Origin of the sequence: Citrobacter farmeri (assembly GCF_019048065.1) — a bacterium.
Taxonomy (GTDB): Bacteria; Pseudomonadota; Gammaproteobacteria; order Enterobacterales; family Enterobacteriaceae; genus Citrobacter_A; species Citrobacter_A farmeri.
On record NZ_CP077291.1, the window covers coordinates 4,540,076 to 4,597,746 of the forward strand.

The following is a 57,671-nucleotide window of genomic DNA, read 5'->3' on the forward strand; positions in this document are numbered from 1 at the left end:
GGATACATCAATCTGCATGGCACCGCCACCCCGCTCAACGACCAGATTGAATCAAAGGTGGTCAACGCGCTGTTTGGTGAACGCGTCCCGTGTAGCTCAACCAAGCACCTGACCGGTCACACGCTGGGCGCGGCAGGAATTACCGAAGCGGCGCTCAGTATGCTGATCTTGCAGCATGATTTACCGCTGCCGGCGCAGGACTTTAGCCTGTCGCCGCGCGATCCAACGCTGCCGCCCTGCGGCATTATCGAGCAACCGCAACCGCTTGAACGCCCGTTTATCTTGTCAAATTCGTTCGCCTTTGGCGGCAATAACGCCAGTATTCTGCTCGGGAGAATGTCATGAGCCACTATTTATCACCCGGCGAATACCTGCCGCACGACGCGCCCATGCTGCTGCTGGACGACGTTGTCAGCGTGCGCGAAGACACTGCCGTCTGTCGCGTCACTGTGACGAGCGGCGGCGTTCTGGGGCCATTTCTTGACCCGCAGGGGAATTTACCCGGCTGGTTCGCACTGGAGCTGATGGCGCAGACCGTCGGCGTCTGGTCAGGCTGGCACCGCCACCAGCAGGGTCAGGGGGCGATTTCGCTCGGGATGGTGCTCGGTGCGCGAGAACTGATTTGCGCGGCAGGCGTTTTGCCCGCAGGAAAAACATTATCGATTACCGTCAAGTTGCTGATGCAGGACGAACGTTTCGGCAGCTTTGAATGCGCAATTACCGCCGACGAGGAGACGCTGGCGACAGGCCGCGTCAATACCTTCCAGCCGTCGGCAGAAGAACTTCACTCTCTATTTCAACAAGGAGCGTCCGCATGAGTCGTTCAGTTTTGGTTACCGGTGCCAGCAAGGGAATCGGTCGCGCTATTGCCCACCAGTTGGCTGCGGACGGCTTTGTGGTCGGCGTCCACTATCACCGTGATGCGCAGGGCGCGCAGGAGACGCTGGATGCCATTCTCGCCGTCGGCGGCGCAGGGCGTTTGCTCAGTTTCGACGTGGCGAACCGCGAGCAGTGTCGCGAAGTACTGGAGCAGGACATGGAAGAACATGGCGCGTGGTATGGCGTGGTCAGCAATGCAGGCGTTGCCCGCGATGCCGCCTTCCCGGCGCTTAGCGACAGCGACTGGGACACGGTGATCCACACCAACCTCGACAGTTTTTATAACGTCATTCAGCCGTGCATCATGCCGATGATCGGCGCGCGCCAGGGTGGTCGGATCATCACCCTGTCGTCGGTGTCCGGCGTGATGGGCAATCGTGGGCAGGTGAACTACAGCGCCGCCAAAGCCGGGATTATCGGTGCCACTAAAGCGCTGGCGATTGAACTCGCGAAACGCAAAATTACCGTCAACTGCATCGCGCCGGGGATTATCGACACCGGCATGATCGAAATGGAAGAGGCCGCGCTGAAAGAGGCGATGGCGATGATCCCGATGAAACGCATGGGCCAGGCGGACGAAGTCGCCGGGCTTGCCAGTTATTTGATGTCGGACGTGGCGGGCTACATCACCCGTCAGGTGATTTCCATCAATGGAGGGATGTTATGACACGTCGCGTCGTCATTACGGGCATGGGTGGCGTCACCGCCTTTGGGGAAAACTGGCAGGACGTTTCTGCCAGACTGCGGACCTATGAAAACGCCGTACGCAAAATGCCGGAATGGCAGGTTTATGATGGGCTGCATACCCTGTTGGGTGCGCCGATCGATGACTTCTCGCTGCCGGAGCATTACACCCGTAAGCGCATCCGCGCGATGGGTCGCGTGTCGTTGATGTCCACGCGAGCCACCGAGCTGGCGCTCGAACAGGCAGGGCTGACCGGCGACGACGTGCTTACCAACGGGCAGACCGGTATCGCGTATGGTTCATCCACCGGCAGCACCGGTCCGGTGAGCGAATTTGCCACCATGCTGACCGAAAAACACACCAATAACATCACCGGCACCACCTATGTGCAGATGATGCCGCACACCACCGCCGTCAATACTGGACTGTTTTTCGGCCTGCGCGGACGCGTGATCCCCACCTCCAGCGCCTGTACGTCCGGCAGCCAGGCGATTGGCTACGCATGGGAAGCGATTCGCCACGGTTATCAAACCGTGATGGTGGCAGGCGGCGCGGAAGAGCTGTGTCCGTCAGAAGCCGCTGTCTTTGATACCCTGTTCGCCACCAGCCAGCGTAACGATCAACCCAAAACCACGCCGTCACCGTTCGATGAACAACGCGATGGGCTGGTGATTGGCGAAGGCGCCGGGACGCTGATCCTTGAAGAACTCGAGCACGCCAAAGCGCGCGGCGCGACAATTTACGGCGAAATCATCGGTTTTGCCACCAACTGCGACGCCGCGCATATCACCCAACCACAGCGGGAAACCATGCAGATTTGCATGGAGCAGTCGCTAAAAATGGCGGGGTTAAACGCGCTGGATATTGGCTATATTTCCGCACACGGCACGGCGACGGATCGTGGCGATATTGCGGAAAGTCAGGCGACAGCCGCAATTTATGGCGATAATGTGCCAATCTCCTCGCTGAAAAGTTATTTTGGGCATACCCTTGGTGCCTGTGGCGCGCTGGAAGCCTGGATGAGTTTACAAATGATGCGTGAAGGCTGGTTTGCGCCTACGCTAAACTTAAAACAGCCCGACGCCAACTGCGGCGCACTGGATTACATCATGGGTGAAGCCCGTAAGATTGATTGCGAATTCTTACAGAGCAACAATTTTGCGTTTGGCGGCATCAATACGTCCATCATCATTAAACGTTGGTCCTGACATGTATCGGATCGTACTGGGAAAAGTCTCGACACTCAGCGCAGGCGTCTTGCCGTCCGCGTTATCCGACCTGGCGCCGAAGGGGCCGCGACGCGCGCGCTGGCTGGCGGGTCGCGTTTTGCTTTCCCATGCCCTCTCGCCGCTGCCTGAGATCGTTTACGGCGAACAGGGGAAACCGGCGTTTTCACCGGAGACGTCGCTATGGTTCAATCTGAGCCACAGCGGTGATGATATCGCCCTGTTGCTGAGCGACGAGGGCGAAGTGGGTTGCGATCTCGAAGTGATCCGCCCGCGCGCCAACTGGCGCTCGCTGGCAAATGCGGTCTTCAGCCTCGGGGAACACGCCGAAGTGGAAGCGGAACATCCGGATCGGCAACTCGCCGCGTTCTGGCGTATCTGGACGCAAAAAGAGGCGATCGTGAAACAGCGCGGCGGCAGCGCGTGGCAAATCGTCAGCGTCGACAGCACCTTCGACTCCGGGCTTTCGCTAAGCCATTGCCAGTTCGACAACCTGAGCCTGGCGGTCTGCACCCCCACGCCCTTTACGTTGACCGCAGACGCGGTGCAATGGCTGGAAACCGTCTGATATCGCAAACATACGATTTTCGTATAATTCACGCGTTTGACCGCCCTTCTCTTGATCCAGAACACGTCAAAAGTATGATGATTCCTTAGAATCGTCATACTCATTAAGTCGTACCCCTACATCATTCGGGATCACCATTTTGTCCAGACTACGCCGCACACTTTTTGCGCTGCTGGCCTGTGCGTCATTCCTCACGCACGCCGCTGCCACTGATGAAATCACTACCGCCTGGCCGGTCAACGTTGGGCCGCTTAACCCTCATCTGTATACCCCTAACCAGATGTTTGCCCAAAGTATGGTCTATGAACCACTGGTGAAGTATCAGGCGGACGGTTCGGTCATTCCGTGGCTGGCGAAAAGCTGGACCCACTCGGCAGATGGCAAAACCTGGACCTTCACCCTGCGTGATGATGTGACCTTCTCGAACGGCGAAGCGTTCGACGCCCATGCCGCGGCGGAAAATTTCCGCGTGGTGCTCGACAACCGTCAGCGTCATGCCTGGCTGGAACTGGTTAATCAGATCGTCGACGTCAACGCACTCGACAAAAACCAGCTACAAATCACCCTGAAAAGCGCCTATTACCCATTTTTGCAGGAACTGGCGCTGCCGCGCCCGTTCCGTTTTATCGCGCCGTCGCAATTTAAAGACAACGAAACGATGCGCGGCATTAAAGCACCGATTGGCACCGGTCCGTGGGTGCTGAAAACGTCGAAGCTCAATCAGTACGATGTACTGGTACGCAACGATCGCTATTGGGGTGAAAAGCCGCAGATTCAAAAGATTACCGTCAAAGTGATCCCGGACCCCACTACCCGCGCCGTGGCGTTTGAAACCGGTGATATCGACCTGCTGTACGGTAACGAGGGGCTGTTGCCGCTGGATACCTTCGCCCGTTTTAGTCAGAACCCGAACTACCGCACCCAGCTTTCTCAGCCGATCGAAACGGTAATGCTGGCGCTCAACTCAGCCAAAGCGCCGACCAATGAGCTGGCGGTGCGTGAAGCGCTTAACTATGCCGTGAACAAGAAATCGTTGATCGACAACGCGCTGTACGGCACACAGCAGGTCGCCGATACGCTGTTCGCCCCGACGGTCCCTTATGCCAACGTTGGCCTGAAACCGCGTCAGTACGACCCGCAACAGGCAAAAAATCTGCTGGAAAAAGCCGGCTGGCGGCTACCCGCAGGCAAAGACATCCGTGAGAAAAACGGCCAGCCGCTGCGCATTGAACTGTCATTTATCGGCACCGATGCGCTGAGTAAGTCGATGGCGGAAATTATCCAGGCCGATATGCGCCAGGTTGGTGTCGATGTCGCGCTTATTGGTGAAGAAGAGAGCAGTATTTACGCCCGCCAGCGGGACGGTCGCTTCGGCATGATCTTCAACCGCACCTGGGGCGCGCCGTATGACCCACATGCCTTTATGAGTTCGATGCGCGTACCGTCCCATGCGGATTACCAGGCGCAGCAGGGGTTAACCGACAAACCGCTGATTGATAAAGAGATTAGTGAAGTGCTGGAAACCACTGACGAAACGCAGCGTCAGGCGTTGTATAAAGACATCCTGACCCGCCTGCACAACGACGCGGTCTATCTGCCTATCAGCTATGTCTCGATGATGGTGGTCGCCAGACCTGAACTGGGCACAATTCCGTACGCGCCTATCGCCTCTGAAATTCCGTTTGAACAGATTAAACCGGTGAAACCCTGATGTTGCGTTATGTACTGCGGCGTATTCTGCTGCTGATTCCGATGATTTTCGCCGCCTCGGTGATCATCTTCCTGATGTTGCGCCTGGGCACCGGCGATCCGGCGCTCGACTATCTGCGCCTGTCGAATCTGCCGCCCACGCCGGAAATGGTGGCCTCTACCCGCGTGATGCTGGGGCTGGATCAGCCGCTGGTCGTGCAGTACGGCACCTGGTTGTGGAAAGCGCTGCATCTGGACTTTGGCATCTCGTTCGCCACCCAGCGCCCGGTGCTGGATGACATGATGAATTTCCTGCCCGCAACGCTGGAACTGGCGGGTGCGGCACTGGTGTTGATCCTGCTGACCTCCGTACCGCTCGGCATCTGGGCGGCGCGTCATCGCGATCGCCTGCCCGATTTCGTCGTGCGACTGATAGCCTTTCTCGGCGTGTCGATGCCTAACTTCTGGCTCGCCTTCCTGCTGGTGATGTTCTTCTCCGTTTACCTGCAATGGTTACCTGCGATGGGCTACGGCGGCTGGCAGCATCTGATTTTACCGGCGGTATCAATAGCCTTCATGTCTCTGGCGATTAACGCGCGACTATTGCGCGCCAGCATGCTGGAAGTCTCCGGGCAGCGCCACGTCACCTGGGCGCGCCTGCGCGGGCTGAACGATAAACAAACCGAGCGCCGCCACATTCTGCGTAACGCCTCGCTGCCGGTGGTGACCGCCGTCGGGATGCACATCGGCGAACTGATTGGCGGGACGATGATTATCGAGAACATCTTTGCCTGGCCGGGTGTGGGTCGCTATGCCGTCTCGGCCATATTTAACCGCGACTACCCGGTGATTCAGTGCTTTACACTGATGATGGTGGTGGTTTTCGTGGTCTGTAACCTGATTGTTGATCTGCTGAACGCCGCGCTGGACCCGCGCATTCGTCGTCATGAAGGAGCGCACTCGTGAACTTTTTCTTCTCTTCACGCTGGTCGGTTCGCCTGGCCATGGTCGTCATCGCCCTGCTGACGGTGATTGCGCTAACCAGCCAGTGGTGGCTGCCGTATGATCCGCAGGCGATCGATTTACCGTCGCGCCTGCTGGCTCCGGACAGCCAGCACTGGCTGGGAACCGACCATCTTGGACGCGATATTTTCTCTCGCCTGCTGGCCGCCACCCGCGTGTCGCTTGGTTCGGTGATGGCCTGTCTGCTGCTGGTGCTGGCGCTGGGGCTTATCGTCGGCGGTAGCGCCGGACTGCTGGGAGGACGCGTCGATCAGGCCACCATGCGCGTCGCCGATATGTTTATGACTTTCCCGACCTCCATCCTGTCGTTCTTTATGGTCGGCGTATTGGGTACGGGACTCACCAACGTAATTATCGCCATCGCCCTGTCACACTGGGCGTGGTATGCGCGGATGGTGCGCAGCCTGGTTATCTCCCTGCGCCAGCGCGAGTTTGTTCTCGCCTCACGCCTTTCCGGCGCGGGTCATATCCGGGTGTTTATCGATCATCTGGCCGGGGCGGTGATCCCGTCGCTGCTGGTTCTTGCCACGCTGGATATTGGTCACATGATGCTGCACGTAGCCGGGATGTCATTTCTCGGCCTTGGCGTGACAGCACCCACGGCGGAATGGGGGGTGATGATTAACGACGCCCGCCAGTATATCTGGACCCAGCCGCTGCAAATGTTCTGGCCGGGGCTGGCGCTGTTTATCACCGTGATGGCCTTTAACATGGTGGGTGACGCCCTGCGCGATCACCTGGATCCTCACCTGGTCACGGAGCACGCCCACTGATGCCACAGCAAATTGAACTGCAAAACATCGCATTACAGGCCGATCGCCCGCTAGTGCACGACGTGTCGTTATCGCTCAAACGCGGACGCGTGCTGGCGCTGGTGGGCGGCAGCGGCAGTGGAAAATCGCTGACCTGCGCGGCGGCGCTCGGGATTTTACCCGCCGGCGTACGCCAGACCGGCGGAACGCTTCTTGCTGACGGCAAGCCGGTATCCCCTTGCTCCCTGCGCGGGTTCAAAATCGCCACCATTATGCAAAACCCGCGTAGCGCGTTTAATCCACTGCATACCATGGCGACCCACGCGCGCGAAACCTGCCAGGCGCTGGGTAAACCGGCAGACGACACCACGCTTCTCCGTGCGCTGGAAGCCGTAGGCCTGGAGCACGCCGATCGCGTACTGAAGCTCTATCCGTTCGAGATGAGCGGCGGCATGCTACAACGCATGATGATCGCGATGGCGGTCCTGTCCGATGCGCCGTTTATTATCGCCGACGAGCCGACTACCGATCTGGATGTGGTGGCACAGGCGCGTATCCTCGATCTGCTGGAGAGCATTATGCAGAGCCGGGCTCCAGGCATGCTGCTCGTGACTCACGACATGGGCGTGGTCGCGCGACTGGCCGACGACGTGGCGGTGATGGATAACGGAAACATCGTTGAACAGGGCGAGGTGGAAACCCTGTTCAGGGCCCCCAAACACGCCATCACACGCGGTCTGGTGTCGGCGCATCTCGCCCTGTACGGTATGGAGTTAGCCTCATGACTTTACTCAGCGTCACTGACCTCTCTCATCACTATGCCCACGCCAGTCTGGGGGGAAAACATCAGCATCAGTCGGTGCTGAAAAAGGTCTCCCTGAACCTGAAAAGTGGCGAAACGGTAGCCCTGTTGGGACGCAGCGGCTGCGGAAAAAGTACGCTGGCACGGCTGTTGGTCGGGCTGGAATCGCCCAGCCAGGGAAGCGTGAACTGGCGCGGTGAACCGCTGGCAAAACTGAACCGGTCGAGACAAAAAGCGTTTCGCCGCGATATTCAGATGGTCTTTCAGGATTCCATCAGCGCGGTGAATCCGCGTAAAACCGTCTGTGAGATCCTGCGTGAGCCGATGCGTCATTTACTCTCGCTGTCCAAGGCCGGGCAGTTAACGCGGGTGCGTGAGATGCTTCACGCGGTGGATCTGGATGAAAACCTGCTGGATAAACGTCCTCCCCAGCTCAGCGGCGGTCAGCTCCAGCGCGTCTGTCTGGCTCGCGCGCTGGTGGTGGAGCCGAAACTGTTGATTCTCGATGAAGCGGTGTCGAATCTCGATCTGGTATTGCAGGCGGGCGTCATCCGTCTGCTCAAGAAACTACAGCAGCAGTTTGGCACCGCCTGTCTGTTTATTACCCACGATCTGCGACTGGTAGAGCGTTTTTGCCATCGCGTGATGGTAATGGAGGACGGGCAAATCGTTGAAACCAGAATCGTAGGTGAGGCATTAACCTTTTCCACCGAGGCCGGTCGTGTGCTACAAAAGGCAGTACTTCCCGCATTCCCCGTGCGCCGTCGCGCCAATTCGTAAGGTTGATATCTGATGCAACGAGTCACCATCACGCTTGATGACGATTTACTGGAAACACTGGACAGCCTGAGCCAGCGTCGTGGTTACAACAACCGCTCCGAAGCGATTCGCGACATTCTGCGCGGCGCACTGGCGCAGGAAACCACTCAGGAGCACGGCACCCAGGGCTTTGCGGTGCTCTCCTATGTGTATGAACATGAGAAGCGTGACTTAGCCAGCCGCATTGTATCGACCCAGCACCATCACCATGATTTGTCGGTTGCCACACTGCATGTCCATATCAATCATGACGACTGTCTGGAGATTGCCGTCCTGAAAGGCGATATGGGCGATGTTCAGCATTTTGCCGATGATGTCATCGCCCAGCGCGGCGTGCGCCACGGCCATTTGCAGTGTTTGCCGAAGGAAGAGTAATCGTCAACGAGGCTGCCGGGGGCGCTTCGCTTGCCCGGCCTGGATTTGCGCTCCCGCAGCCGCCATCCGGCGTGATTGCAGGACATTCGTCTTCTATGCCTGTTTCAGGCGTTCACTCAGCGTGTCAATAATCCAGGTATTCACGGATACCTGCTCTTGCGCCGCTGCAAAACTCAGACGTTCTCCGAAGGACTCCGGATAGCGTAAGGTAAATGTTTTAAGCTTTTCCTGCTGAGCGTAGGGTTCAATGCCCGCTTCACGACAGTCGTCAAGATATTCGCGCAACGAGAGTTCCCCCTCTTTTTGCAGCCCTTGAATACTGTCTGACACAAAATCACAATAGCCTGACAACCCCAGGAACTTACCGCGAAACGCATTAAGCTCAGGAACGTAATTGATTACGGCCGGTTGTCCGGCGATCTCCATTGCGTTTGGCATTTTAAGTTTGATCATGGTTTAACCCCTATACTGACTAACCATTCACGTACGCTCTCTACTGCGCCTTTATCTGTATCCGGTGAAGGATGAGGCCGATGAAAACACGCAATGCTCTTGTTTAACAAAAATTTGCAGCGTGAACCGCGCCCCTCTTTGATCTCCCCACCTAACGCTTTAATCAGCGATTCAATGTCCACCCACTTAATACCTTGCGGTACGGGAGTTTTAAAGAGCTGCTCCAGCGTGCTTCTTTGCTTTTTCCGTAGGGATAACACCTGCTGTCTCATCGCATTCCCTTGTGACTTCATCCTGTGGAGTCAATTCTATGACTACATAGAATGAAGTCAAGGTTCCCTCCCAAATAATGATTACGCCATCGTGCCAATCGTCTTTCGAAAGCGCAGTAGCGCAATCAGGAAGAATGCACCGCCAATAGCGAGTAGCGTCAGAAACTGCGGCCAGACAATGCTGAACCCGGCGCCACGATAGAGTATCGCCTGGGCGAGACTGACAAAGTGTGTGGTTGGCATGGTCAGCATGATGTCCTGCACCGCCTGGGGCATACTTTCGCGCGGCGTGGAGCCGCCGGAAAGCATTTGCAGAGGCAAAAGCACCAGAATCATCAACAGCCCCAGTTGTGGCATGGAGCGCGCCAGCGTGCCCATGAAAATACCGATCGAGGTGGTCGCGAACAGACTCAGTGCCACACCCAACATAAACAACGGGATGGACCCTTCAATCGGCACGCCGAGCACCCCTTTCACCATTAGCATTAGCGACAGCCCTGAGACCACCAGCACCACCACCCCCATCGACCAGACCTTCGCCATCATGATCTCAAACGGCGTTACCGGCATAACCAGCAGGTGTTCCACCGTACCGTGCTCGCGCTCACGGATCAGCGCCGAACCGGTCAGCACAATCGCCAGCATAGTGATGTTATTGATGATCGCCATCACCCCGCCAAACCATGCTGGATCGAGGTTCGGGTTAAAGCGCATGCGGGTCTCCAGCGAAACCAGCGGCTCGCTATTATCCCGATAGCGCGCGACAAAACTGTTCACTTCACCACTGATGATATTCTGGATATAGCTGTTGCCGGTGAACGCCTGGCTCATGCGCGTGGCGTCAACGTTAACCTGAATATCTGGCTGCCTCCCGGCCAGCACATCCCGCTGAAAATTGGGCGGGATGTTGACCGCAAAGGTATAGCGACCTGCGTCCAGCCCGGCGTCCATCTCATCGGCGGTGATCATCTCCGGCGGTAAAAACCACGGGCGGTAGAAGCTGTTGACGATACGATTCGAAAGCTGCGACTGATCCATATCGGCAATGGCAATTGGCGCAAGATGCAGCGATCCCGGCAGCACGGTCGCGGAGGAATACACGGAGACGGTAAATGCAAACACGATCAGCGTCAGCATCGCCTTATCGCCCAACAGGCTACGCAACTCCTTGATGCCTAAATTATAAATATTGCGTAATCGGCGCATCACCCCTCCTGTTTTTTCAGCAACAGCACGCTCAGCCCCATCACCACCGGAATGGCGATCAGCAGCGGCACAAATAGCGGCCAGAGATCGGTGAGATCCAGTGCTTTCGAGAATGTCCCGCGAGCGATCGTCAGAAAATGGCTGGTTGGGTAGATCTCGCCGATCCACCGCCCCGGCCCTTCCAGCGACGCCACCGGATCGATCATCCCGGAGAACTGCGTCGCCGGGATCAGGGTAATGATGGAGGTGCCAAAAATCGCCGCAATCTGACTCTTCATAAACGTAGAGATCAGCAGCCCCATCCCGGTGGCGATGATGACATACAACAACGCCGCCAGACTGAGCGTGAGGAAACTGCCTTTGTGCGGCACGCCAAAAACAAACACTGACAGGGCGCATAGCAGCAGGAAGTTGAGCATCCCCAGCGCGATATACGGCAATTGTTTACCGAGCAGAAACTCACTGCGGGTGGTGGGCGTTACGTACAGGTTAATGATCGACCCCAGCTCTTTTTCCCGCACCACGCTCAACGCGCTCAGCATCGATGGGATCATCATCAACAGCAGCGGGATGACCGCCGGAACAATCGCTGGCAGGCTCTTCACATCCGGGTTATAGCGATAGCGGGTTTCAATGGTCATGAGCCCGCTCTGCCCCACTGGCGTCGGCTGGCGGCTCGCCACATCCTGTAACCAACTCTGGTGCATCGCCTGCACATAGCCCTTCACCGTCTCGGCGCGGCTGGGCATGGCGCCATCCACCCAGACGCCAATCTCCACCGGCGTCCCGCGCGCAATATCGCGGCCAAAGTTTGGCGGGATTTCGATGGCTACCGCCACCTCGCCGGAACGCATCCGCCGGTCGAGATCGTCATAGCTGGTCAACGGCGGTTGTTCAATGAAGTAACGTGAGCCCGCCAGATTTAATGACCATGCCTGGCTGCTGACGGTTTGATCGCGATCGAGTACGGCAAAGCGCAGGTTTTCGACATCCATGCTAATGCCGTAGCCCATAATCAGCATCAGAATCACCGTCCCCAGCAGTGCCAGCGTCGAGCGCACCGGATCGCGACGCAGTTCCAGCGCTTCGCGACGGCTGTAGCTGAACAGTCTGCGCAGACTGAATCCCTGACGCGGCGGCATCACCTCTTTATGTTTTGTTTCCACTGGCAGCGACGCCTCGGGCGCTGGGCCCGCGGCCTCCTGTAGCCAGGAGATAAATGCCTCTTCCAGACTGGCGGCCCCGCGTCGTTCCACCAGCTCCTGCGGCGTACCGCTGGCAAGCACTTTTCCGGCATGCATCAACGACATACGATCGCAGCGCTCGGCTTCGTTCATAAAGTGGGTGGAGATAAAAATGGTCACTTTGTCCCGGCGAGACAGATCGACCATCAGTTGCCAGAACATATCTCTGGCCACCGGGTCGACGCCGGAGGTTGGTTCGTCGAGGATCAGCATTTCCGGGCGATGGATCACCGCCACCGCCAGAGACAGTCGCTGGCGAATGCCGAGCGGGAGCGACTCGGGCAACGTATCCTCCACTTCCGCCAGCATAAACCGTTCGCTCATCTCCTGAACGCGCAGAGGAATCTCCGCTTCCGGGATATGAAACAGTCGCGCGTGGAGTTCCAGATTTTGTCGAACCGTCAGTTCGCTGTACAGCGAAAATGCCTGCGACATGTAGCCCACCCGACGACGGGTATCGATATCTTTCGGGTCGACCGGTTGACCAAACAGCCAGGCCTCGCCTTCACTGGCAGGCAACAGCCCGGTCAGCATCTTCATGGTGGTCGATTTACCGCAGCCGTTGGAACCGAGGAATCCAAAAATCTCCCCACGCGGTATGCGAAAGTTGACGTGATCAACCGCGACGAAATTGCCGAAGCGCATGGTCAGGTCTTTCGCCTCAATGGCGATCTCTTCCTGTTCCGCGTGATACGGCGGAATTACCACCGGCTGATACGCCTGGCGCTGCGCCTCTGGTAACAGACCGATAAACGCCTGCTCCAGCGTCTCGCTGGCGGTTTTATCGCGCAGTTCCTGTGCGCTGCCGGTCGCCAGTATCTCGCCAGCGTTCATCGCCACCAGCCAGTCGAAGCGCTCGGCCTCTTCCATATACGCCGTCGCCACCAGCACGCTCATGTTCGTCTGCCGCAAACGGATGCTGTCGATCAGATCCCAGAACTGGGCTCGAGACAGGGGATCGACGCCGGTGGTTGGCTCATCCAGAATCAATAATTCCGGGTCATGGATTAGCGCACAGCACAGCCCCAGTTTCTGTTTCATGCCGCCCGAGAGTTTCCCCGCCGGACGATCGCGAAACGGGGCCAGGCCGGTGCTGTTCAGAAGCTCCGTAATCCGCGCTTCACGCTCGGCTTTATCATGCCCAAACAGACGAGCAAAAAAATCGACGTTTTCATATACCGACAGCGTGTGGTAAAGGTTTTTCCCCAGCCCCTGCGGCATCCAGGCAATACGCGGACAGACGTCGCGACGATGCTTCGGGTCGCGCATATCGCCACCCAGTACCATGACGTTACCTTGCTCAATCACCCGCGCGCCGGAAATGAGCGACAGCAGGCTTGATTTCCCCACGCCGTCAGGGCCGATCAAGCCCACCATACAGCGTGCGGGGATATCCAGCGTGATGTTATTCAGCGCCACCGTGCTCCCGTAATGCTGACTCACGCCGTCAAGGTGCGCCACGGGAGGAACGGGAACCGGCGCCAGAGGGGTCATTGCGGCAACCTCACCGCCAGCGAATCAGGCCAGGGGAGCTGTTCGTTCAGCCGTACCCATGCCATACCTGGCAACCCGGTTTTGACATATTCCAGATGCTGCTGGAGTAATTCCGGTGGGATACGCGCCTTGACGCGAAACATCAGCTTCAGACGCTCATCGCTGGTTTCAACGGTTTTCGGCGTGAACTGTGCGACGCTGGCGACAAAACTGATGGTGGCAGGAATACGCAGATCCGGCGCGGCATCGAGCACCAGACGCGCCTCGCCGCCAATCTTCAGCAGACCTGCCTGTTCGGTGGGCAGGAAGAACGTCATGTAGACATCGCTGAGATCGACCATATTCAGCACCCGACCACCCGCTGCCAGCACTTCGCCGGGTTCCGCCACGCGGTACTGAACCCGGCCATCACGCGGGGCTTTAAGCTCGCTGTCTTCAATATCCGCGACAATTCGTCGTTCGGTCGCCTGCGCCGCGTCGACACGGGTTTGAGCCTGAATAATGCTGGTGCGCGCAGCTTCAATTGCCGCTTTCGTCGCACTGACCTGCGCCTTTGCCGACTCCAGTGCCGCGCGTGCGCTTTCAGCGGCGGCACGATCGTCATCCAATTGTTGCGCCGATACCGCGCCACGCTGGGAGAGCGAGCGGGAGCGGACGTGGCGTTTGGAGACGGAATCCAGCTCGGCTTCACGCTGTTTCACCACCGACTGGGCGGCGCGGGTTTCGCTCTGGCGCTGTTCGAGCAGCGCCCTGGCCGCCGCCACGGCGCTTTCGGCCTCTTTGATTTGCGCGATGGCTTCGAGTCGTTGCTCCTGCAATACACGGGTATCCATCTTCGCCAGCACCTCACCCTGACGAACAAACTGACCCTCTTTCACCAGAATAGAATCAATACGTCCGGCGATTTTGGTCGCGATATCCACTTCCGTCGCTTCGATTCGGCCATTGCTGGCAGCAAAACCTTCCGGTACGCCTGCAGGCCGTAGAACCCACCACACGCCGGCAGCCACCACCACCAGTGCCGCCAAAACCCACCACGTCAGATGACGCTTAATGTTGTCCATAATCGACCCGCCATAATCCCTGTTATCAAACAATGCGTGTCACAAAACCCCACTGAACGGGCGTTCAGCGGTATCTTCCGTCCGGGATAAGAAGGAAAAAGTGAGGGTGGCCAGACGGCGTACAGGCGTCATCACTACGCTCGCCGTGAAGGAAAGTGAATGACAGAGCGGTGCGAAAATCGGGTAGTAATGTTGTCATCATCAGCGTTCCTGGCCGTAAATGAAACACGCATACTCATAGCTAGTATCAATGAAATACTAGCATCATTATGGATGATGTCTATTCGCTTATGGTTTGTAATGATGTAGGGAATGAATAATTCACACCGCAGCCAAATCCTGCGCGCATGCCCAGGCGCTGGACCACGCCCACTGGAAGTTGTACCCCCCCAGCCAGCCGGTAACGTCCATCACTTCGCCGATAAAGTACAGCCCCGGTACCTTGCGTGCTTCCATGGTTCGAGACGACAGTTCGTGGGTATCTACCCCGCCGAGCGTCACTTCCGCCGTGCGATACCCTTCGGTACCGTTCGGCTGTACCCGCCAGTCGGTCAACGTGTCAATCAGCGTCTGCTGCTCACGAACGTTGAGCTGCTTGAGTGAGACATCAGGGATCTGCCCGAGCTGTTGCAGACACTCCACCAGACGCTTCGGCAACAGCATCGCCAGCGTGTTCTTCAGGCTTTGATTCGGATGCGCGCAACGCTGTTCGTCAAGAACATCATTCAGACTGACATCCGGCAGTAAATTGATGCTGACAAATTCACCTGGCTGCCAGAAGCTGGAAATCTGTAAAACCGCCGGGCCTGAAAGGCCGCGATGGGTAAAGAGCAGGTTTTCACGAAAGACAGTACCGTCCTGTGCGGTGATGACCGACGGAACAGAAACGCCAGAGAGCACCTGAAGCTGCTCCAGCAGCGGTTTGTGCAGGGTAAATGGCACCAGCCCGGCGCGGGTGGGCAGCACGTTCAGGCCAAACTGCTCGGCAATTTTATAGCCAAACGGCGTCGCCCCCAGACCTGGCATCGACAGCCCGCCGGAGGCAATCACCAGCTTTTTCGCGCCGACGGTGGCCCCGTTCAGTTCCAGCGTAAAACCGTCCTCATCCCGCGTAACGCTCAGAACCTCACTGCGTAAGCGCAGGGTCACATTGCCTTTTTCACATTCCGCCACCAGCATATCGACGATTTGCTGTGCGGAATCATCGCAAAAAAGCTGCCCGAGCGTTTTTTCATGCCAGGCAATACCGTACTTACCGACGAGATCGATGAAATCCCACTGGGTATAACGCGCCAGCGCCGACTTACAAAAATGCGGGTTCTGGCTCAAATAGGCCGCTGGCTCAACATAAAGGTTCGTAAAGTTGCAGCGGCCCCCACCAGACATGAGGATCTTGCGCCCAGGTTTCTTGCCATTATCAATAAGCAGCACCCGACTGCCGGCCTGTCCTGCCTGTGCTGCACAGAACATACCTGCCGCGCCAGCGCCTATAATAATGGCATCAAACCTTTCCACTTTACGTTCCTCTCTGAATTCAGGGCGTGAATTGTAAAGTTATCTCAGTGGTCGCACCAGCAAGAAAATCCTTAGGAATAAGTATTCGTATGAAATATATAAGATAATTCTTTATAGGCACCATTCTATTCAGACGTTAAATCAAAAAAAGTCTATATTTCACTTTGCCCGCGCCGCTAAAGTCACTGATAATGCGCCGCGTTCATGTCCTCAAGATGGCGTAACGTCCTATGCTACATTTGTTTGCTGGTCTGGATTTACATACCGGGCTTTTATTATTGCTTGCTCTGGCTTTTGTGCTGTTCTATGAAGCAATCAACGGCTTCCATGATACAGCCAATGCAGTTGCAACCGTGATCTACACCCGTGCGATGCGCTCGCAGCTTGCGGTGGTCATGGCTGCAGTGTTCAACTTCTTTGGTGTGCTGCTGGGCGGTCTCAGCGTAGCCTATGCCATCGTGCATATGTTACCGACCGATCTCCTGCTCAATATGGGATCGTCGCATGGACTCGCGATGGTGTTCTCCATGCTGCTCGCAGCCATCATCTGGAACCTGGGTACCTGGTACTTTGGTTTACCCGCATCCAGCTCTCACACGCTGATTGGCGCGATTATCGGTATCGGTTTAACCAATGCGCTGATGACCGGTACGTCAGTAGTGGATGCACTCAACATCCCGAAAGTCATGGGCATTTTTGCCTCGCTGATCGTCTCGCCTATTGTTGGTCTGGTGGTCGCAGGTGGTCTGATTTTCATTCTGCGTCGCTACTGGAGCGGAACCAAAAAACGCGCCCGTATTCACCTCACCCCTGCGGAACGTGAAAAGAAAGACGGTAAGAAAAAGCCGCCGTTCTGGACCCGTATCGCGCTGATCCTTTCGGCTATCGGCGTGGCTTTCTCGCATGGTGCGAACGACGGTCAGAAAGGCATTGGTCTGGTGATGCTGGTCCTGATTGGTGTGGCACCGGCAGGTTTCGTGGTGAACATGAATGCCTCGGGTTACGAAATCACCCGCACCCGTGATGCCATCAACAACGTCGAAATCTACTTCCAGCAGCATCCCGATCTGCTGAAGAAAGTGACGGGCGTCGATCAGCTGATTCCCTCTCCGGAACCAGCCGCCACGCAGCCGACAGAATTCCACTGCCATCCGGCAAACACCCTTAATGCGCTGGATCGCGCGAAGGCGATGTTGTCGAACAATGTGGAAAGCTATGACAAGCTGAGCGTTGAGCAGCGCGGTCAACTGCGTCGCATTATGCTGTGCATCTCCGACACGACCGATAAAGTGACGAAGCTGCCAGGCGTGAGCGTTGACGACCAGCGTCTGCTGAAGAAACTGAAAACCGATATGCTGAGCACCATTGAGTATGCGCCGATCTGGATCATTATGGCGGTCGCGCTGGCGCTGGGTATTGGTACCATGATCGGCTGGCGCCGTGTGGCAACCACCATCGGTGAAAAGATTGGTAAGAAAGGCATGACCTATGCTCAGGGGATGTCTGCGCAGATGACCGCGGCCGTCTCTATTGGTCTCGCCAGCTACACCGGGATGCCGGTATCCACTACCCATGTTCTCTCCTCCTCCGTGGCGGGGACGATGGTTGTCGACGGTGGGGGTCTGCAACGTAAAACGGTGACCAGCATTCTGATGGCCTGGGTATTCACATTACCCGCCGCGATTCTGCTGTCTGGTACGCTGTACTGGATCTCGCTGAAGCTTATCTAAGCGAAAAGCGAAAAGAGAAAAGAAGTTACAGAAGCAAGCGGGTCAGGAAACTGGCCCGCTTTTTTATGCTCAGTGCCAAATCATCAAGGCAATAAGACTGACTACCACGAGCCCACACAGCGCGCTGGTCAGAATGAACTGACGACGTACCCGCTCACAGCGGCGGATGAATTCATCATCATGGTGATCGCGGTAGCGCTGGGCGTAGATATACCACACCAGGCGTACCTGCTTATTGGGTTGGCCGTGCGAGGTGAAAAAGCCGCCCCCATCTACATATTGATAGAGCAAAGGATCGCAACCACGAAGTACCACGAGCAGCGCGCGTAAAGACGAGAAATAGCGCGCCATATTCACAATGCAAACAACACATAACGCCCAGAATAATGCAACGGTGCTTATCATACGACCTCCCCGGCGACCCGCCCACGGAGCTCCGCTCCGGGACTACCGCTCCCCGAAACTTGCCAGACAGTCAATGAAAAAGTACGACTAAAAACCGCTCATTTTGAGCTTATCATCTGAGCGGCTCTCTAAATAGTGTAGGAGATCAGTTAATTTTTTTGCCAGAAGGTTAATCACTATCAATGCAATTATCTAAAAAATTTGTTTAACTAATTGGTAAGCAAGGCGGATTGACGGATTATCCAGGCCGCTATACTGTAAGGATGATTTCGACAATTCATCGCGGCTGAGCTAGCCCCGCGTAGACAAATCGCACAGTTCGCAGGACGCGGGTGACGCGACGGCAAAAGAAACGCTAGCTGGCTGGTCATCGACAACTTTATGGAAGGAGTAATACTATGGCTTACAAACACATTCTCATCGCGGTTGATCTTTCTCCGGAAAGCAAAGTTCTGGTAGAAAAAGCGGTTTCTATGGCGCGTCCTTACAACGCAAAGGTTTCCCTGATCCACGTTGATGTAAACTACTCTGACCTTTATACCGGCCTGATTGACGTCAATCTGGGCGATATGCAAAAACGCATTTCTGAAGAAACCCACCACGCGCTGACCGAACTGTCCACTAATGCAGGCTATCCAATTACCGAAACCCTGAGCGGCAGCGGCGATCTGGGCCAGGTGCTGGTAGATGCGATCAAAAAATACGACATGGACCTGGTCGTTTGTGGTCATCACCAGGACTTCTGGAGCAAACTGATGTCCTCTGCTCGCCAGTTGATCAACACCGTTCACGTCGACATGCTGATTGTTCCACTGCGCGACGAAGAAGAGTAAAACGCGTCTAACCGGATTATCCGGTCCTGCCATAGCGCCCGCCTTTGCGGGCGTTTTTGTTTCTGTCATCCCCGAAAACGATCAGTACAACCTCCCACCGCATTAATCATAATTAGTGTGATCAACTGATTAGAATGAAATCAATCTGTATAATACTCTACGATACCTGGCAATAACCGCAGTCTATAACACAGTCAGACATTTTCGGCGCGTTTTGTATAACGCGTTCATACTTTTCGGGATGGCATTGAAAGGCGAAGCAATATGAATACATCTGCACCAACGGGTTTGCTGCAGCAACCCCGCCCGTTCTTCATGATCTTTTTTGTCGAGTTATGGGAACGATTTGGCTATTACGGCGTTCAGGGTATCCTGGCGGTTTTCTTTGTTAAGCAACTCGGTTTCTCACAGGAACAGGCGTTTATCACCTTCGGCGCCTTTGCCGCTCTGGTGTACGGTCTGATCTCCATTGGGGGCTACGTTGGCGATCATCTGCTCGGCACCAAACGTACGCTGGTGCTGGGTGCGATCGTGCTGGCGCTCGGCTACTTCATGACGGGAATGTCGTTACTCAAACCAGACCTTATTTTTATCGCGCTTGGGACGATTGCCGTCGGCAACGGCCTGTTTAAGGCAAACCCGGCAAGTCTGCTCTCCAAATGCTATCCGCCCAAAGATCCGCGTCTGGATGGTGCCTTCACCCTGTTCTACATGTCGATAAACATCGGTTCGCTACTGTCGTTGTCGCTGGCGCCGGTGATCGCGGATAAGTTTGGCTATGCCGTCACCTACAACCTGTGCGGGGCGGGGTTGATTGTCGCGCTGCTGGTCTATTTCGCCTGCCGCGGTATGGTGAAAGATATCGGTTCCGAGCCAGACCATCTGCCGATGAGCTTGCGCAATCTGTTGTATGTCCTGATTGGCACCGTGGCGATGGTTTTCCTCTGCGCCTGGCTGATGCACAACGTGCAAATCGCCAACCTGGTGCTGATTGTGTTGTCGCTTGTGGTGACGATTATCTTCTTCCGTCAGGCCTTCAAACTGGATAAAACCGGACGCAACAAGATGTTTGTAGCGTTTATCCTGATGCTTGAAGCGGTGCTGTTTTACATTCTGTACGCGCAGATGCCCACTTCGCTGAACTTCTTTGCCATCAATAACGTTCACCACGAGATCCTCGGTTTCACTATTAACCCGGTGAGTTTCCAGGCGCTTAACCCGTTCTGGGTGGTGGTTGCAAGCCCTGTGCTGGCGGCAATCTACACGCGTCTTGGCAACAAAGGCAAAGATCTGACGATGCCGATGAAGTTTACCCTCGGGATGTTCCTGTGCTCGCTGGGCTTTCTGACCGCCGCCGCGGCAGGGATGTGGTTTGTCGATGTGCAAGGGCTGACGTCGCCGTGGTTTATCGTGCTGGTCTATCTGTTCCAGAGTCTGGGCGAGTTGCTGATTAGCGCACTGGGACTGGCAATGGTGGCGGCGCTGGTTCCGCAGCACCTGATGGGCTTTATCCTCGGGATGTGGTTCCTGACGCAGGCCGCCGCATTTCTGCTGGGGGGCTATGTCGCAACCTTTACCGCCGTACCGGAGAACATCACCGACCCGCTGCAAACATTGCCGATCTACACAGGCGTGTTCAGTAAAATCGGATTAGTGACGCTGGCCGTCACGGTTGTGATGGCGTTGATGGTGCCGTGGCTGAACCGGATGATTAATACGCCGGACGGTGCAAAATAGCGGAAGGATTATGCCGGATGACGGCTCACGTCTTATCCGGCCTACAGGCAGCCCGATAAGCGAAGCCGCCATCAGGCGGGCTGTTAATCCGCCAAAGGCGTGCCGGCATAAATATCAAACCGGTGCCCTTTGGTCACGACCGCATTTGGCGTGGCGACATCCGCCAGCGGCGGCGCGTAGTCTGGTCGTTTCACCACCACGCGTTTGGTTGCCAGTTGTCGCGCAGGTTCGAGCAGGCCATCCGCATCCAGATCCGGCCCCACCAGCGACTGAAATACCCGCATCTCTTTCTTCACCAACGCGCTTTTCTGCTTATGGGGAAACATCGGATCGAGATAGACCACCTGCGGACGCGGCGTGATATCGGTCAGGGCCGTCAGGCTGGAAGCGTGAATCAACTGCAAACGCGCCTGCAACCACGGTCCAATTTCCGCATCGGCATAGCCGCGCGCCAGTCCGTCGTCGAGCAACGCCGCTACCACCGGATTACGCTCCAGCATTCGCACATGACAACCAACGGAGGCCAGGACAAAAGCGTCGCGCCCTAAACCTGCGGTGGCATCAACGACATCAGGCAGATAGTCGCCCTTAATCCCCACCGCTTTTGCCACCGCTTCACCGCGACCGCCGCCGAACTTACGCCGATGGGCCATCGCTCCACCGACGAAATCGACGAAAATGCCGCCGAGTTTCGGCTCATCGCGCTTACGCAACTCCAGATGCTCCGCCGTCAGCACCAGTGCCATCAGGTTGTCATCGTCCTGTTCAAGCCCCCAGCGGGCGGCAAGAACAGATAAGGCGCCGTCTCCGGCGCCCGTTTCATCAATTAAACAGATTTTCACTGACGAATTAGCCTTTGATCCCGTAATGCTCCAGCATCGCATCCAGCTGCGGTTCACGGCCACGGAAGCGCTTAAACAGTTCCATGGGCTCTTCAGAACCCCCACGCGTCAGAATGTTGTCGAGGAACGACTGACCGGTATCCCGGTTGAAAATACCCTCTTCTTCAAAACGCGAGAACGCATCCGCGGCCAGCACATCCGCCCACAGGTAACTGTAATACCCTGCCGCGTAGCCACCGGCGAAAATATGGCTGAAGGCATGCGGGAAGCGCCCCCATGACGGCCCCGGCACCACAGCGACCTGTTTTTTAATCTCCGCCAGCGTTTCAAGGATTTTCGCTCCTTGCTGCGGGTCAAATTCCGCATGCAGACGGAAATCAAACAATCCGAATTCCAACTGACGCAGGATAAACAGCGCCGCCTGGTAGTTCTTCGCCGCCAGCATTTTATCCAGCAGTTCTTTCGGCAACGGTTCGCCGGTTTCGTAATGACCGGAGATAAACGCCAGCGCGTCCGGTTCCCAGCACCAGTTTTCCATAAACTGGCTCGGCAGTTCGACCGCATCCCACGGCACGCCGTTGATCCCGGAAACACCCGCGGTTTCGATACGGGTCAGCATATGATGCAGGCCGTGACCAAATTCGTGGAACAGCGTGATCACTTCGTCATGGGTGAACAGCGCCGGTTTGCCGTTGACCGGGCGGTTAAAGTTACAGGTCAGGTAGGCGACGGGTTTTTGCAGTGAACCGTCCGCTTTGCGCATCTGACCGACGCAGTCGTCCATCCACGCCCCGCCGCGCTTGTGCTCACGCGCATACAGATCGAGATAGAAGCTGCCACGCAGTTCGTTGTTTTCGTCATACAGTTCGAAGAAACGCACGTCCGGATGCCAGACCTCCACGTCATTACGCTCTTTGGCGGTAATGCCGTAAATGCGTTTCACCACTTCAAACAGGCCGTTAACGGCTTTGTTTTCCGGGAAGTACGGACGCAATTGTTCGTCGCTGATGCTGTAGAGATGCTGTTTCTGTTTTTCGCTGTAGTAAGCGATGTCCCACGGGTTCAGCTCGTCAACGCCAAACTCTGCCTTCGCGAAAGCACGCAGTTGCGCCAGCTCTTTCTCACCCTGCGGACGCGCGCGTTTTGCCAGATCGGTTAAAAACTCCAGTACCTGCTGCGGATTTTCCGCCATTTTGGTGGCAAGCGATTTAAAGGCGTAGCTTTCAAAGCCCAGCAGTTGCGCCAGTTCGTGACGCAGGGCAAGGATTTCCGCCATCACCGGGCTGTTGTCCCATTTTCCGGCGTTAGGTCCCTGATCCGACGCGCGGGTCACATAGGCGCGGTACATCTCTTCACGAAGTTGCCCGTTGTCGCAGTAGGTCATCACCGGCAGATAGCTCGGGATATCCAGCGTCAGCAGGTAACCTTCCTGTTCTTTCGCTTCGGCCTGTGCTTTTGCCGCCGCCAGCGCGCTTTCCGGCATTCCGGCCAGTGCAGCTTCGTCAGCGATCAGCTTCGTCCAGCCCATAGTGGCGTCAAGCACGTTGTTGCTGTACAGGTTACCAAGCTCAGACAGGCGGGTGGCGATCTCTCCATAACGCTGCTGCTTTTCTTTCGGCAGACCAATTCCTGAGAGTTCAAAATCACGCAGCGCGTTATCAACGGCTTTTTTCTGCGCGGTATTTAGCGTGGCGTAATGGTCGCCATCACGCAGGTCGCGGTACGCCTTATACAGACCTTCATGCTGACCGACCCAGGTGCTGTACTCTGACAACAGCGGCAGGGTTTGTTCATAGGCTTCGCGCAGTTCCGGACTGTTTTTCACCGAATTCAGATGGCTGACCGGAGAAAAAATACGGCCCAGCACATCATCCACTTCCGCAAGCTTCTGGCACAAGTTTTCCCAGGTGTACGGCGCACCTTGCGCCACCACGCGTTCCACATTTTCGCGGCAGTCGTTCAGCGCCTTGGTTACCGCCGGGACCACATGTTCCGGCTGAATTTTGGAAAAGGGAGGGAGCTCGAAAGGCGTCAGTAGAGGATTGGTCATAAGCGCTGTCCTGTTTGAAGAAGGTGAATGTAGCGCGCATCCGGCGCTGTACAATATCCCTGTAGAATGGGGATAAGTGTAGAGGATTTCAATGCCAGGCGTTGCGCTTTCGCGGCAGCGGTGACTTTTCTGTATACTGTGGCGATATGTTTTTTATTCACCCGAAAGCGTGACGCCGATCGGGCCTACGTTTATAACCTGGAACACGTTTACCCATGCTCAGTTATCGCCACAGCTTCCACGCTGGCAACCACGCAGACGTCCTTAAACACACGGTTCAGAGCCTGATCATTGAGTCGCTCAAAGAGAAAGAGAAGCCGTTTCTCTATCTGGACACCCATGCAGGCGCGGGCCGTTATCAGCTGAGCAGCGAGCAGGCTGAACGCACCGGTGAATACCTGGAAGGTATCGCCCGCATCTGGCAGCAGGACGACCTGCCTGCTGAACTGGAGCCGTACATCGGTGTGGTTGAGCACTTCAACCGTAGCGGGCAACTACGTTACTACCCGGGTTCTCCGCTGATCGCCCGTCAGCTACTGCGCGCGCAGGACAGTCTGCACCTGACGGAGCTGCATCCGAGCGATTTCCCGCTGCTGCGGGGAGAATTCCAGAAAGATGAGCGTGCCCGCGTGGCCCGTGCCGACGGTTATCAGCAGTTGAAGGCGAAGCTGCCGCCGGTCTCCCGACGCGGTTTGATCCTCATTGACCCCCCTTACGAAATTAAATCGGACTACCAGGCCGTTGTCGCCGGAATCAACGAAGGCTATAAACGGTTTGCCACCGGGACATATGCTCTGTGGTATCCGGTCGTATTACGTCAGCAAATCAAGCGCATGGTGCACGATCTCGAAGCGACCGGCATCCGTAAAATCCTGCAAATTGAGCTGGCGGTACGCCCGGACAGCGACCAGCGCGGCATGACCGCCTCGGGCATGATTGTGATCAATCCGCCGTGGAAGCTGGAAGCGCAAATGAGCACCGTGCTGCCATGGCTACACAGCAAGCTGGTGCCAGCAGGGACCGGGCATACCTCGGTAAACTGGATCGTGCCAGAGTAATCGCAGTCATCGGTGAAACCTGCTGATTTCAGGTATACAATCGCGGCAATCAGAACGGAAGGATAAGACTCATGAGCAAGCATTATGACTACATCGCCATCGGCGGTGGCAGCGGCGGTATCGCCTCGATTAACCGTGCAGCGATGTACGGCCAGAAGTGTGCGCTGATTGAAGCCAAAGAGCTGGGCGGCACCTGCGTTAACGTCGGTTGCGTCCCGAAAAAAGTGATGTGGCATGCTGCACAGATCCGTGAAGCGATCCACCTGTACGGCCCGGACTACGGGTTTGACACCACGATCAATAAATTCAACTGGGATACGCTGATTGCCAGCCGTACCGCCTATATCGACCGCATTCACACCTCGTATGACAACGTGTTGGGTAAGAATAACGTTGACGTGATCAAAGGTTTTGCCCGCTTCATCGATGCCAAAACCATCGAGGTCAACGGTGAGACCCTGACCGCCGACCATATCCTGATCGCGACAGGGGGTCGTCCGAGCCACCCGAGTATTCCGGGCGTGGAATACGGTATCGACTCCGACGGTTTCTTTGCGCTGCCGGCCCTGCCGGAGCGCGTCGCCGTCGTCGGTGCTGGTTATATCGCCGTGGAGCTGGCGGGCGTGATTAACGGTCTGGGTGCCAAAACCCATCTGTTCGTGCGTAAACACGCGCCGCTGCGCAGCTTTGATCCGATGATCACCGAAACCCTGGTCGAAGTGATGAATGCCGAAGGACCGACGCTCCATACTCACGCGATCCCGAAAGCGGTGGTCAAAAACGCCGATGGTAGCCTGACGCTCGAACTGGAAGACGGTCGCAGCGAAACGGTAGATTGCCTGATTTGGGCGATTGGTCGCGAACCGGCCACCGATAACTTCAATCTGGCGGCAACGGGCGTAAAAACCAACGAGAAAGGATATATCGTCGTCGATAAATACCAGAACACCAGCGTGGACGGGATTTATGCCGTCGGGGATAACACCGGTGCCGTCGAGCTGACCCCGGTTGCCGTTGCGGCAGGCCGTCGTCTTTCCGAGCGTCTTTTTAACAACAAACCGGACGAGCATCTGGACTACAGCAACATCCCGACCGTGGTCTTCAGCCACCCGCCTATTGGCACCGTGGGTCTGACCGAACCGCAGGCGCGCGAGCAGTATGGCGACGACCAGGTGAAAGTGTATAAATCCTCGTTTACCGCGATGTATACCGCAGTAACCTCGCACCGCCAGCCGTGCCGCATGAAGTTAGTTTGCGTTGGCCCGGAAGAGAAGATCGTCGGCATCCACGGCATCGGCTTTGGAATGGACGAAATGTTGCAGGGCTTTGCGGTGGCGCTGAAAATGGGTGCGACCAAGAAAGACTTCGACAATACCGTCGCCATTCACCCGACGGCAGCGGAAGAGTTCGTGACCATGCGTTAAGCATTTAAAATGCCGGATAGGGCATCAGCACTATCCGGCACATCCTAATCACTTACCCTGCATGTACGGTGTATACACCCCGGTCTGACTCTCAAGGAAAGCAACGATATCATCGATATCTTCCTGCGGGATCTCTTTACCCACCTGATAACGCAGCATCAGCTTAACCGCCCCATCCAGCGTCGGGACATCGCCGCGATGGAAATACGGTGCGGTGAGCGCAACGTTACGCAGACTCGGGACTTTCTGGCGTAATTTATCGCGCATTTCATTGGTCACGTTCATTCGACCAATATCAGCTGCGGTGATCTCACCAAAATTAAAGTCTTTCTTCAGACCCAGCGGTTCAAACGAACGCCCGCCCAGAATCATCCCGCCATGGCAGGTGGCGCATTTATTGTCTTTAAACAATTGATAGCCATGCTTTTGCTTAGCCGTCAGTGCGTTTTCATCACCGCGCAGCCAGTTATCAAACGGAGAATCCGGCGTAATCAACGTTTTCTCAAACTCGGCAATCGCATCGGTAATCGTGTCACCGCTGAATCCCTGCGGGTAAACCGCGAGGAACTGCTGTTTCAGGATAGGATCCTTGTCGAGTTTACCGATGATTTCATCCCAGGATTTCGACGCCATTTCTATCGGGTTCAATGGCGGTCCCCCCGCCTGCGCCTGTAGCGTTGGCGCGCGGCCATCCCAGAACTGCTCCACGTTAAAGACCGAGTTGAAAACCGTTGGTGCGTTGATCGGCCCAATCGCACCGCCGACGCCAATCGATGTTTTCCGTCCATCCACGCCGCCCGCATTCAGGGCGTGGCAATGTGCACAAGAGATGGTGCTATCGCCGGACAAACGGGGATCGTGATACAGCGCAAAACCAAGCGCCACTTTTTGCGCATCGGTAGCTAAAGATTTCGGGATCGGCTGTACTGGCTCATTGCGATGCTGGCTCGCCGTGTCATTGCTGGCGTAATACTGCTCACGCTGTTTCGCAATCCAGCCAAGAATCGCTTCCCGTTCTTCATCACTCACCTTTCCTGCCCAGTGCAGTGCGGTGTAGCGGGTTGGCGGCATAGTTTCATACTGCATCACCCATTCAATCTTATTAAGATCGCTTTGCGAAACAGGTTCATCAGCCAGCAGTGCGGCGCGAACAGCTTCAAGATTGAAGGATTTATAACCCAGTTGAATATCGTAATTCATCAACTGTTTCGCGATGGGAAAGGAGGAATAAAACGGTAATTCTGCGGAAGGGGTATGACAATAATCGCATCCTTTCTCACGTAAAAATCCCAGAACCTGATTATTATCTTCTCGCGTTGAGGCCTGAACGGAAGCAGCCTGACTGCGTTGTTTTTCGTGATACCAGACGTAACCGGATAATCCTAAATAACAGATAACGATGCCTGCTATGGCAATCGCGGTAAGACGGGTAATGATTTTCATTATTTTACCCTCACGGTAGTGAGTTATTGTGACCCAGAAAATTGAGAAAAGCGGGCGTCCTTTATGGACTTTGCCATCATAGAAAATAAACAGGCGGCTAACTTGATAAGTATCAATCAATTACATGGGCGGCATCTATCGATGAGATAGCTTTTCCCTATTAAGAGTAAGGTTTAACTCATTCACAACTCGTTGCAATCGAATGTTCCGAAAATAAGCCTTTTCATAAATTACGCTGGAAATAATTATTTCGAATTATCAGTGCGCTATATTGTTATTACATTAAAGGCTGGCGGCTTAAATGTGATCTACCGCACGCTTTGCACCCCGCACACCGAAGCGAATGTCTACGCTTAAAAGATAGCCGGGCAACACCCGTATCTTTTACGACGCAATCCGGAGGCCTTTCTCATTATGATCAACCAGAAACTGCAACACGCCCCATCTGAGGAATTCACGATCGATGTCGATCTTGTCTACGAAACGGATCCGTGCGAGTTAAAGCTGGATGAGATGATCGAGGCAGAACCGGAACCTGAGATGATCGAGGGGTTACCCGCCTCTGACGCTCTGACGCCAGCCGACCGCTATCTCGAACTGTTTGAGCACGTTCAGTGTTCAAAAATTTTTGCCGACAGCAAAACCTTTCCTGACTGCGCGCCGAAAATGGATCCGCTCGATATTCTGATTCGCTACCGTAAAGTCCGCCGCCATCGGGATTTCGATCTGCGACGCTTTATCGAAAATCATTTCTGGTTGCCGGAAGCGTACGGCACCGAATATGTCTCCAACCCCGAACACTCCCTGAAAGAGCATATTGACCAGTTGTGGCCGGTGCTAACCCGGGAGCCGCAGGATCACATTCCGTGGTCATCGCTGCTGGCACTGCCGCAGTCCTATATCGTACCGGGTGGGCGATTCAGCGAGACCTACTACTGGGACTCCTATTTCACCATGCTGGGCCTGGCGGAAAGCGGTCGAGAAGACCTGCTGAAGTGTATGGCAGATAACTTCGCGTGGATGATTGAAAACTACGGCCACATTCCGAACGGCAATCGCACCTATTATCTCAGCCGCTCGCAGCCGCCGGTATTCGCGCTGATGGTCGAGTTGTTCGAGGAAGACGGCGTACGTGGCGCGCGGCGCTACCTCGACCATCTGAAAATGGAGTATGCCTTCTGGATGGACGGCGCAGAATCACTGGTGCTCAACCAGGCCTATCGTCACGTCGTCAGGATGCCAGACGGTTCTCTGCTCAACCGCTACTGGGATGACCGCGACACGCCGCGCGATGAGTCATGGCTGGAGGATGTGGAGACCGCCAAACACTCAGGACGGCCACCGAATGAGGTGTATCGCGATCTGCGTGCAGGCGCGGCGTCCGGCTGGGATTACTCCTCCCGCTGGCTGCGCGACGCCGGACGACTGGCAAGCATTCGCACCACGCAGTTTATCCCTATCGATCTCAATGCGTTCCTGTTCAAACTTGAGAGCACCATTGCCAATATCTCGGCGCTGAAAGGAGAACGCGACGTCGAGGCACAGTTTCGCCAGAAGGCGAGCAACCGGCGGGCTGCCGTCAACCGCTATTTATGGGATGAGGAAAATGGCTGCTATCGCGACTATGACTGGCGGCGTGAACAGATGGCGCTGTTTTCTGCCGCCAGCATCGTTCCGCTCTACGTCGGGATGGCGACGCATGAACAGGCCGATCGGCTGGGAGATACTATACGCAGCCGCCTGTTGACCCCCGGCGGTATTATGGCCTCCGAATACGAAACGGGTGAACAGTGGGATAAACCCAACGGCTGGGCACCGCTACAGTGGATGGCGATTCAGGGCTTTAAGATGTACGGTGATGATGCGCTGGGGGATGAAATCGCCCATAGCTGGCTGCAGACGGTGAATCATTTTTATCAACAGCATCATAAGCTCATTGAGAAATACCACATCGCCAGCAGCACCCCGCGCGAAGGGGGCGGCGGCGAATATCCGTTGCAGGATGGCTTTGGCTGGACCAACGGCGTCGCACGCCGCTTAATTGGGCTGTATGGCGAGCCATAACGGCTAACGGATCACTTCGTAAATATCGCGCTGAATTTTCTGCCATTTTTTGTTATCCGCGCTGGGATCGGCGCGGTAACGCCGTTCCGCCTGTTCTGCATCATGCTGCTGTCGTGATACCACCGCTGGCACGGTGCAAAAACGCCGCAGCCAGGCCTTGCGTTGACCGTTCAACGACGCGCCGTCAGACATGGCGTGGCCGAGCGTATTGATAAACCGGCGACAGGGTTTACTCTCATCCATCTGTGAGGGATAACGCAACAGCAGGTCGAGGACATCTGTGTTATCGCGGGAAAACGCCGTTTCGGTCCACGAGACCTGCCAGTTCATACCGCCCTGTAAGAAGAGCGCGGTGACCCGAGTGTCATTGCGATCAATCGCCGCACGCATGTTAAACACGTCCCAGGTGATGCCCATCTGCGTCACCATTTCGCGTGCGGAAGGCAATTCGCGCTTGGGTTCCGCCTGAGTGATCTTGATGTTCGGCGCGGGCGCGGGCGGCTGCGAACTCACTAACCACGCACCGCCGCCCAGGATGGCGATCACCATGAGCCCCACCGCCCCCCAGAGCACACCCGTGATCAGCTGCTCGCGTTCTTCTGCCGTACGCAGCGAACGCTTACGTGGCGGTTCAACAGATTCGCCGATCTCCTCTGCATCGCCTCCGGCCTGACGGTCCTTTTTCCGTGCCTCCTCCCAAAACTGCGCCAGTTGCCCCTCTTCCACGATCATCAACGCTGCCGGGTTAATGCGGGCGCGTCCCTGCTCATAGGCCCGCTGGACGGGACGGACGATATGCTGAAACTGACAGGAGAGTAACGTTAGCTGTGCCGATGAAAGTGGCTCCCCGGCCAGCACCGTGTTACGCGCCTGCCGACAGTCATCGAGAAACACCCGCAGGGTCAGACGCGGTTCGACAAACAGGGTCAGCACGGACGCATCGTTAAAGATTCCGGAATAGTGGCGGGTAAAACTCTTCTTATCGACAATCATCAGCGCCAGCTCGCTAAAACGCATGCCATTGAGCGGATCCTGGCGTTCACCCAGCTTAATCCAGCGTCTGAGCTTATCCGCGCCAAAATTGTCTTTAAGGTAATTATTGAGCTGTGTTTTATCCGGCCACATCTGTGAGATCAGTGCGGTCAGGGTCAGTTCGATCGCACGTAGCTGTCGCTCTGCGCGCATTTGCTGGCTGTGGTCTGCCTCTTCAATCTCTGTTTTAAAATTGAGTAACGGCTGATGATGGCGCAGTTGCTCCAGCGACCTGACCACGCGCAGAGCGGCAATCAGTTGGTTCTCACTGACCTCCTGCCCGCTGTCATATTGCGGTACGCACTGCTGAAGATGACGCAGTTGCAGCGTGAACTGACTCAGTTGCGCGTCGTTAAGGTGCAAACGCCGGGCGACCTGGCTCCAGCCGCCCAGATTAAGCCGGGCCTGATCCAGGTGTTCCAGAAACCAGCGCGGGTCTTTACCGTCAGAGGCATGCACACCCAATAGCAGCAGGATCTCCACTGAAGCCTGGCGGATAATGCCCAGACAGTGCTCAAAGGTCGTGCGTGTGGTCAAAACGCTAATCGTCATTCTCTTCCTTCGCTAAAAGCACCCCATACGGAGGTCATTAATTTTGTTTTAGTTCTTTGTTTTAATTATTAGTTTTTATAGATATAACAAGTTCAATAATTATTACAGTGACCGCTACGTGAACATTGAGAAATATCTCAGGAGAGAGCCCGTGCCCATACTGAAAACAGCCCGTCTGACCTGTCGCCCGATCGACTCTGCCGATTGGCCCTTTTTTCTCGCTCTCCAGCAAAACCCGGACGTGATGCGCCATGTCGCCGACGCGCGAAGTGAAAGCGAGATTCGGGAAGCGTTCGATTCACGCTTACCCGCGTGGCATCCGGGTGACGCACACTGGCTGTGTCTGATCCTGTGCGATAACGAAACCCACGCCCCTCTCGGGGTGACGGGCTACATTCATCGTGCAGAAGCGTGCGCTGAGGTTGGGTTTCTGTTGGCACCTGACGCGCAGGGAAAGGGATACGGAACAGAATCGTTACGGGCCGTCTGTGATTACGCATTTACCCGTGGTGGTCTGCGCCGTCTGACCGCCTGCGTCACCGAAGGTAATCAGGCTTCCAGGCATCTGCTGGAGAAAGTGGGATTTGTACTGGAAGGCACGCTCAGGGAGAGTTACTGGCTGCAACAGCGCTGGCATAATGACTGGCTGCTGGGGCTATTAAAACAGGACTATATTACGACCGCAGGATCTCCGGTCGTAATATAATTACAGGTTATTACGACTGAACCAACAGCATGGCCGCCTGGGTACGATTTTTCACATCCAGTCGGCGATAAAGTGATTCAAGATGCGCCTTCACCGTTCCGGTGCTGATATTTAGTGCGCGGCCAATTTCCTTATTTGACTCACCTGACGCCAGCATTGCTAAAATCTCTCGTTGACGAGTGCTTAGCGTATTAATATCGCGGCATTCCGTGGGCGGCGTCGTTAACCATTCGCCGGGTAGCAACATCATCCCCATCGCGACGCTGTTGATCGCCAGCGCAAATTTTTCCGGCTCAGAATCACGTGGAATAATGGCCAATACGTTATATTGCGCCAGTTCCTGCAACCCTTTTTTACCGCAGTCTGTCGCGATGATTAAGGTTTTGACGAGTGGGAACTGTTGCACCGTTTTTTGCAGAAGCCAACGGCAAAATTCGCCGTCAAGATCGCCATCCAGCATAAGCAGGGCTTCCGGGTTCTCTTCCAGTTTGTACCAGAGTTCATCGGCCTGACTGACACCCTGAATACTCACTCCTGGAATTCGCTGTTGTAAACTGATTTTCATTCCATGAATAAATATTGACTGCCTGTCAAACATGATGATTTGCATTACTCTCTCCACCGTTTCCGATAATAATATTAAGGAGGGGAAGGGTATTACCCAACGGGTAAAATAAACATTCGCCATTTGGCGGAGGGTCATTCTACAGATATCGGGATGGGAGGAAAGTAAAAATAATAAATTTTTACAGCTGAAACACAAGAATTACATCCGGGTATAAAAAGCCGGTGACAAAATAAGGAATTCCTTATATTTAACCGTCTCTTAAATTTATTGAATATTAAATTAAAGAGAGAATAACGAACGCGCATGAAAAAGGAAATTGTCACCTGCGCGGAATTATGTAACAGAATTAAAATTCGCATTTCATGTTCATTCAGCGAGCACAACGGCTCGCTGAATTCGGCTTACAGGAACATCCCTCCAGAGACTTCAATACGCTGTGCCGTCATCCAGGCCAGTTCGTCGCTGAGTAACGCGGCAATCGCATCGCCAATATCATCGGGAAGACCGGCGCGCCCCAGCGCCGTTTGCGAAGCCACATACGCATTCAGCTCTTTATTATCCCGCAGGCGTCCACCGCCAAAATCGGTCTCAATAGCACCGGGCGCGATGGCATTGACCGAGATCCCACGCGCGCCGAGTTCTTTCGCCTGGTAACGCGTCAGCACTTCCATCGCCCCTTTCATTGACGCGTAGGCGGCGTACCCCGGCAGAGCAAAACGCGCCAGCCCGGTTGAAACATTAAGAATACGCCCACCCTCGTTGATCAGCGGCAGCAGGTGCTGCGTCAGGAAAAACGGGCCTTTAAAGTGAATGCGCATCAGTTCGTCAAACATCTCTTCCGACGTGTCGGCAAAAGGCGCATATAAGCCGATCCCGGCATTGTTCACTAAATAATCGAACGTCTGCCGATTCCAGCGGGTTTGCAACTGTGTTTTCACTTCAGCGGCGAAAGCGACAAAGCCAGCAGTATCACCGACATTCAGTTGAATTGCTGCCGCTTTCCTGCCTTTTTGCTCAATTTCAGCGACAACATCCAGCGCTGCCTGCTGCTGGCTGTGATAGGTAAAGAGAATATCCGTTCCTTTGTCCGCCAGCTTAAGCGCGGCGTTTTTACCCAGTCCACGGCTCCCACCGGTCACCAATGCGATACGTTGCGTCATAAGAAACCTCATTTCAGCTGTTGTGTTGATTGAGATAAAGCTTATTAGGTGATAGAAAAACAATAAATGTCGCTAATTGCGCATGACTGTTTCATCCGGAACAACAATAGGGTCATAGAATGGATAAAATTCATGCAATGCAGTTATTCATTCGTGTCGCAGAACTGGAGAGTTTTTCTCGCGCTGCCGACACTCTGGGACTCCCTAAAGGTAGCGTATCGCGCCAGATTCAGGCGCTGGAGAACCATCTGGGTACCCAGCTTTTGCACCGCACCACGCGGCGGGTACAGCTGACGCAAGACGGCATGGTCTATTACGAACGGGCGAAAGATTTGTTGAGTAATCTGGATGAACTCGACGGCCTGTTTCAGCACGATCCCACCAGTATTAGCGGCAAATTACGGGTCGATATGCCGGTTGGCGTTGCACGAAATCTGGTAATCCCCCGCCTTCCCGCTTTTTTACAGCAGTATCCGGGAATTGAACTGGAACTCAGCAGCAGTGACCGGTTAGTGGATTTGGTCCGCGAAGGTTTTGACTGCGTGGTGCGAGTCGGCACGCTGAAGGATTCCGGCCTGATCGCACGTCCACTGGGCAAGCTTACCGTGATCAACTGTGCCAGCCCGCAATACCTGACGCGTTTTGGCTATCCGGAAAGCCTTGAGGATCTCGCCTCCCATGCGGTGGTGCACTATTCGCTCAATCTGGGGACACGACCGCCGGGTTTTGAAATCGCCACCAGCAGCGGGACGCAGTGGATAAAAACCGGCGGCACCCTGACGGTAAATAGCACCGAAACCTATCACGCCGCCTGTCTGGCAGGGCTGGGAATTATTCAGGTTCCTCGCGTAGGGGTTCGCGAGGCGTTACGTAGCGGTACGCTCGTTGAGGTGCTGCCGCAGTACCGCGCCTCGCCGATGCCGGTATCGCTGCTTTACCCGCACCGGCGTAATCTTTCACGCCGCGTGCACCTGCTTATGGAGTGGCTGACGGGCGTGATGAAGGACTACGTGGACTGAGACGCTATACTGTCCAGAGAATTAACAAAAGAAGGACGCCTGACCTGATGATGCAGGATAACAACGTAAAACGCCCCACTGAGGAACTTGAACACGATCCGGTGCGCAAAGTCGACACAACCGCAACCGCAGAACACGAGAAGAAAAGCACCGCCAGCGAGACGCTGAAAACGGTCACCACCACCGTCGAAAAAATCCAGCGCATCCCGGTGATTGCGCACCTGCTCCGTGCGGCTGAACGCTTTAACGATCGGTTAGGGAATCAGTTCGGCGCGGCCATTACCTACTTCTCGTTTTTGTCTATGATCCCTATCCTGATGGTGTCATTTGCCGCCGCAGGCTTTATTCTCGCCTCACATCCCACGCTATTGCAGGACATCTTCAATAAAATCCTGATGAACGTCAGCGACCCGACGCTTGCCGCGACGCTGAAAAGTACCATCAATACTGCTGTACAGCAGCGTACTACCGTCGGTCTGGTCGGGTTAGGGATCGCCCTCTACTCCGGGATTAACTGGATGGGTAATCTGCGCGAGGCGATACGCGCCCAGTCGCGGGACGTCTGGGAACGCACGCCGCAGGATCAGGAGAAAATCTGGATCAAATACCTGCGTGATTTTATCTCACTGATTGGCCTGTTGATTGCGCTGATTGTGACGCTGTCGATCACCTCGGTCGCCGGTTCGGCGCAACAGATGATTATCTCCGCCCTCTACCTCGACAGCATAGAGTGGCTGAAACCCACCTGGCGGTTGATTGGTCTGGCGATCTCTATTTTCGCCAACTATCTGCTGTTCTTCTGGATTTTCTGGCGCTTGCCTCGTCATCGCCCGCGTAAAAAAGCGTTGATTCGCGGTACGCTGATTGCGGCGATTGGCTTTGAGGTCATTAAAATCATCATGACCTGGACCCTGCCGGCACTGGTGAAATCGCCCTCCGGCGCGGCGTTTGGTTCCGTGCTGGGGCTGATGGCGTTCTTCTACTTTTTCGCGCGCCTGACGCTGTTCTGCGCGGCCTGGATTGCGACTGCCGAGTACAAGGATGACCCCCGGATGCCGGGCAAAACGCACCGTTGATTCTCACCCTCTGCCGGATGGCGCTGCGCTTATCCGGCCTACAAAACATCGCAAATCGTAGGCCGGATCAGGCGCTTGCGCCGTCATCCGGCAATATGGTCAGGCACTTACTTCCGCATCACCTCACTCATTCAGCATTTAAATCCAGCCCTTAACTTTTATTTAACCAAAAACCAGTTTTATCCACTAATTTTAAAATTGTGTGAAGCATTTCATGGACGAGAAATCGCAGGCATAAACATTATCCGCTTTTTGCCTGATTTTTAACCATGTTGAGCGGTTGTTACAGATTGAAATGTCGCTTTTGCTGTGCGTAATATGGCCGTTCGTTCGCCAAAAATAAGAAAATACTATGCAAGCAACCGCCACCACACTCGATAACGAGCAGGAACATACCCCGGTCAATTCGCGCAATAAGGTCGTCGTCGCCTCACTCATTGGCACCGCCATTGAGTTCTTCGACTTCTACATCTACGCGACCGCCGCCGTCATTGTCTTCCCGCACATTTTCTTCCCGCAGGGCGACCCGACCGCCGCAACGCTACAGTCGCTCGCCACGTTCGCCATCGCCTTTGTCGCTCGCCCGATTGGTTCCGCGCTCTTCGGCCACTTTGGCGATCGGGTAGGACGTAAAGTGACGCTGGTGGCGTCTTTGCTGACAATGGGGATCTCAACGGTGATCATCGGCCTGCTGCCTGGCTACGCCACCATTGGCATCTTCGCCCCGCTGCTGCTGGCGCTGGCACGTTTTGGTCAGGGCCTGGGGCTGGGCGGAGAATGGGGCGGTGCGGCGCTGCTGGCGACAGAGAACGCCCCGCCGCGTAAGCGTGCGCTGTATGGCTCGTTCCCGCAGTTGGGCGCACCCATTGGTTTCTTCTTTGCCAACGGCACCTTCCTGCTGCTCTCCTGGCTGCTGACCGATGAGCAGTTCATGAGCTGGGGCTGGCGCGTACCGTTTATCTTCTCTGCGGTGCTGGTGATTATCGGTCTTTATGTCCGTGTTTCGCTGCATGAGACACCGGTCTTCGCCAAAGTGGCTGCCGCGAAAAAACAGGTGAAAATCCCGCTCGGAACCCTGCTGACCAAACACGTTCGCGTGACGATCCTTGGCACGTTCATCATGCTCGCGACCTATACACTGTTTTATATCATGACCGTCTATTCGATGACGTTCAGTACCGCCGCTGCGCCGGTCGGTCTGGGTCTGCCGCGCAATGAAGTATTATGGATGCTAATGATGGCGGTTATTGGCTTTGGCGTGATGGTGCCGGTTGCCGGCTTGCTCGCCGATGCTTTTGGCCGTCGCAAGAGCATGGTCATCATCACCACAATGATTATCCTGTTCGCGCTGTTCGCCTTTAAACCGCTACTGGGATCCGGCAATCCGGCGCTGGTCTTCGCCTTCCTGCTGCTGGGGTTGAGCCTGATGGGACTGACGTTTGGGCCGATGGGCGCACTGTTGCCCGAACTGTTCCCGACCGAAGTACGCTACACCGGCGCATCGTTCTCCTATAACGTCTCCTCAATTCTGGGCGCGTCCGTCGCGCCGTATATCGCCGCATGGTTGCAGTCCAACTATGGGCTGGCGGCAGTGGGAACCTATCTGGCGTCTATGGCGGCATTAACGCTGATCGCGCTGCTGTTAACCCATGAGACGCGTCACCAGTCACTGTAATCTTTACATGCCGGGTGTGGCGGCTACGCCTTACCCGGCCTACAAACACAACCACTTCCGTAGGCCGGGTAAGCGCAAGCGCCCCCGGCACAACGCAGACCACACCATCACTTCTTCATCTGCGACAAAATCATCCGGCACTGGTTGGCATCCCCTTCCGAGGGTGAAATCAGCGCCAGCAGCGCGGCGGCGGGCGTCACTAACGTCGCCAGCGCCGCAGCTACCGCGCCACGGGCAATCAATGGCCCCGCCTTTACCCCCGCCTGCGGCGACTTAAACGTCCCGCGCACGTACAGTGGCGAACGCAGGGTAATGATGCGGATGCCTTTGCTCTCCGGATCAATGGTCAAATCCAGCTGTTCTGAAGCAAAGCTTGCCGTCCCGGTGACGTTGATCAGCGCATTTTCGGTATCGAAAGCGAAAATTTGCGGACGCGCCACGCCGTTCACAATATCGAGATTCGCCGCCGCACAGTTGACCCGCACTTCGTCATCACCAAAGATCTGCCCAACAATGTAGTTCCCGACGTTCAGGCCGACGATCTCCATCAGGTTGCGGCTAATCAGCCCGTCGTTCATCAGCAGTTTCAGGTTGCCGTTGCTGTTGCCCAGCAGCGCCGCCACGGAATTTCCGCTGCCACGAAGTTCGGCATCACCGTTCATTTCACCCAGCGTTTTCTGCATCAGTTCGACGTTCGGCATCAGTTCTTTCAGTTTTAAACGACGCGCCTGAATATCTGCGCGCCCCTGCATCGGCTTTTTGTCGCCTTCCAGATGAATCGTTGAACTGATGCTGCCGCCCGCCAGACCAAACTTCAGCGGTTGCAGGCGCAGGTCGGCATTCCGCAGAATAATGTGGGTTGAGAGATCGCTGATGGGCAGACTGCTGCCATGTTCAATACGCCGCCCTTTGAAGCGCACGTCGGCGTCCATCACGTTCCACTTGTCCGTTTCGAAGCGGTCATAGGGCAGCACTTTGTCCGCCGGCTGTAGACGCTTTTCGCCCTTTTTCTGTTCCGAGCGCTTCGCCTTCTCCGCACCTTTACCAGAGTCAACGCCGATCAGCGGCCCCAGATCTGCCAGCCTGAGCTGACGAGACTCCACGTCGCCTTCCAGTTTCGGACGCGGTTTCCCCGTCGTATAAGTCAGGGAGCCATGAATGTCGCTGTCGCCGATTCGTCCATTGAATCCCCGGTAATCAAACACCGAAGACGTACTGGAATCGATTTTCGCCACCAGCCGACCGTCCGTTTCGAACGGCGGCGTATCCGGCAACAGTACCCCCGTCAGGTCATACAGTTCGCCCAGCGAGTCTCCGGAGAATTTCAGTTGCAGATCGACGCCACCCATCGTCATCGGATCTTTAACCACGCCCTCCAGCGCCACCCGGGTATTGCCGGAGCGTAAATCGGCCTGCACCGGAAACGCTGCGCCTTCGCTACGCAGCGCCAGCATACCGCCCATTTTTCCCGTTCCGGTGAGCGGTTCGCCGTTGTATCGTCCCTGCGCCTTCAGGCCAAACACATAATCGTCGACCTTCGCGTTATCGCCTTTCGCTTTGCTTCCCGTCACTTCACTGAACGGTAACGGCTTGCCCAGCGGATCAACCAGGATCTCGATATCCGCGTTGCTGACCTTATCGTCAATAGCGATCCGCCCCTGATCGAAGAGAATCGTGTCCAGCCGGAAAGACCAGTCAGACGGTTTAGCATTGGGATCTTTGTTTTCTGCGCCTGCCAGGTCGAATGTCCAGTTATTGTTTTTCTCGGACAGGCGAATCAACCGCGCATCGGGTTTCACCAGTTTGATCCACGGCAGCCAGACGGTTTTGCTTAACAGCGCCAGCGGGGCGAGCGTCGCTTCAATGCGGGGAAGGTGCACCATCGTCACCTCAGGAATATCGGGGGGATTGCCGAGGATAATATCTTCAGCATGCACGTGCGGCCACGGCACCCAACTGCGCCAGCCGGTCTCCTGCTTTTGGCGCTCCCAGACGACACCCAAATCACCACGAATGGCGAACGGTCGGTTAAGTTCGGTAGAGACTTTCTGGTTGATGGTCGGTTTGAGGCGGTTCCAGTCAAATGTCGCTATTAGTACGATAACGACAACGATCAACAACAAGAAAGTCCCTGTTATCGCAGCAGTTATTTTTCCGGCTTTAGTCATAGTTAGCGTCCTCACGTCTTCCCTTGCCTGTCCTAAAGATAGTCCAGCCAGACGGAGTTAGCGGAAACTGCCGGTTTTTAGAGTGACAGAATGACCTCATCGAGATGGGAAAATGGCACCGGACGCGACAGAAAATAGCCCTGTGCGGCAAAGGCAGGCGAGCGTTGTACATCGCGCCACTCTTCCAGCGTTTCCACCCCTTCAACGATCACACCGCGGCAATAGCGGTTCATCAGTTGCAGCAGCATCGTGAAGAGATTGCGCCCCTCAGGCGTCTGGCGAAGCATCACGAACAGTTCACGCGAGACTTTGATGTAGTCATAGCGGACCTCGTTCAGGGCAGAGAAGTTGGCCATCCCGGTGCCAAAATCATCCAGCCACAGCGGACCAAACTCGCACATGCTGGCAAAGGAGGATTCTTTTGGCAGATGAATATGTTCTACCAGCTCAAAACGCAGCCACGGCATCCGTTCAATCATCTGCACAATGGTGGGCTGCTGGCGCATGGTGAGCAGTGTCGGACCATCGACATTCACGGAGGCCAGTAATTCATGACGCTGGAAAAAGTCAGCCTTCTGCTCCAGCAACTGAAGTTGTTCTTTGACGATATCAATGCGATGGCGCACCGCCACCCCGGCAAAATAGCGGTCAGGCGCGATGCGTTGGGTTGGGTTGTCCGGATGCGTCACCACCGTCAGCAGCTCAACCGCTAACAGGCGGCCGTTGGTCTGGTAAATCGGCTGATAAGTGTAAGCACGATCACACTGCAGCCAAAAGCGCCGATCCTGCAAGCTTTCAACGCTCGCCTCGGAATTGCTTAGCTGCTGGATAACCTGGTTTATCATCTCAGATGTCCCGTGATTAAGTGTGTTACCGCCCCGACTCGTCAAAGGTTATCGGCCTTCGGACGGAGAACTTTATGTTCAGTCATGCGCAAAATCGAAAACGGTTTTGTAAAAATCAACGCAGAATACGGACTGGCTCAAAAAAAATTTTGGAACGTTGTTTTAATATGGTTGACCACCTCACACCCACAGCGCACACTAACGCTAACTTTTTTAAGCAGGTTCACGACTATGTCCAAAAAGATTGCCGTGATTGGCGAATGCATGATTGAGCTGTCACAGAAAGGCGCAGACGTTCAGCGCGGATTCGGTGGCGACACATTGAATACCTCCGTTTACATTGCCCGTCAGGTTGATGCTGCGGCGCTCTCCGTGCACTACGTCACGGCACTGGGCACGGACAGTTTCAGCCAGCAGATGCTGGAATCATGGCACGGTGAAAACGTGGATACCTCGCTGACGCAGCGCATGGAAAACCGTCTGCCGGGCCTCTACTACATCGAGACCGACAGCACCGGCGAGCGGACGTTCTATTACTGGCGTAACGAAGCGGCGGCAAAATTCTGGCTGGAGAGTGAGCAGTCGGCAGCCATTTGCGAAGAACTGGCAACCTTTGACTATCTCTACCTGAGCGGTATCAGCCTTGCAATCCTGAGCCCGTCCAGCCGCGACAAATTGCTGTCGCTGCTACGCGAATGCCGCGCCAACGGCGGAAAAGTCATTTTCGACAACAACTACCGTCCGCGGCTGTGGGCCAGCAAAGAAGAGACCCGGCAGGTTTACCAGAAGATGCTGGAATGCACCGATATCGCCTTCCTGACGCTGGACGACGAAGATGCGCTCTGGGGCGTGAAACCGGTTGAAGAGGTGATCGCACGTACGCATGCCGCGGGTGTGCAGGAAGTGGTAGTGAAACGGGGCGCGGATTCTTGCCTGGTGTCTGTCGACGGTAATGAACCGATCGACGTGCCTGCGGTGAAACTGCCAAAAGAGAAAGTGATCGATACTACCGCCGCTGGCGACTCGTTCAGCGCCGGGTATCTGGCCGTCCGTTTAACCGGCGGCGATGCCGCCGAAGCCGCCAAACGAGGTCACCTGACTGCCAGCACCGTCATTCAGCATCGCGGGGCGATTATCCCACGCGACGCCATGCCGCAATAAGACTTTCCCCCCTCCCGTCAGGGAGGGGGGAAAATTCACTACTGCGCCGCCGGAATATCCGTCACTTCCGGATGCACTTCATCCGTTTCAACTGGCGTCGCCGCTGCCGCAACCGGGGCCATAATCTGTTCCCACGTCGCCTGCAACTCCTTCATGTTGAATTCCGGCTCACCTTTCGGCTGCAGCAGAATCAGCGCCATATCCTGTGATAACTGCTGACGCAGATCCTGATTCAACATCTCGACGGTCAGGCTGTTCAGGAAATCCTGGCGCAGGCGCTGATACTGTTCGGGCGCGATATCCACAACCTGATTTTGCAGCGAACGCAGGCGCTGACCGATCAGAATATCGGTATCAGTACGCGCGTAGGTCGCAAACAGTTTCTGTAGTTCCAGATTCTTTTGTGCCACCAGCGCATTGAACTCTTCTTCCGGCAGACCGTTATCACGCACTTTCGCCAGTTCACGCGCGACGGTGCTCAGATTGGCGGTGACCTTGTCGTTTGGCGATTCAATGTTGACAGCACACTGGGCGCGCTGGAACAACACGCGGCAGTCAAAGCCAAGACCAATATCTTTCGCATTGCTCTTACTCAACGCCTGCTGAACATGCCAGAACAGCGCCTCACGCGCTAAATCCGCGCGCCAGTAGCGCAACAGCGCGGCGGACTCGCGAATCGGCTGCCACGGCGTATCCCACATCACAGAGAGACGATCCTGGCGCACTGCATCGGTCATAATGCTTACCGCCTCGGCACGCAATGGCGACAGCGTCGGCACGGGCGCAGGCGTTTCACGCTTACCTTTCAGCTCACCAAACGTTTTGTTGATTTGCTCAGCCACCGAACGCGCATCGACGTTACCGACGACAATGAGCGTCATCGCATCCGGGGTATACCATTTCTGGTAGAAATCATGAACTTTCGCCGCATCCACCGGCATTTTCACCGGCTCGGCAGGATCGTGCCCCAGCAACGCCGACCCTTTCAGGCGATAGCGCCACCAGCCCTCTTTGGTATCGACGGGTAACGTGGTGACCATGTCTTCCGTACTCAGGGCATGATTCACGACCTCAGGGGTGATAGTCAGTTTGCCCATCGTGTTCGCCAGATAGTTCAGCGACTCTTTCAGCAGATCGTTGCGGTTATTGGGCAGGCTAAGGTTGTACTGCGTGGAATCGTAAGAGACCGTCACGGGCGGCATCGGTCGCTTAGGGTCAAATCCCTGCTGCCACAGTGAACGCGCCTGTGCGGCATCGAGGCCGCCACTCTGGGTTAACGCAATACGGGGAATAAGATGACTGAAACCGCTCTGTTGAGTACTTTCGGTGAGCGAACCGGTATTTACCAGCAGACGGACCTCGATACGGTCGCTGGGGCGCTGCGGAGTAGCTAACACTTGCCACTGTAAACCATTTGCCAGCGTCCCCTGTTGCCATGCCGGGTCAGGCTGGAGCGCATCTGCCTGCACATAGCCAGCAGTGGCCATCATCAGCAAACCGCCCGCTATAAGTCGAATTTTTGTGCCCTGCATGTGAACCCCTGATCAACAATCCTGGTAATAAAAAGACAATCCCGGTTGGGTTTGCCTGAATATGACGTTAAAAACACTTCGTGTTAGACCGCAAGAACATGAAAATGTCACGGAAGAAGTGAAATAAACCCGATACCTCCATGGTGAAGGATTCGGGCCCAGGGGTCAATTATGCGCAGGAGCCCGCAGCCCCACAAGGGACTGCGGTCATAAGTGTCGAGATTAAGAGGATATTTCGTGCGTTTTGCCTTCAGGTGCACGATTATTCAGCACATCGTCAAGCTTCTTGTGGTCCAGTTCCTTCACCCACTTCGCCACAACCACCGTTGCCACGCCGTTACCGACCAGGTTGGTCAGCGCACGGGCTTCAGACATGAAGCGGTCGATACCCAGGATAAGCGCCAGACCGGCAACCGGCAGATGGCCAACCGCAGAAATGGTCGCCGCCAGCACGATAAAGCCACTTCCGGTGACGCCCGCCGCCCCTTTAGAGGAGAGCAGCAGAACCACCAGCAATGTAATCTGATGGAAGATATCCATATGACTGTTGGTGGCCTGGGCGATAAACACCGCCGCCATCGTCAGGTATATCGATGTCCCATCAAGGTTAAACGAATACCCGGTGGGAATAACCAGCCCCACGACCGACTTGCGACAGCCAAGTTTCTCCATCTTGTCGAGCATACGCGGCAGCGCAGACTCGGAAGAGGAGGTGCCCAGCACGATCAGCAGTTCTTCACGGATATAACGAATAAATTTAAAGATGCTGAAGCCTGTGGCGCGGGCAATTGAACCCAGTACCACCACCACAAACAGAATACAGGTGATGTAGAAGCAGACGATCAGTTGTCCCAACTGCACCAGCGTACCCACGCCGTATTTACCGATGGTAAAGGCCATCGCCCCGAACGCCCCAATTGGTGCCAAACGCATGATCATGTTGATGATGCCGAAAATGACCTGCGAGAAGCTTTCAATGACGTTGAAAATCAACTGGCCTTTGCTGCCCAGGCGGTGCAGGGCAAACCCAAACATCACCGCAAACAGCAGAACCTGCAGGATGTTACCGCTGGCAAAGGCGCCAATGACGCTGCCCGGAATAATATCCATCAGGAAGCCCACGATTCCCTGGTCTTTTGCCTGTTCGGCGTAAATCGCTACCGCTTTCGCATCCAGCGTTGCCGGATCAACGTTCATCCCGGCACCAGGTTGCACTACGTTAACGATGATGAGACCAATGATCAGTGCAATCGTACTGACAATCTCAAAGTAAAGCAGCGCGACTGCACCCGTACGGCCCACCGCTTTCATACTTTCCATACCTGCAATGCCAGTCACGACAGTACAGAAGATAACCGGTGCGATGACCATCTTGATCAGCTTAACGAACGCGTCGCCAAGCGGTTTCATTTGTGCGCCTAATTCAGGGTAGTAATGGCCAAGGAGAATACCAATGGCAATTGCTGTCAGGACCTGAAAGTAGAGGCTTTTAAACAGAGAGATTTTCATAGGGTGTCCTTGAAGTAAAAACCACAGGTCTTGTAAGGTTTTGGTTAACCTGCGGCCTTAAAATAACACCCAGACAACATGGCAGAAATGCACCAGGATCATAATTGAAACAAAAATGTTAAAAACCTTGAGCTGGCTCGCACAAGCCGGGCCTTTTTAAAGTATTGTAATCACGTCAATTGTGCTTCAGATAACGTTCTTCGAAGGTTTCTGCGGGTACTGCGCGGGCATAAAGGAAGCCCTGAGCAATTTCAACGCCCGCCTCCGCCAGCCATTCACGCTGTGCTTCGGTCTCGACGCCTTCCGCCACCATCTGTAGATTCAGACTACGCGCCAACAGGATAATGGCCGAGATCATGCTGTTATCTTCTGGCAGGCCATCGACAAACATTTTGTCGATTTTCAGCACGTCGACTGGCAGGGATTTCATGTGCTGGAGCTGGCGTAGCCCCGCGTAGCCCATGCCGAAATCGTCGAGTGCAATACGCACGCCGGCGTTGCGCAGCGGACGCAGTATTGCCACAGCGGCATGGGGATCGTCGATCCGCCGACTCTCTGTTACTTCAAGAATAAGCGAACCTGGCTGGATACGGTAACGGTTTAACAGCTCCAGCATGTCTGACACCATATTCGGGTGCATCAACTGGAGTGCCGACAGATTGACCGACAGCGGCAGCGTGATCCCTCGTTCCTGCCAGGCCGCAAGCTGGCGGCAGGACTCCTCCAGCACCCAATGACCCACGGTGACCATCAGGCCGCAGGACTCAATCCGCTCAATCAGTCCTTCCGGCAATTCCCAGCTTCCGTCCGGCTGCTGCATGCGCAGCAACGCTTCCGCGCTCACCACCTTGCCACTGCTCATCTCCACCTGAGGCTGTAACCACAGGGCAAAACGGTGGTTGTCCAGTGCGGTAAGAATATCGCTCTCTTCGGTTAGCCGCTTCTGGGCCGCAGCCATCTGCTCAGGGTCGAAGAACTGAATCTGGTTTTTGCCCTTGCGCCGGGCGGTAAACGCCGCAGAGACCGCACGTCCGTAGAGCTGTTCGGCACTGAGATCGCCATAATACATCGCCACGCCAATGCAGCAGCTTGGGCGAAGTTGGATCCCCTGTACCGGCAGTCGTTCATTGATGATAGTGAGTACTTGCTGACCTAACGTGATCGCATGCCACGGCTCTTTGACGCCATGGGCGATAATGGCAAAATCGTAACCGCTGACCTGTGCGAGCACCATTCTCGGCGACAGCACCGATTTTAGCTTCTCCACCAGCGTCAGTAGCAGAATCTCGCGCTGCGCTTCTTTCAGCACACCGGCCGTATCGCGTAGCGTTTCACAAGTGACAATCATCAGCGCCGTAGTCTGCCGACGCGCGACAACCTGCTCGAGCAGCCCCATCAGGAACGCTTTGTTTGGCAGTTCAGAGACCGGAAAACGCATTGCATTGTCCGTCTGCTCTTCACTGTGACGCTGGACCAACTGTTGATTGAGGTTGTAACTGCGCACCAACAGGCCAATCTCATCGTCATGGTGCAGACGCGGCAACGCCAGCTGATGTCCAATCAAATCCTGTTGTGGAATGTTATTCAGCTCGCGGGCAATTTTGCGCAGCGGGTGCAAAATCAAGCGATTTACGCACCAGCTAATGGCCACCGTCAGCATCAGGGTTAAAAGTAAGTAAATGGTCACTAACGTAGACAGCGTGCTCATCACAAACTTATACATGCGGAATGAGTCGGCCTGGAGCACCAGATATGCCAGCGGCTGCGGATTTGCAGGACGCTCAAGCGAATAGACGGGCAGCGAGATCTGCACCGGCAGTTCAAAGAGTCGGGTCACCATCACCGGCACGGGTCGCTCAGGGATAAAGCTCATGCGCAGCGCCTGAAACTGGTTCGGTAGGACCACATCGGCCCGTTGTACCACCCCGGCGGGTTTGATACTGGCGAGAATCGCTTCGGCACCGGGAATATCGGCTTTTAAAATTGAGGCAGACAAAGGTTCACGTACAGAACGGGCAATACTTTCCAGTTGCGTCGCCGTGTTATAGCGGTTCTGCTGTACCAGATGAAACAGCAAAACGGTACAAAACAGAAATACAAACACCATGACAACGGCAGCCACCATTGCCATCTGTTTAATTGTTAACGAGCGACTGACGCGCAATATTGTCTCCCCCGGATATCCCAGATTGCCGCCCGAGTATACCCGATCGCGGCGGCATTAAGAGAGGCTGTATCTGAAAAGGATTTTTCCGATGATTGGCTGGCGGATAGCACAGCGCTTATCCGCCCTGCGATCATAACCCTTACCAGTCCGCGTACGGCACCAGCGGCTGCGGCGGCAGATCCATGTCCCCTTGCCATCCTGCGGCGGAATAGCGGACATACAGTAAAAAATGGCTCGGGGTATAATCCTTCGCCTGTTGAATATCAACAGCCGTCCCGATAAACCAGTTAGACGTCACCCGACGCTCGATCAGCGCCCGCGCGGTGTAACCAAAGCCCTGGCTGCTGCCCCCTCCATTCGTTTGATCGCTGGCCTCTTGCTGGTAATCCGTCGGAATAAGGTTCAGCAGTGGATAACGCGGCATCGTTTTAGTACGGGAATGTGACCAGGATACAGAGCCCCCCAGTTCCCAGGACCAGTTTTCTGTCCGCTGGCGCCACATTACCGGCACAGCGAAAGACAGATATTCTTGCGGGCTGTAGTAGCCGCCGTGACCCAGAGAATAACCGCTCAGGTCTTTGTCGTAGTGCCAGATCATATTGTTCAGACCCACGGTCACGCGACGGTTATTCTCGTTGATGATTTTGTAGTAATAACCGGTCATCCAGCGGACACGCCAGTTATCTTCAACATTCTTCCCGGTTAACCGATCGGCGCCAAGTGAAGCCCAGACGCCGTTGGCTTCGCCTTTGTCGTAGCTGAGACTAATCCCACCGCCGTCAGCGCGGACGCCGCCCCATTTCTTACCCGTATTGATGTCGTTGCTGTCACCGTTGTGGCTCTGCGCATCTTTCTGTCCGCCAAAGGCCAGCAGAGAACTGGAAATGGGTCGACGGTGCGCGTTCAGGGTATAACCCAACGGCCCAATGTCATTGCTGTAACTGACGCCGCCCACCACATCGACAACGTTAAAGCCCATCGGCGTAGTACCGATATCCCAGCTCCAGGTGTCATTCTTCCAGCCAACGGCGACGCTCGCCCCGGTATCTGACTGGCTGCGGCTGCCGCTACAGTCTTCCAGCGTACAGGTGCCCCAGTTATTGTCATAGCGGCCATTCGCATCGGTTGAGAAGCTGCCTGCATTCATGTTGACCAGATCGGTACGGAAGAACATGCGACCGTCAGAATACGGCGCATCCACATGCAGCATGGTGGTATGCGCTTTCAGATCGGAATAACCGCCGGTGCCGCTCGATCCCCAGTAGTCATGCTCCAGCGTGACGTTCAGATCCTGCTGACGATATAAATCCGCCGCATCGCTGCGCACGCCGCGCTTCAGCCAGTCATCTTTCTCATCGTTACGGGTCAGACGGGTAAAGGTATCGTTATCCTGCGGACGCGTTGGGGTGATGCCGGACGCCACCATCGCGTCTTTGTACGTGTCGAGCGCTTGCTGAGGCTCACCGCTCTGCGCCTGAAAATTCGCGGCGTCACGGAGTACCATCGCGCTTTCCATCGACGGCGGCTGCGCTTTGGCCTGCGGAATCAGCGTATTGAAGGTCTGTGTTGCGGCGGCGGTATCGCCAAGCTGCATCTGGGCCAGCGCGATCCGCCGCTGCATGTTGATCGACGGAGTCTGCGTCGCCGGCAGTTTTGCCAGTTGCGCTCGCGCGGCAGGCTTGTCGCCCTGGGCGATGTACACTTCTGTCAGCCCCAGCATCGCATCGACGTTGTCCGGTTCGCGCGCCAGTACGGCGTCGTAATCACCTCGCGCCGCATTGTATTCCCCGCGCTGCTGCGCCCAGTCGGCCAACGTTAAGTCGAGACGGGTCGAAGCAGGCTGTTGGCGTAACAGCGCTTCGGCCTCGGCTTCCCGGCCGCTGTCGCGCAGGCGGTTAGCCGTTTCCAGCACCTGGTTGCTCTGCAACCGATCTGCCAGTTCCTGAATGTTGCTGTTCCACTGACTGCGCGGCAGGCTATTGATATGCGCCAGCGCCGCCCGATCCTGATTATTGCCGGACAGGTACAGTCCGTACGCGTAAACCTGTTCCGGGTCATTTGGTTTCTGACGCGCCAGCGCGCTCATCTGTGCGTCAGCCTGGCTACGCTGCCCGGCCTGCCACAGATCGCGTGACAGCCGATAGGTTACCCAGACGCTGCCCGGATCCAGCGCCAGTCGACGGCGTTGCAGTTCCGCCGCTTGCGCCCAGTTGCCCTGGTTCTCCAGCGCTTCAGCCTGCTGCGCCAGGCGATCGTTTTCCAGACCGCGTTCAATGTCATCAATACTGCGACGCTGACTGGCAGAAAGCGTGGCGATAAACGCGGAGGCTTTCTCCGGCGACTGCGCGCGATAAAGGTTTGCCAGACCGCGTACAGCATTGGTGTTACTGCTATCCATGCGCAGCGTCTGCTGGTAGTAGCGCTCGGCAGCCGGATAATCTTTCCGCGCCATTGCCGCATCGCCCAACCCCAGCACTGCGTAGCTGTCGGTATTGTCGATGTTTCTGGCCTGCTGATAGAGGCGCTCAGCCTGATCAACATTGTTGGCTTTCAGCGCGGCGTCGCCCTGCTGAATCGCCAGCCAGTAGCTGTTCACTTTCAGCAGGCTTTCCCACTTGCTGCGACTCCCGCTTTGCGGATCCATCGCCAGCGCTTTCTTAAACTGCGCAACGGCGCTGGCACGATCGCCACGCTGAGAATAGGCCTGCCCCAGCGCGCCCACGGCTTCGCTGTCGCTTTGGTTGGCTCTCACCGCCTGCTGTAATTCAGAAACCGCCCGTCCGCCTTGCCCGGCTTCGACTGCCGCCAGACCCTGCGCACGTGCGCGGAATGTCGGATCGGAGAGTTGTTTTTGCTGTTCGCTAAGCTTACTGCGCGCAGCGGCTACGCTGTCCCCTTCACTGAAAACCGTGAGGTATTTTTGCAGCGCCTTCACGCTGGCATCGCTGACCGGCAGATCCTTGATCTGCGTGTACCAGATATTGGCTGCGGCATTCCGCCCGGAGTTGGATTTCGCCATCTGCTCCAGAATCACAAAGCCTTCAGCCGGACGATCGTTATCAAACAGCAATTGCGCCAGCATATTTTGCAGCGTGTTATTGCCCGGACTGCGGGCGTTAATCGCCTTCAACTGATTGATCGCCTGATTACGACGGGCAGGAATTTTTGCCACCGCGCTCCAGTACTCGACTTCCAGGTCGCCTTCCGGCGGGTTGCCCTTGAACAACTTATCGTAGGCGGCAACCGCCTCTTCAGCATGCCCGGTCGTCGCCTGGAGGCGCGCCTGCTGCAACGACTGACGTCCGTCCGGCGTCGCCAGCAACATGGTGGTTTGCGACGATTTATAGGCGTTAGAACTCGGCGCTAACTGAGAAAGTCGGTCGAGCTGCTTCTGCGCGCCGTCGTTATCACCCTGACGCAGCATGTAGCGAAAACGGGCGGCGACCACCTCCGGATTATTCGGGTCAATCAGTTCGAGGCGATAGAGCGACTGACGCACCAGATCTTCACGGTGCGTGGCTTCGCCCAACCGCACCTGCTCCAGCAACTGCTGTTGCGCCGACGGCGCGGCGTTGGCAAAGGGCATCAGGGCAATGCCGAGTGAGACCCCGAGTAAACTTAATTTGAACTTGCGCATTCCTGGCCCCAGTCAGGTAGTAGCTCACCTTTAGCGGTGAAGCGATAACGATGCTGATCCCAACCTTGTCCGAAGAGGGTTAGCACGTAGCTATAGTAGGCATCGCTGCCAGGGAAATGGTCTGTCACGCGCTGTCGCTGCACCGCTTGTGCGTCGCGGTTTTGCAGGAAAGGCAGTAAGGCTGCAGAAAAGCCCACCGGGCCATTGCCCTGGGCTTTGCCGCTGGCGACGTCCACTTTCTCCGGCGGGAGACCGTTTTTAGTTGTCAGGGTTGCCATCGGTTTAAATTTTGCCAGCAGCCGCGCTTTCTGCGGGTCGCCGTCATGCATCATGCCCGCCCACAGGTAGACGCGAATCGCGTCGTAACTGCTGACCAGCGTTTTCTCTGGCTTCAACTGCCAGCCTTTGTTTTTCTCGTAACGGACCCAGTCTGGCGAGAAGCCTTTCGGTGCCGTTTCCAACAGCAGTCGCTGGTTGGTTTCGCGTAGCGTGGACCACGGTGCGCCGAAGCGGGTGAAATACTGCGCCAGTTGCGGCGGCAGATAGCTCGGGTTAAAACGCCAGGAAGTGGCATCGGCAAAACCGATCCTGCCGGGTAACAGCATGGAGCCCAGCCCCGGCACCGTTACCACTTCTTCGCTGGCAATCCGTTTCAGCAGGGCTTTTCCGATGTCGGTATAGCGCGGTTCCTTCCACAAGCGTCCCGCCTCCAGCAGCGACCACGCGATCCAGATATCGCCATCAGAAGCGGAGTTACTATCCAGCACCGCCCAGGTGGAGGGATCTTTCTGTCCCCACAGCCAGGCGGGCAGATGCTCCTGCAACGACCCCTGCGCGAGGTTGTTCTGCGTCCATGCCAGTAACGAATCAAAAGCCTGGCGATCGTTGGCGGCGAGGGCAAAGAACATCGCATAACTTTGCCCTTCCGAGGTGGTGATTTTGCGTGCGTCGCTGGGGTCAATCACCCGCCCTTCCTGACTGATGTAATCCTTTTTAAATTGATCCCATGCGGGCCAGGTACAGGCCGCCTGTACACTCAGCGCGGCCAGCATTAACACCATGACTATCCCACTACGCAACGCGTTCATTATTTATCACTCATGATCCGGATCGAGACGGCGGCGACTGATGATGCGCAGCAGACGCCACAGCACCCAGGCCAGTAACACCACGCTGATGGCCGCCAGGACTGCCAACAGCACCGGATGGTTGGCCAGCGCGTACCACAGACGTTCAAACCATGGCAGATGACCTACGTAGTAGATATCGCCGACGCGTAAACTGCTCACGCCAGATTCTCGGATCACGGAGACGGAACCAAACATTGCCGCCCGTTTACCGCTGTCATTGATGGCCTGGTTCAACAACTCATAGCCGCGCGGACTGTCTGCCAGCAGTGCAATCACGCTACGCTGATCGTTGAACGGTGACTGGAAGCCGACAACCGCCGCCATCGGTCCACTTGACGTCACTGTCGCCTGCGCATCCGCTTTACGGTCGGCTTCATCCGGCATGATGCTCGGGAATGTCGTCTGACGCATCGGGGTTTTCACCCAGCTCTCCGCCGCCTGGACTAACAGGTCGATACGCTTGTCGTCTTTCAGTTTGTCCGGGATCGACCCGATAATCAGAATGTCAGCCTCTTTGCCCTGAATCTGGCTGCTGTCATCGGTGATAGTCAGGTTAATCGCCGGGAAGCCAGTTTGTGCGCCAATGGTCGCGGTGGCATCAAGCAGGGTTTCCATCTGCGCTTCGTTCGGATTTTTCGGCATCACGGTGATGGTTTCCGACAGATCCGCCATACGGCTGAACGGGAAGCCCGCGTTCGCAAACGCGCGCAGATCCGGCATCGCAATGAAGTGGTAGTACTTCGAGAAGTCGATGGTGGAGTCGTCACCAATCACCACGTGGTTTGGCACCGGCTGGAAGGTAATACAGTTTTCAATCGAGCCGCCCGGCATCGGGTTCATGTATTCGAAGTCAAACCGCAGTTGGTTCATCGCACCCAGCTTCAGCGCCGGGATGGCAACATCTGTTTTCCCGTCCAGCAGCCCTTGCAGCACCGGCAGACGCAGCAGCAGACGGTTGCTCTTCTCATTGCTGGTCAGGCTAAAAGCTTGCAGGAACTGGTTGTTCAGGCTGATATCCATGCGCGAGCTGTCTTTGGTCGGCGGCGTGGTGTAACGGTAATTGAGGTTCATATCAATACCGGTACTGCGCAGCAGATAGAGATCCGGCGGCAGGTTCAGAGAGACGTTGATGGCGGCAGGTTCCATCCCGGTAGACTGCAACTGCTCTTCATAAGTTTTCAGTTCGCCGAAGGTCACCGGGCGATCGGTACGGACCCAGTTTGGCGCATCATACGGTTTACGCGCCAACAGCGGCTTCACGTCGTTCACTTCCACGCTGCTCCCGCGAAAGAGAATGTTGCCCTGGGCAATCCCTTTCGCCGCCTGCAGCAGATCGTTATCGTCACGACCAAACACCACCAGCAGTTTCACGTAGGGGTTATCCGGATGACCGATCATTTCGATAACCGGCGCTTTCACCGGCGGATGTTCACGCAGGAAATCAGGGCGTTTGTCATTGGTGGCAAAGACGATTGCATTACGATCCGGCAGCGCGTTGTACAGCACCGGGAAATGCTGACCCCGCCAGCCCGCCCGTGAACCAAACCAGGAAGAAACGATCGACGCCGCCTGTTGCAGAGTACGATCTGGCGCTCCGGCAAAGACCATTGGCAGCGTCACTGCACGGTTATCACGCGGATCGAAAAACGGTACCGGGAAGTGTGAGAGATCGTTTTGCACTTCCAGCGTCTGGTAGGTGAGGTTCAGCACGCTGCTGCGACCGACGTCCAGCCACAACGTACTGCTGGCCGGGTTTTCACAAACCTGCTGATAGTGGCCAACAAACTCCAGCCGCACGCGGTTAAAATCGGTGATAAACAGCGGGTTGATCGGCATTTGCGCCAGCGTCTTTTTACCCAATTGTTCCTGGGTGACCGGCAGCACGCCCATCAGTTCATCGTTCAGGTAGACCTTGAGCTGCGACTGTACTGGCAGCAGTGAGGGCGATGGCGTGTACTCCAGATTCAGTACGGCTTTAGAGACCACTTCATCACTGCGCATGCCAAACTCAATACTGCCGTTTGGGTTCACACCACGCAGCACCATGCTGCCCGGCGGCGGCGCGATCTGCGCAAAAGTCAGTTTCACGTCACGGGATGGACCATTCTGCGCAACAATCGGCGCATCGGCTCCCGGTACGCCCGGCATCACCTGACCCACCGGCTGATTTGCATCTGCCGGTGCAGGTTCGGCCGCAGCCGGGGCCACGGTTGGCTCAGCATTTATCAGTGGTTGCGTTGCAGGCGTCGCATTCGTCATGAAAGAAGGGATTGCGCTCATCCCCATTGCCACTGCACAAATCCAGGAAAGTTTTCTTTTCATCGCGTTATCATCATTGTTGAGCCATAACCTGATCCGGCTGTTGCACCGCCACCTCGTCCTGCTCCGGACGGCGTGGAATGAACGACACAATCCAGGAAACCAGAGAAGTCAGAGACCGGAAAATTATTTTGACGGAAGACGGGGAGAATTCCGCAAGATGGCGATAGCCACGGAAACCCAGCTTCAGAATATCCAACAGGCTTTCCAGCGGCTTATCTTCCGGATAGCTGTCCTGCCAGAGCGCCCATGTATCGGCACGGGCAAAAGTACACTGCACAAAATCGATATGCTGTTTGGTGGTCAACGGCATCAGTTGTAACCCCACCTGTTCACCCCAAACGCGCGCCACCTGCGTCGGGAAGACATACTCCTGCTGACCGCGCTTGAGCAGTAAATTCACCTTCTGCCCTTCCAGCACCTGAGCCTGGCCGTTGATCTTGATCCCCAGACCGCCATCGGAGAAATCATGGACGGTGCACGAGAACAGGTGTCCATCTTCACGGGCAATCGCGGCTGGCATGGAAATTTCGACACGATGTGAGCGGCGAACCTGTTTACTTTCAACCGACACCGCCACCGCGCCGCCGAGGATAATCAGGTTGTAGAACACCCACACCAGGCTGACGATAACGGTCAGCATTTCATTTTCCGGTCCGTAGAAGTAACGCCAGACGCCCACCGCCACGCCGAACAGGTTGATCAGCACGAGGTAGATGTACGGACGGGAAATCACCCAGTCGACATACTCTTCTTCAACCAGGCCACCCTTCGCGGTAACGTTAAACTTCCCTTTGTGCGGGTTGATCAGCGCCACCAGCGTCGGCGGCGCGATATACCAGGCCAACACCGTTTCGTAGATCTCACTCCAGAAAGAGTGGCGGTATTTGCCCTGAATTTTCGAGTTGGTCAGGCTGGCGTGAATCATGTGCGGCAGTACGAACAGCGCAATCATCAGCGCCGGTGCATAGATGATATAGGCGTGTAGTAGCAGGAACGCCAGCGGGGCGGTCAGGAAGATCAGTCGCGGAACACCCGACAGGAAGTGGAACATGGCGTTGACATAACATAATCGCTGGGCGAACTTCAGCCCCTTGCCGGTCAACGGGTTGTCGAGACGGAAAATTTGTACCATCCCGCGCGCCCAACGAATACGCTGACCGATATGGGCAGACAAACTTTCGGTCGCCAGCCCCGCCGCCTGCGGAATACGCATGTACGCGGAGGTATAACCGCGACGGTGCAGACGCAGCGACGTATGCGCATCCTCCGTTACGGTTTCAACGGCAATACCGCCGATTTCATCCAGCGGTTTACGGCGAATCACCGCACAAGAACCGCAGAAGAAGGTGGCATCCCACATGTCATTACCGTCCTGCACCAGGCCGTAAAACAGCGTGCCTTCATTCGGCGTTTTGCGAAAACGTCCGAGGTTACGTTCAAACGGATCCGGCGAGAAGAAGTGGTGCGGCGTCTGCATCATCGCCAGATTCTTGTCTTTCAGGAACCAGCCCATCGTCATTTGCAGGAACGAACGCGTCGGCACGTGGTCGCAGTCAAAGATCGACACGAACTCACCTTTGGCATATTTCAGCGCGTTGTTAATGTTCCCGGCTTTGGCGTGTTCATGGGTGGTTCGGGCGATATATTTCACCCCTACGGTCTGGGCGAACTGGCGGAACTCTTCGCGTCCGCCATCGTCAAGGATCCAGATATTGAGCTTATCTTTCGGCCAGTCGATACCCAGCGACGCGTAAATGGTGTTTTTCACCACGTGAAGGTCTTCGTTATAGGTTGGCACAAAGATATCGACCGTCGGCCACAGCGACATATCTTTTGGCAGTGGCACCGGCTGGCGGTTCAGCGGCCAGACCACCTGGAAGTAGCCCAACACCAGCACAATCCACGCATAGGTTTCGGCAAACAGCAGGATCAGCCCGCAGACCAGGCTCACCGGGTCATCCCAGTTCAGCGTGGAGGTATAGCGCCACCAGATATAGCGGCACGATACCGTCAATGACAGCACAATCAGCATCAGCGCCGAGAAGCGGCCCGGCATACGGCGCACAATCAGCGCGACGCCCCACAACAGCATCAGGAAGATAAATTGCGCCAGCGGGTTAAACGGTTGGGTGACACAAATCAGCGCCAGAATCAGCGAGAAAGTGACGATAATCCCGATGATAAAGCGACGCGCGCCGGGGCTCAGATGGCCGAGTTCTTTTTGTTTATCCAGATGCGTGGTGTTCTGCGTCACACGTCCCGGTAGTGCGTCCATCCACTGGTGGTAACGCCCTACGAAGCCTTGCATACGGGAAAAGGTCCGCCAGCGGGGCTGCGACGTCTCCTGACGCGGCGAGGACGCCATCAGCCAGAAGGTCTGAATCGCGTAGCGGGCTGGATCTAAAGGCCGCGGACGCGCGGCGTTAATATGGGGATAGAGCGCTTTGCGTTCGGCACGGATCCGCTGCCAGCGCGGATGCTCCAGTGGGATAAAGACCCACGCGAGAATCACCCACAGACAACCCAGCGCCGCGCTAAAAGGCGACGCGCCATGACGACGATAACCCTGATAGCGCTCGCTTAAGCGGGCGCTGACCGGTGGGATAAGCAACCACCGGGACAGGACACTCATGATACGCTCCCGACAGGAGTTTCACGGCCTGAGTAATGTAATAAACACCAGTTTGCCAGCGTCAGCACTTCTTCTGCGGCCAGCGAGTCACTACGGTATTCACCCAGCGGTTGTTTGGCTGCCATGCACTCCGCCACGGCTTCATCGCGGTGAACCACCATCGGCAGCAGACGACGTTGACTCTGTAGCCAGACCTGGTAGAGATCGTCCTGTAACTGGCTGCCCACACGTAAATCATTAATCAGAATATGCGCACCCGCTGGCAGCGACTGCTGATGTAAACGGACATGGCAGTTGGTGTCAGCTTTGACAATCGCCAGCGTGTGGTCACACTCATTAACCAGTTGCCGGATCAACGGCGCGGAACCTGGAGGCAGGTCCAGTAAAATCCATGAGTAACGTCCACTCTCTTTCAGAGCACGAATGCCCGCCGCGATGTCACCCAGTCGTTCCAGCCAGCGGTCGGGGTATTCACGCTCCTGAGCCGTCAGTTGACCAAACGGCAGCAAATCAAGTTGCGAGGTATAGCGCATCCCCCCTTCCCGCCAGTCACGACCATCAAGCATCGCTCTGGCCCAGCCGTCGCGATGGCTGAAATCGACGTTGAATGACAGGCGCAGCAAATTATCGGGGCAGGTATCAACAACCAGTACGTTTTCCCCTAATAATTGCAATGACCAGGCCAGCGCAGCAGCGATCGACGTCGTTCCTACCCCGCCCCGTATGCCCTGAAGTCCCAGAATGGCCATCCACGGCTCCCTTATTGTTGTTGCGCAAATTCAGCTAACAGCGGCCAGCGTTTAATCGCGGCGGCAAGCTGTTCACGCTGGGAAATATCGGTGTAATCAAATTCTGGCAATGAAAAAGCCTGGCTTAATGCCAGGAAATCGTTTTGAAAGGTATAGCCCAATGTTGAATCAGTTTGCGTGCCGGGTTCGTTGTCAGACATTTTTTTATCCCTTTGAATAGACTCGCCATGCTTCAAACATTTTTTCTGTTCGCATTCCGCTCTGTTCCCATCGAAATTCGATAAGGTCAAATGTTGTTCATTTTCTGAGTTATAAATACGCGTCATGGAATCGGAAAGGCCGAGGTTACAAGGCTTCTTGCTCGTCAAATCGATTCACA

46 protein-coding genes (1 of these 46 cut by a window edge) are annotated in these 57,671 nt (G+C 55.7%); 22 read left to right on the plus strand and 24 right to left on the minus strand.

The genetic code is table 11. From position 1 onward, the window contains the following. From I6L53_RS21485 to nikR, 11 genes are all read left to right on the plus strand, one after another. Positions 1–345, plus strand: partial view of a beta-ketoacyl-[acyl-carrier-protein] synthase family protein gene (locus I6L53_RS21485; protein ID WP_042323073.1) — the 3' portion only. Its footprint begins 825 nt before the window's first position; the window shows 345 of its 1,170 coding nt (coding positions 826–1,170); the start codon falls outside the window, past its left edge; its stop codon occupies positions 343–345. Next, positions 342–818: a hotdog family protein gene (locus I6L53_RS21490; protein ID WP_042323075.1), complete on the plus strand. Its 477-nt coding sequence runs from the start codon at positions 342–344 to the stop codon at positions 816–818. The genes I6L53_RS21485 and I6L53_RS21490 overlap by 4 nt, the downstream gene beginning before the upstream one ends. Beyond that, a complete protein-coding gene (locus tag I6L53_RS21495; RefSeq protein ID WP_042323077.1) occupies positions 815–1,546 on the plus strand; it encodes a 3-ketoacyl-ACP reductase FabG2 in 732 nt (243 codons plus the stop codon). The genes I6L53_RS21490 and I6L53_RS21495 overlap by 4 nt, the downstream gene beginning before the upstream one ends. Next, positions 1,543–2,772, plus strand: a complete 1,230-nt coding sequence (locus I6L53_RS21500; protein WP_042323079.1) for a beta-ketoacyl-ACP synthase — start codon at positions 1,543–1,545, stop codon at positions 2,770–2,772. Before I6L53_RS21495 ends, I6L53_RS21500 begins: the two co-directional genes overlap by 4 nt. Before the next feature lies 1 nt (position 2,773). Next, entirely contained in the window at positions 2,774–3,358 is a 585-nt protein-coding gene (acpT, locus tag I6L53_RS21505) for a 4'-phosphopantetheinyl transferase AcpT (protein ID WP_042323080.1), read from the plus strand. Positions 3,359–3,494: 136 nt separating this feature from the next. Next, entirely contained in the window at positions 3,495–5,069 is a 1,575-nt protein-coding gene (nikA, locus tag I6L53_RS21510) for a nickel ABC transporter substrate-binding protein (RefSeq protein ID WP_042323082.1), read from the plus strand. Continuing rightward, complete coding sequence (nikB, locus tag I6L53_RS21515; protein WP_042323084.1) at positions 5,069–6,013, plus strand: nickel ABC transporter permease subunit NikB; 945 nt, start codon at positions 5,069–5,071, stop codon at positions 6,011–6,013. The genes nikA and nikB overlap by 1 nt, the downstream gene beginning before the upstream one ends. Beyond that, complete coding sequence (gene nikC, locus I6L53_RS21520; RefSeq protein WP_042323086.1) at positions 6,010–6,843, plus strand: nickel ABC transporter permease subunit NikC; 834 nt, start codon at positions 6,010–6,012, stop codon at positions 6,841–6,843. Before nikB ends, nikC begins: the two co-directional genes overlap by 4 nt. Continuing rightward, positions 6,843–7,607, plus strand: a complete 765-nt coding sequence (gene nikD / locus I6L53_RS21525; RefSeq protein ID WP_042323088.1) for a nickel import ATP-binding protein NikD — start codon at positions 6,843–6,845, stop codon at positions 7,605–7,607. The genes nikC and nikD overlap by 1 nt, the downstream gene beginning before the upstream one ends. After that, positions 7,604–8,404, plus strand: a complete 801-nt coding sequence (nikE, locus tag I6L53_RS21530) for a nickel import ATP-binding protein NikE (protein WP_042323091.1) — start codon at positions 7,604–7,606, stop codon at positions 8,402–8,404. The genes nikD and nikE overlap by 4 nt, the downstream gene beginning before the upstream one ends. Before the next feature lie 12 nt (positions 8,405–8,416). After that, positions 8,417–8,818 (plus strand): nickel-responsive transcriptional regulator NikR, encoded by a 402-nt coding sequence (gene nikR, locus I6L53_RS21535; RefSeq protein WP_042323093.1) that lies wholly within the window; start codon positions 8,417–8,419, stop codon positions 8,816–8,818. A 93-nt stretch (positions 8,819–8,911) separates the two neighbouring features. Here the strand turns inward: nikR and I6L53_RS21540 are convergent, their stop codons facing one another. The 6 genes from I6L53_RS21540 to I6L53_RS21565 form a co-directional block, all read right to left on the minus strand. After that, entirely contained in the window at positions 8,912–9,271 is a 360-nt protein-coding gene (locus I6L53_RS21540; RefSeq protein ID WP_042323095.1) for a type II toxin-antitoxin system HicB family antitoxin, read from the minus strand. After that, positions 9,268–9,543 carry a type II toxin-antitoxin system HicA family toxin gene (locus tag I6L53_RS21545; protein ID WP_042323097.1) on the minus strand — a complete coding sequence of 92 codons (276 nt, stop codon included), beginning with the start codon at positions 9,541–9,543 and terminating at the stop codon, positions 9,268–9,270. Before I6L53_RS21545 ends, I6L53_RS21540 begins: the two co-directional genes overlap by 4 nt. 81 nt (positions 9,544–9,624) lie before the next feature. Further along, on the minus strand, positions 9,625–10,749 hold the full coding sequence (locus I6L53_RS21550) for an ABC transporter permease (protein WP_042323099.1): 1,125 nt from the start codon (positions 10,747–10,749) through the stop codon (positions 9,625–9,627). After that, positions 10,749–13,487 carry a ribosome-associated ATPase/putative transporter RbbA gene (gene rbbA, locus I6L53_RS21555; RefSeq protein WP_042323101.1) on the minus strand — a complete coding sequence of 913 codons (2,739 nt, stop codon included), beginning with the start codon at positions 13,485–13,487 and terminating at the stop codon, positions 10,749–10,751. The genes I6L53_RS21550 and rbbA overlap by 1 nt, the downstream gene beginning before the upstream one ends. Further along, positions 13,484–14,551, minus strand: coding sequence for an HlyD family secretion protein (locus I6L53_RS21560; RefSeq protein WP_042323103.1), 1,068 nt, complete (start codon positions 14,549–14,551; stop codon positions 13,484–13,486). Before I6L53_RS21560 ends, rbbA begins: the two co-directional genes overlap by 4 nt. Positions 14,552–14,872: 321 nt before the next feature. Then, positions 14,873–16,066, minus strand: a complete 1,194-nt coding sequence (locus I6L53_RS21565; protein WP_042323106.1) for a BaiN/RdsA family NAD(P)/FAD-dependent oxidoreductase — start codon at positions 16,064–16,066, stop codon at positions 14,873–14,875. A 230-nt stretch (positions 16,067–16,296) separates the two neighbouring features. Between I6L53_RS21565 and pitA the strand changes: the two genes are divergently transcribed. Then, on the plus strand, positions 16,297–17,796 hold the full coding sequence (gene pitA, locus I6L53_RS21570) for an inorganic phosphate transporter PitA (protein ID WP_042323108.1): 1,500 nt from the start codon (positions 16,297–16,299) through the stop codon (positions 17,794–17,796). A 69-nt stretch (positions 17,797–17,865) separates the two neighbouring features. Here the strand turns inward: pitA and uspB are convergent, their stop codons facing one another. Next, positions 17,866–18,201, minus strand: coding sequence for a universal stress protein UspB (gene uspB / locus I6L53_RS21575; RefSeq protein ID WP_042323109.1), 336 nt, complete (start codon positions 18,199–18,201; stop codon positions 17,866–17,868). A gap of 398 nt (positions 18,202–18,599) precedes the next feature. Between uspB and uspA the strand changes: the two genes are divergently transcribed. Both uspA and dtpB read left to right on the plus strand, forming a co-directional pair. After that, on the plus strand, positions 18,600–19,034 hold the full coding sequence (uspA, locus tag I6L53_RS21580; RefSeq protein ID WP_000323571.1) for a universal stress protein UspA: 435 nt from the start codon (positions 18,600–18,602) through the stop codon (positions 19,032–19,034). Between the two features lie 264 nt (positions 19,035–19,298). After that, on the plus strand, positions 19,299–20,771 hold the full coding sequence (gene dtpB / locus I6L53_RS21585; RefSeq protein ID WP_042323111.1) for a dipeptide/tripeptide permease DtpB: 1,473 nt from the start codon (positions 19,299–19,301) through the stop codon (positions 20,769–20,771). An 83-nt stretch (positions 20,772–20,854) separates the two neighbouring features. Here dtpB and rsmJ read toward each other — a convergent pair whose 3' ends face one another. Beyond that, entirely contained in the window at positions 20,855–21,613 is a 759-nt protein-coding gene (gene rsmJ / locus I6L53_RS21590) for a 16S rRNA (guanine(1516)-N(2))-methyltransferase RsmJ (RefSeq protein WP_042323113.1), read from the minus strand. Between the two features lie 7 nt (positions 21,614–21,620). Further along, the gene (prlC, locus tag I6L53_RS21595) at positions 21,621–23,663 is read right to left on the minus strand and encodes an oligopeptidase A (protein ID WP_042323114.1); all 2,043 of its coding nucleotides are present in this window, start codon (positions 23,661–23,663) and stop codon (positions 21,621–21,623) included. 215 nt (positions 23,664–23,878) lie between these two features. On the opposite strand from prlC, the gene I6L53_RS21600 reads away from it, so the two are divergent. Then, entirely contained in the window at positions 23,879–24,721 is an 843-nt protein-coding gene (locus I6L53_RS21600; RefSeq protein ID WP_042323116.1) for a 23S rRNA (adenine(2030)-N(6))-methyltransferase RlmJ, read from the plus strand. A gap of 71 nt (positions 24,722–24,792) precedes the next feature. Continuing rightward, positions 24,793–26,145 (plus strand): glutathione-disulfide reductase, encoded by a 1,353-nt coding sequence (gene gorA / locus I6L53_RS21605; RefSeq protein ID WP_042323118.1) that lies wholly within the window; start codon positions 24,793–24,795, stop codon positions 26,143–26,145. A 48-nt stretch (positions 26,146–26,193) separates the two neighbouring features. Here the strand turns inward: gorA and I6L53_RS21610 are convergent, their stop codons facing one another. After that, the gene (locus I6L53_RS21610; protein ID WP_042323119.1) at positions 26,194–27,588 is read right to left on the minus strand and encodes a cytochrome-c peroxidase; all 1,395 of its coding nucleotides are present in this window, start codon (positions 27,586–27,588) and stop codon (positions 26,194–26,196) included. A 414-nt stretch (positions 27,589–28,002) separates the two neighbouring features. On the opposite strand from I6L53_RS21610, the gene I6L53_RS21615 reads away from it, so the two are divergent. Continuing rightward, on the plus strand, positions 28,003–29,652 hold the full coding sequence (locus tag I6L53_RS21615; RefSeq protein ID WP_042323120.1) for an alpha,alpha-trehalase: 1,650 nt from the start codon (positions 28,003–28,005) through the stop codon (positions 29,650–29,652). Positions 29,653–29,655: 3 nt separating this feature from the next. Here the strand turns inward: I6L53_RS21615 and I6L53_RS21620 are convergent, their stop codons facing one another. Continuing rightward, the gene (locus I6L53_RS21620) at positions 29,656–31,236 is read right to left on the minus strand and encodes an STY4199 family HEPN domain-containing protein (RefSeq protein ID WP_042323121.1); all 1,581 of its coding nucleotides are present in this window, start codon (positions 31,234–31,236) and stop codon (positions 29,656–29,658) included. Positions 31,237–31,387: 151 nt separating this feature from the next. Between I6L53_RS21620 and I6L53_RS21625 the strand changes: the two genes are divergently transcribed. Further along, positions 31,388–31,942 carry a GNAT family N-acetyltransferase gene (locus tag I6L53_RS21625; protein ID WP_042323122.1) on the plus strand — a complete coding sequence of 185 codons (555 nt, stop codon included), beginning with the start codon at positions 31,388–31,390 and terminating at the stop codon, positions 31,940–31,942. Positions 31,943–31,952: 10 nt separating this feature from the next. Here I6L53_RS21625 and I6L53_RS21630 read toward each other — a convergent pair whose 3' ends face one another. Further along, entirely contained in the window at positions 31,953–32,552 is a 600-nt protein-coding gene (locus tag I6L53_RS21630; protein ID WP_042323124.1) for a helix-turn-helix transcriptional regulator, read from the minus strand. A 359-nt stretch (positions 32,553–32,911) separates the two neighbouring features. Beyond that, the gene (locus tag I6L53_RS21635; protein WP_042323126.1) at positions 32,912–33,670 is read right to left on the minus strand and encodes an SDR family NAD(P)-dependent oxidoreductase; all 759 of its coding nucleotides are present in this window, start codon (positions 33,668–33,670) and stop codon (positions 32,912–32,914) included. A gap of 119 nt (positions 33,671–33,789) precedes the next feature. Here I6L53_RS21635 and I6L53_RS21640 point away from each other — a divergent pair, with 119 nt between their 5' ends. The 3 genes from I6L53_RS21640 (at position 33,790) to I6L53_RS21650 (ending at position 37,440) form a co-directional block, all read left to right on the plus strand. After that, positions 33,790–34,689 (plus strand): LysR family transcriptional regulator, encoded by a 900-nt coding sequence (locus tag I6L53_RS21640; protein WP_042323128.1) that lies wholly within the window; start codon positions 33,790–33,792, stop codon positions 34,687–34,689. A gap of 47 nt (positions 34,690–34,736) precedes the next feature. After that, positions 34,737–35,765: an inner membrane protein YhjD gene (yhjD, locus tag I6L53_RS21645; protein WP_042323130.1), complete on the plus strand. Its 1,029-nt coding sequence runs from the start codon at positions 34,737–34,739 to the stop codon at positions 35,763–35,765. A gap of 352 nt (positions 35,766–36,117) precedes the next feature. Continuing rightward, complete coding sequence (locus I6L53_RS21650) at positions 36,118–37,440, plus strand: MFS transporter (RefSeq protein WP_042323132.1); 1,323 nt, start codon at positions 36,118–36,120, stop codon at positions 37,438–37,440. Positions 37,441–37,547: 107 nt separating this feature from the next. Here I6L53_RS21650 and I6L53_RS21655 read toward each other — a convergent pair whose 3' ends face one another. Together I6L53_RS21655 and pdeH are read right to left on the minus strand one after the other, a co-directional pair. After that, complete coding sequence (locus tag I6L53_RS21655) at positions 37,548–39,608, minus strand: AsmA family protein (RefSeq protein WP_042323134.1); 2,061 nt, start codon at positions 39,606–39,608, stop codon at positions 37,548–37,550. Between the two features lie 77 nt (positions 39,609–39,685). Further along, the gene (gene pdeH / locus I6L53_RS21660; protein ID WP_042323137.1) at positions 39,686–40,453 is read right to left on the minus strand and encodes a cyclic-guanylate-specific phosphodiesterase; all 768 of its coding nucleotides are present in this window, start codon (positions 40,451–40,453) and stop codon (positions 39,686–39,688) included. A gap of 231 nt (positions 40,454–40,684) precedes the next feature. Between pdeH and kdgK the strand changes: the two genes are divergently transcribed. After that, positions 40,685–41,614, plus strand: coding sequence for a 2-dehydro-3-deoxygluconokinase (gene kdgK, locus I6L53_RS21665; protein ID WP_042323140.1), 930 nt, complete (start codon positions 40,685–40,687; stop codon positions 41,612–41,614). 38 nt (positions 41,615–41,652) lie between these two features. On the opposite strand, the gene I6L53_RS21670 is transcribed toward kdgK, so the two are convergent. The 9 genes from I6L53_RS21670 to bcsR all read right to left on the minus strand — a co-directional run bounded on the left by I6L53_RS21670 (position 41,653) and on the right by bcsR (position 57,492). Continuing rightward, positions 41,653–43,146 (minus strand): M16 family metallopeptidase, encoded by a 1,494-nt coding sequence (locus I6L53_RS21670; protein ID WP_042323142.1) that lies wholly within the window; start codon positions 43,144–43,146, stop codon positions 41,653–41,655. 222 nt (positions 43,147–43,368) lie between these two features. Then, positions 43,369–44,655 carry a C4-dicarboxylate transporter DctC gene (dctA, locus tag I6L53_RS21675; RefSeq protein WP_042323143.1) on the minus strand — a complete coding sequence of 429 codons (1,287 nt, stop codon included), beginning with the start codon at positions 44,653–44,655 and terminating at the stop codon, positions 43,369–43,371. Positions 44,656–44,830: 175 nt separating this feature from the next. Beyond that, positions 44,831–46,819: a biofilm formation regulator HmsP gene (hmsP, locus tag I6L53_RS21680; protein ID WP_042323145.1), complete on the minus strand. Its 1,989-nt coding sequence runs from the start codon at positions 46,817–46,819 to the stop codon at positions 44,831–44,833. Between the two features lie 142 nt (positions 46,820–46,961). After that, entirely contained in the window at positions 46,962–50,459 is a 3,498-nt protein-coding gene (bcsC, locus tag I6L53_RS21685; RefSeq protein WP_042323147.1) for a cellulose synthase complex outer membrane protein BcsC, read from the minus strand. After that, a complete protein-coding gene (gene bcsZ, locus I6L53_RS21690; RefSeq protein WP_042323150.1) occupies positions 50,441–51,547 on the minus strand; it encodes a cellulose synthase complex periplasmic endoglucanase BcsZ in 1,107 nt (368 codons plus the stop codon). The genes bcsC and bcsZ overlap by 19 nt, the downstream gene beginning before the upstream one ends. 6 nt (positions 51,548–51,553) lie before the next feature. Beyond that, complete coding sequence (gene bcsB / locus I6L53_RS21695; RefSeq protein WP_042323152.1) at positions 51,554–53,911, minus strand: cellulose biosynthesis cyclic di-GMP-binding regulatory protein BcsB; 2,358 nt, start codon at positions 53,909–53,911, stop codon at positions 51,554–51,556. Between the two features lie 10 nt (positions 53,912–53,921). Beyond that, a complete protein-coding gene (bcsA, locus tag I6L53_RS21700) occupies positions 53,922–56,543 on the minus strand; it encodes a UDP-forming cellulose synthase catalytic subunit (RefSeq protein WP_042323154.1) in 2,622 nt (873 codons plus the stop codon). Then, a complete protein-coding gene (gene bcsQ, locus I6L53_RS21705) occupies positions 56,540–57,292 on the minus strand; it encodes a cellulose biosynthesis protein BcsQ (protein ID WP_042323156.1) in 753 nt (250 codons plus the stop codon). The genes bcsA and bcsQ overlap by 4 nt, the downstream gene beginning before the upstream one ends. A gap of 11 nt (positions 57,293–57,303) precedes the next feature. Then, complete coding sequence (bcsR, locus tag I6L53_RS21710) at positions 57,304–57,492, minus strand: cellulose biosynthesis protein BcsR (RefSeq protein WP_042323607.1); 189 nt, start codon at positions 57,490–57,492, stop codon at positions 57,304–57,306. Positions 57,493–57,671 lie beyond the last annotated feature (179 nt).

What these genes read in the sequence shown, in the direction of transcription:
- I6L53_RS21490 (WP_042323075.1), top strand. Translation starts at nt 342, where the DNA reads ATGAGCCACTATTTATCACCCGGCGAATACCTGCCGCACGACGCGCCC.
- I6L53_RS21495 (WP_042323077.1), top strand. Translation starts at nt 815, where the DNA reads ATGAGTCGTTCAGTTTTGGTTACCGGTGCCAGCAAGGGAATCGGTCGC.
- I6L53_RS21500 (WP_042323079.1), top strand. Translation starts at nt 1,543, where the DNA reads ATGACACGTCGCGTCGTCATTACGGGCATGGGTGGCGTCACCGCCTTT.
- acpT (WP_042323080.1), top strand. Translation starts at nt 2,774, where the DNA reads ATGTATCGGATCGTACTGGGAAAAGTCTCGACACTCAGCGCAGGCGTC.
- nikB (WP_042323084.1), top strand. Translation starts at nt 5,069, where the DNA reads ATGTTGCGTTATGTACTGCGGCGTATTCTGCTGCTGATTCCGATGATT.
- nikD (WP_042323088.1), top strand. Translation starts at nt 6,843, where the DNA reads ATGCCACAGCAAATTGAACTGCAAAACATCGCATTACAGGCCGATCGC.
- nikE (WP_042323091.1), top strand. Translation starts at nt 7,604, where the DNA reads ATGACTTTACTCAGCGTCACTGACCTCTCTCATCACTATGCCCACGCC.
- nikR (WP_042323093.1), top strand. Translation starts at nt 8,417, where the DNA reads ATGCAACGAGTCACCATCACGCTTGATGACGATTTACTGGAAACACTG.
- I6L53_RS21540 (WP_042323095.1), bottom strand. Translation starts at nt 9,271, where the DNA reads ATGATCAAACTTAAAATGCCAAACGCAATGGAGATCGCCGGACAACCG.
- I6L53_RS21545 (WP_042323097.1), bottom strand. Translation starts at nt 9,543, where the DNA reads ATGAGACAGCAGGTGTTATCCCTACGGAAAAAGCAAAGAAGCACGCTG.
- I6L53_RS21550 (WP_042323099.1), bottom strand. Translation starts at nt 10,749, where the DNA reads ATGCGCCGATTACGCAATATTTATAATTTAGGCATCAAGGAGTTGCGT.
- rbbA (WP_042323101.1), bottom strand. Translation starts at nt 13,487, where the DNA reads ATGACCCCTCTGGCGCCGGTTCCCGTTCCTCCCGTGGCGCACCTTGAC.
- I6L53_RS21560 (WP_042323103.1), bottom strand. Translation starts at nt 14,551, where the DNA reads ATGGACAACATTAAGCGTCATCTGACGTGGTGGGTTTTGGCGGCACTG.
- pitA (WP_042323108.1), top strand. Translation starts at nt 16,297, where the DNA reads ATGCTACATTTGTTTGCTGGTCTGGATTTACATACCGGGCTTTTATTA.
- uspB (WP_042323109.1), bottom strand. Translation starts at nt 18,201, where the DNA reads ATGATAAGCACCGTTGCATTATTCTGGGCGTTATGTGTTGTTTGCATT.
- uspA (WP_000323571.1), top strand. Translation starts at nt 18,600, where the DNA reads ATGGCTTACAAACACATTCTCATCGCGGTTGATCTTTCTCCGGAAAGC.
- dtpB (WP_042323111.1), top strand. Translation starts at nt 19,299, where the DNA reads ATGAATACATCTGCACCAACGGGTTTGCTGCAGCAACCCCGCCCGTTC.
- prlC (WP_042323114.1), bottom strand. Translation starts at nt 23,663, where the DNA reads ATGACCAATCCTCTACTGACGCCTTTCGAGCTCCCTCCCTTTTCCAAA.
- I6L53_RS21600 (WP_042323116.1), top strand. Translation starts at nt 23,879, where the DNA reads ATGCTCAGTTATCGCCACAGCTTCCACGCTGGCAACCACGCAGACGTC.
- gorA (WP_042323118.1), top strand. Translation starts at nt 24,793, where the DNA reads ATGAGCAAGCATTATGACTACATCGCCATCGGCGGTGGCAGCGGCGGT.
- I6L53_RS21610 (WP_042323119.1), bottom strand. Translation starts at nt 27,588, where the DNA reads ATGAAAATCATTACCCGTCTTACCGCGATTGCCATAGCAGGCATCGTT.
- I6L53_RS21615 (WP_042323120.1), top strand. Translation starts at nt 28,003, where the DNA reads ATGATCAACCAGAAACTGCAACACGCCCCATCTGAGGAATTCACGATC.
- I6L53_RS21620 (WP_042323121.1), bottom strand. Translation starts at nt 31,236, where the DNA reads ATGACGATTAGCGTTTTGACCACACGCACGACCTTTGAGCACTGTCTG.
- I6L53_RS21630 (WP_042323124.1), bottom strand. Translation starts at nt 32,552, where the DNA reads ATGCAAATCATCATGTTTGACAGGCAGTCAATATTTATTCATGGAATG.
- I6L53_RS21635 (WP_042323126.1), bottom strand. Translation starts at nt 33,670, where the DNA reads ATGACGCAACGTATCGCATTGGTGACCGGTGGGAGCCGTGGACTGGGT.
- I6L53_RS21640 (WP_042323128.1), top strand. Translation starts at nt 33,790, where the DNA reads ATGGATAAAATTCATGCAATGCAGTTATTCATTCGTGTCGCAGAACTG.
- yhjD (WP_042323130.1), top strand. Translation starts at nt 34,737, where the DNA reads ATGATGCAGGATAACAACGTAAAACGCCCCACTGAGGAACTTGAACAC.
- I6L53_RS21650 (WP_042323132.1), top strand. Translation starts at nt 36,118, where the DNA reads ATGCAAGCAACCGCCACCACACTCGATAACGAGCAGGAACATACCCCG.
- I6L53_RS21655 (WP_042323134.1), bottom strand. Translation starts at nt 39,608, where the DNA reads ATGACTAAAGCCGGAAAAATAACTGCTGCGATAACAGGGACTTTCTTG.
- pdeH (WP_042323137.1), bottom strand. Translation starts at nt 40,453, where the DNA reads ATGATAAACCAGGTTATCCAGCAGCTAAGCAATTCCGAGGCGAGCGTT.
- kdgK (WP_042323140.1), top strand. Translation starts at nt 40,685, where the DNA reads ATGTCCAAAAAGATTGCCGTGATTGGCGAATGCATGATTGAGCTGTCA.
- I6L53_RS21670 (WP_042323142.1), bottom strand. Translation starts at nt 43,146, where the DNA reads ATGCAGGGCACAAAAATTCGACTTATAGCGGGCGGTTTGCTGATGATG.
- dctA (WP_042323143.1), bottom strand. Translation starts at nt 44,655, where the DNA reads ATGAAAATCTCTCTGTTTAAAAGCCTCTACTTTCAGGTCCTGACAGCA.
- bcsC (WP_042323147.1), bottom strand. Translation starts at nt 50,459, where the DNA reads ATGCGCAAGTTCAAATTAAGTTTACTCGGGGTCTCACTCGGCATTGCC.
- bcsZ (WP_042323150.1), bottom strand. Translation starts at nt 51,547, where the DNA reads ATGAACGCGTTGCGTAGTGGGATAGTCATGGTGTTAATGCTGGCCGCG.
- bcsB (WP_042323152.1), bottom strand. Translation starts at nt 53,911, where the DNA reads ATGAAAAGAAAACTTTCCTGGATTTGTGCAGTGGCAATGGGGATGAGC.
- bcsA (WP_042323154.1), bottom strand. Translation starts at nt 56,543, where the DNA reads ATGAGTGTCCTGTCCCGGTGGTTGCTTATCCCACCGGTCAGCGCCCGC.
- bcsQ (WP_042323156.1), bottom strand. Translation starts at nt 57,292, where the DNA reads ATGGCCATTCTGGGACTTCAGGGCATACGGGGCGGGGTAGGAACGACG.
- bcsR (WP_042323607.1), bottom strand. Translation starts at nt 57,492, where the DNA reads ATGTCTGACAACGAACCCGGCACGCAAACTGATTCAACATTGGGCTAT.